Annotated in this window: 54 protein-coding genes, 2 tRNA genes and 1 pseudogene (1 of these 57 cut by a window edge); 35 read left to right on the top strand and 22 right to left on the bottom strand. The window is 67.9% G+C overall.

All coding sequences use genetic code 11. The features are described 5' to 3' along the window. Nucleotides 1-581: the final stretch of an EAL domain-containing protein gene (locus ASD79_RS21010; RefSeq protein WP_056725290.1), read on the top strand. The gene continues 1,054 nt to the left of window position 1, outside the view; the window shows 581 of its 1,635 coding nt (coding positions 1,055-1,635); its start codon lies off the left edge, out of view; the stop codon is at nt 579-581. A 144-nt stretch (nt 582-725) separates the two neighbouring features. Here the strand turns inward: ASD79_RS21010 and ASD79_RS21005 are convergent, their stop codons facing one another. After that, entirely contained in the window at nt 726-2,555 is a 1,830-nt protein-coding gene (locus tag ASD79_RS21005; RefSeq protein WP_056725288.1) for a DUF885 family protein, read from the bottom strand. Nucleotides 2,556-2,682: 127 nt separating this feature from the next. After that, nucleotides 2,683-3,060 (bottom strand): DUF4440 domain-containing protein, encoded by a 378-nt coding sequence (locus tag ASD79_RS21000; RefSeq protein WP_056725286.1) that lies wholly within the window; start codon nt 3,058-3,060, stop codon nt 2,683-2,685. A gap of 95 nt (nt 3,061-3,155) precedes the next feature. Here ASD79_RS21000 and ASD79_RS20995 point away from each other — a divergent pair, with 95 nt between their 5' ends. Continuing rightward, nucleotides 3,156-3,680, top strand: a complete 525-nt coding sequence (locus ASD79_RS20995) for a GNAT family N-acetyltransferase (protein WP_156400622.1) — start codon at nt 3,156-3,158, stop codon at nt 3,678-3,680. On the opposite strand, the gene ASD79_RS20990 is transcribed toward ASD79_RS20995, so the two are convergent. Beyond that, nucleotides 3,681-4,586, bottom strand: coding sequence for a LysR substrate-binding domain-containing protein (locus tag ASD79_RS20990; protein ID WP_056725283.1), 906 nt, complete (start codon nt 4,584-4,586; stop codon nt 3,681-3,683). Nucleotides 4,587-4,902: 316 nt separating this feature from the next. On the opposite strand from ASD79_RS20990, the gene katG reads away from it, so the two are divergent. After that, the gene (gene katG, locus ASD79_RS20985; protein ID WP_056725281.1) at nt 4,903-7,113 is read left to right on the top strand and encodes a catalase/peroxidase HPI; all 2,211 of its coding nucleotides are present in this window, start codon (nt 4,903-4,905) and stop codon (nt 7,111-7,113) included. A 117-nt stretch (nt 7,114-7,230) separates the two neighbouring features. Continuing rightward, nucleotides 7,231-7,710: a transcriptional repressor gene (locus tag ASD79_RS20980; RefSeq protein ID WP_056725541.1), complete on the top strand. Its 480-nt coding sequence runs from the start codon at nt 7,231-7,233 to the stop codon at nt 7,708-7,710. Nucleotides 7,711-7,823: 113 nt separating this feature from the next. Here ASD79_RS20980 and ASD79_RS20975 read toward each other — a convergent pair whose 3' ends face one another. Next, nucleotides 7,824-8,720: an alpha/beta fold hydrolase gene (locus ASD79_RS20975; RefSeq protein ID WP_056725279.1), complete on the bottom strand. Its 897-nt coding sequence runs from the start codon at nt 8,718-8,720 to the stop codon at nt 7,824-7,826. Nucleotides 8,721-8,877: 157 nt separating this feature from the next. Between ASD79_RS20975 and ASD79_RS20970 the strand changes: the two genes are divergently transcribed. The 14 genes from ASD79_RS20970 (at nt 8,878) to ASD79_RS24130 (ending at nt 20,213) form a co-directional block, all read left to right on the top strand. After that, nucleotides 8,878-9,762: a DUF1080 domain-containing protein gene (locus ASD79_RS20970; RefSeq protein WP_056725277.1), complete on the top strand. Its 885-nt coding sequence runs from the start codon at nt 8,878-8,880 to the stop codon at nt 9,760-9,762. 606 nt (nt 9,763-10,368) lie between these two features. Further along, nucleotides 10,369-13,254: a TonB-dependent receptor gene (locus ASD79_RS20965; protein ID WP_156400614.1), complete on the top strand. Its 2,886-nt coding sequence runs from the start codon at nt 10,369-10,371 to the stop codon at nt 13,252-13,254. Nucleotides 13,255-13,522: 268 nt separating this feature from the next. Further along, the gene (locus tag ASD79_RS20960; protein WP_056725273.1) at nt 13,523-14,089 is read left to right on the top strand and encodes a carboxymuconolactone decarboxylase family protein; all 567 of its coding nucleotides are present in this window, start codon (nt 13,523-13,525) and stop codon (nt 14,087-14,089) included. Continuing rightward, nucleotides 14,082-15,281, top strand: a complete 1,200-nt coding sequence (locus ASD79_RS20955) for a patatin-like phospholipase family protein (protein WP_056725271.1) — start codon at nt 14,082-14,084, stop codon at nt 15,279-15,281. Before ASD79_RS20960 ends, ASD79_RS20955 begins: the two co-directional genes overlap by 8 nt. A gap of 2 nt (nt 15,282-15,283) precedes the next feature. Continuing rightward, a complete protein-coding gene (locus ASD79_RS20950; protein WP_056725269.1) occupies nt 15,284-16,066 on the top strand; it encodes a 3-hydroxybutyrate dehydrogenase in 783 nt (260 codons plus the stop codon). Between the two features lie 105 nt (nt 16,067-16,171). After that, the gene (locus ASD79_RS20945) at nt 16,172-16,465 is read left to right on the top strand and encodes a type II toxin-antitoxin system HigB family toxin (protein WP_056725539.1); all 294 of its coding nucleotides are present in this window, start codon (nt 16,172-16,174) and stop codon (nt 16,463-16,465) included. A 63-nt stretch (nt 16,466-16,528) separates the two neighbouring features. Then, the gene (locus tag ASD79_RS20940; RefSeq protein ID WP_056725267.1) at nt 16,529-16,912 is read left to right on the top strand and encodes a type II toxin-antitoxin system HigA family antitoxin; all 384 of its coding nucleotides are present in this window, start codon (nt 16,529-16,531) and stop codon (nt 16,910-16,912) included. Between the two features lie 100 nt (nt 16,913-17,012). Beyond that, nucleotides 17,013-17,435 carry a Dabb family protein gene (locus tag ASD79_RS20935; RefSeq protein WP_056725265.1) on the top strand — a complete coding sequence of 141 codons (423 nt, stop codon included), beginning with the start codon at nt 17,013-17,015 and terminating at the stop codon, nt 17,433-17,435. Between the two features lie 73 nt (nt 17,436-17,508). After that, complete coding sequence (locus ASD79_RS20930; protein ID WP_200952340.1) at nt 17,509-18,219, top strand: isoprenylcysteine carboxylmethyltransferase family protein; 711 nt, start codon at nt 17,509-17,511, stop codon at nt 18,217-18,219. A gap of 93 nt (nt 18,220-18,312) precedes the next feature. Next, a complete protein-coding gene (locus tag ASD79_RS20925) occupies nt 18,313-18,564 on the top strand; it encodes a type II toxin-antitoxin system ParD family antitoxin (RefSeq protein WP_156400613.1) in 252 nt (83 codons plus the stop codon). Then, nucleotides 18,554-18,844 (top strand): type II toxin-antitoxin system RelE/ParE family toxin, encoded by a 291-nt coding sequence (locus ASD79_RS20920; RefSeq protein WP_056725262.1) that lies wholly within the window; start codon nt 18,554-18,556, stop codon nt 18,842-18,844. The genes ASD79_RS20925 and ASD79_RS20920 overlap by 11 nt, the downstream gene beginning before the upstream one ends. An 88-nt stretch (nt 18,845-18,932) precedes the next feature. Next, on the top strand, nt 18,933-19,265 hold the full coding sequence (locus tag ASD79_RS20915) for a hypothetical protein (RefSeq protein ID WP_056725260.1): 333 nt from the start codon (nt 18,933-18,935) through the stop codon (nt 19,263-19,265). Nucleotides 19,266-19,277: 12 nt separating this feature from the next. Next, entirely contained in the window at nt 19,278-19,889 is a 612-nt protein-coding gene (locus ASD79_RS20910) for a hypothetical protein (protein WP_056725258.1), read from the top strand. Nucleotides 19,890-20,045: 156 nt separating this feature from the next. Then, complete coding sequence (locus ASD79_RS24130; protein WP_156400612.1) at nt 20,046-20,213, top strand: hypothetical protein; 168 nt, start codon at nt 20,046-20,048, stop codon at nt 20,211-20,213. A gap of 897 nt (nt 20,214-21,110) precedes the next feature. Here the strand turns inward: ASD79_RS24130 and ASD79_RS20905 are convergent. Next, nucleotides 21,111-21,186 (bottom strand) — tRNA-Ile (locus ASD79_RS20905). Between the two features lie 207 nt (nt 21,187-21,393). Between ASD79_RS20905 and ASD79_RS20900 the strand changes: the two genes are divergently transcribed. Beyond that, nucleotides 21,394-22,143 carry an SIMPL domain-containing protein gene (locus ASD79_RS20900; RefSeq protein ID WP_056725256.1) on the top strand — a complete coding sequence of 250 codons (750 nt, stop codon included), beginning with the start codon at nt 21,394-21,396 and terminating at the stop codon, nt 22,141-22,143. A gap of 126 nt (nt 22,144-22,269) precedes the next feature. Here the strand turns inward: ASD79_RS20900 and ASD79_RS20895 are convergent, their stop codons facing one another. Both ASD79_RS20895 and panD read right to left on the bottom strand, forming a co-directional pair. Then, the gene (locus ASD79_RS20895) at nt 22,270-22,728 is read right to left on the bottom strand and encodes a hypothetical protein (protein WP_056725255.1); all 459 of its coding nucleotides are present in this window, start codon (nt 22,726-22,728) and stop codon (nt 22,270-22,272) included. A 2-nt stretch (nt 22,729-22,730) separates the two neighbouring features. After that, nucleotides 22,731-23,087: an aspartate 1-decarboxylase gene (panD, locus tag ASD79_RS20890; protein ID WP_056725253.1), complete on the bottom strand. Its 357-nt coding sequence runs from the start codon at nt 23,085-23,087 to the stop codon at nt 22,731-22,733. A gap of 212 nt (nt 23,088-23,299) precedes the next feature. Between panD and ASD79_RS20885 the strand changes: the two genes are divergently transcribed. From ASD79_RS20885 to ASD79_RS20875, 3 genes are read left to right on the top strand one after another with little or no spacing between them, the layout of a single operon-like run. Next, nucleotides 23,300-23,965, top strand: coding sequence for a hypothetical protein (locus ASD79_RS20885; protein WP_056725250.1), 666 nt, complete (start codon nt 23,300-23,302; stop codon nt 23,963-23,965). A gap of 4 nt (nt 23,966-23,969) precedes the next feature. Next, nucleotides 23,970-24,890, top strand: a complete 921-nt coding sequence (locus ASD79_RS20880) for a M23 family metallopeptidase (protein WP_056725248.1) — start codon at nt 23,970-23,972, stop codon at nt 24,888-24,890. Between the two features lie 21 nt (nt 24,891-24,911). After that, nucleotides 24,912-25,328, top strand: coding sequence for a VOC family protein (locus ASD79_RS20875; protein ID WP_056725247.1), 417 nt, complete (start codon nt 24,912-24,914; stop codon nt 25,326-25,328). 124 nt (nt 25,329-25,452) lie between these two features. On the opposite strand, the gene ASD79_RS20870 is transcribed toward ASD79_RS20875, so the two are convergent. The 9 genes from ASD79_RS20870 to glmU form a co-directional block, all read right to left on the bottom strand. Further along, the gene (locus ASD79_RS20870; RefSeq protein ID WP_056725245.1) at nt 25,453-26,385 is read right to left on the bottom strand and encodes a hypothetical protein; all 933 of its coding nucleotides are present in this window, start codon (nt 26,383-26,385) and stop codon (nt 25,453-25,455) included. Between the two features lie 680 nt (nt 26,386-27,065). Continuing rightward, nucleotides 27,066-27,485 (bottom strand): Hsp20/alpha crystallin family protein, encoded by a 420-nt coding sequence (locus ASD79_RS24455; protein ID WP_162252390.1) that lies wholly within the window; start codon nt 27,483-27,485, stop codon nt 27,066-27,068. Nucleotides 27,486-27,946: 461 nt separating this feature from the next. After that, entirely contained in the window at nt 27,947-29,743 is a 1,797-nt protein-coding gene (locus ASD79_RS20860) for a long-chain-acyl-CoA synthetase (RefSeq protein ID WP_056725234.1), read from the bottom strand. Between the two features lie 46 nt (nt 29,744-29,789). After that, nucleotides 29,790-30,761 carry a retroviral-like aspartic protease family protein gene (locus ASD79_RS20855; RefSeq protein WP_056725228.1) on the bottom strand — a complete coding sequence of 324 codons (972 nt, stop codon included), beginning with the start codon at nt 30,759-30,761 and terminating at the stop codon, nt 29,790-29,792. A 72-nt stretch (nt 30,762-30,833) separates the two neighbouring features. Further along, on the bottom strand, nt 30,834-32,213 hold the full coding sequence (locus ASD79_RS20850; RefSeq protein WP_056725226.1) for a class II 3-deoxy-7-phosphoheptulonate synthase: 1,380 nt from the start codon (nt 32,211-32,213) through the stop codon (nt 30,834-30,836). Nucleotides 32,214-32,297: 84 nt separating this feature from the next. Then, nucleotides 32,298-33,554 carry an O-antigen ligase gene (locus ASD79_RS20845; RefSeq protein WP_056725224.1) on the bottom strand — a complete coding sequence of 419 codons (1,257 nt, stop codon included), beginning with the start codon at nt 33,552-33,554 and terminating at the stop codon, nt 32,298-32,300. After that, nucleotides 33,551-34,942 (bottom strand): glutathione-disulfide reductase, encoded by a 1,392-nt coding sequence (gene gor, locus ASD79_RS20840; RefSeq protein ID WP_056725213.1) that lies wholly within the window; start codon nt 34,940-34,942, stop codon nt 33,551-33,553. The genes ASD79_RS20845 and gor overlap by 4 nt, the downstream gene beginning before the upstream one ends. A gap of 77 nt (nt 34,943-35,019) precedes the next feature. Continuing rightward, nucleotides 35,020-35,700, bottom strand: a complete 681-nt coding sequence (rpiA, locus tag ASD79_RS20835) for a ribose-5-phosphate isomerase RpiA (RefSeq protein WP_056725211.1) — start codon at nt 35,698-35,700, stop codon at nt 35,020-35,022. Continuing rightward, the gene (gene glmU, locus ASD79_RS20830; RefSeq protein ID WP_056725209.1) at nt 35,697-37,061 is read right to left on the bottom strand and encodes a bifunctional UDP-N-acetylglucosamine diphosphorylase/glucosamine-1-phosphate N-acetyltransferase GlmU; all 1,365 of its coding nucleotides are present in this window, start codon (nt 37,059-37,061) and stop codon (nt 35,697-35,699) included. Before glmU ends, rpiA begins: the two co-directional genes overlap by 4 nt. 69 nt (nt 37,062-37,130) lie before the next feature. Between glmU and gph the strand changes: the two genes are divergently transcribed. The 7 genes from gph to ASD79_RS20800 all read left to right on the top strand — a co-directional run bounded on the left by gph (nt 37,131) and on the right by ASD79_RS20800 (nt 41,629). Then, nucleotides 37,131-37,877 carry a phosphoglycolate phosphatase gene (gph, locus tag ASD79_RS20825; RefSeq protein WP_056725208.1) on the top strand — a complete coding sequence of 249 codons (747 nt, stop codon included), beginning with the start codon at nt 37,131-37,133 and terminating at the stop codon, nt 37,875-37,877. 43 nt (nt 37,878-37,920) lie between these two features. After that, a tRNA-Val gene (locus ASD79_RS20820) sits at nt 37,921-37,995 on the top strand. Nucleotides 37,996-38,143: 148 nt separating this feature from the next. Then, a complete protein-coding gene (locus ASD79_RS25370; RefSeq protein ID WP_255357002.1) occupies nt 38,144-38,272 on the top strand; it encodes a hypothetical protein in 129 nt (42 codons plus the stop codon). Between the two features lie 271 nt (nt 38,273-38,543). Further along, a complete protein-coding gene (gene ada, locus ASD79_RS20815) occupies nt 38,544-39,635 on the top strand; it encodes a bifunctional DNA-binding transcriptional regulator/O6-methylguanine-DNA methyltransferase Ada (RefSeq protein WP_056725207.1) in 1,092 nt (363 codons plus the stop codon). Between the two features lie 32 nt (nt 39,636-39,667). After that, complete coding sequence (locus ASD79_RS20810) at nt 39,668-40,285, top strand: hypothetical protein (protein ID WP_056725205.1); 618 nt, start codon at nt 39,668-39,670, stop codon at nt 40,283-40,285. Nucleotides 40,286-40,388: 103 nt separating this feature from the next. Continuing rightward, nucleotides 40,389-40,916 (top strand): methylated-DNA--[protein]-cysteine S-methyltransferase, encoded by a 528-nt coding sequence (locus ASD79_RS20805; protein WP_056725204.1) that lies wholly within the window; start codon nt 40,389-40,391, stop codon nt 40,914-40,916. An 11-nt stretch (nt 40,917-40,927) separates the two neighbouring features. Then, on the top strand, nt 40,928-41,629 hold the full coding sequence (locus tag ASD79_RS20800) for a 2OG-Fe(II) oxygenase (RefSeq protein ID WP_056725535.1): 702 nt from the start codon (nt 40,928-40,930) through the stop codon (nt 41,627-41,629). A gap of 151 nt (nt 41,630-41,780) precedes the next feature. Here ASD79_RS20800 and otsA read toward each other — a convergent pair whose 3' ends face one another. From otsA to ASD79_RS20785, 4 genes are all read right to left on the bottom strand, one after another. Next, on the bottom strand, nt 41,781-43,187 hold the full coding sequence (gene otsA, locus ASD79_RS20795) for an alpha,alpha-trehalose-phosphate synthase (UDP-forming) (RefSeq protein ID WP_056725202.1): 1,407 nt from the start codon (nt 43,185-43,187) through the stop codon (nt 41,781-41,783). Further along, nucleotides 43,184-43,957: a trehalose-phosphatase gene (gene otsB / locus ASD79_RS20790; protein ID WP_056725200.1), complete on the bottom strand. Its 774-nt coding sequence runs from the start codon at nt 43,955-43,957 to the stop codon at nt 43,184-43,186. Before otsB ends, otsA begins: the two co-directional genes overlap by 4 nt. 129 nt (nt 43,958-44,086) lie before the next feature. Next, on the bottom strand, nt 44,087-44,248 hold the full coding sequence (locus tag ASD79_RS24125; protein WP_156400611.1) for a hypothetical protein: 162 nt from the start codon (nt 44,246-44,248) through the stop codon (nt 44,087-44,089). A 290-nt stretch (nt 44,249-44,538) separates the two neighbouring features. After that, the gene (locus ASD79_RS20785) at nt 44,539-45,189 is read right to left on the bottom strand and encodes a DedA family protein (protein ID WP_056725198.1); all 651 of its coding nucleotides are present in this window, start codon (nt 45,187-45,189) and stop codon (nt 44,539-44,541) included. Nucleotides 45,190-45,403: 214 nt separating this feature from the next. Between ASD79_RS20785 and ASD79_RS20780 the strand changes: the two genes are divergently transcribed. The 5 genes and pseudogenes from ASD79_RS20780 to ASD79_RS25250 form a co-directional block, all read left to right on the top strand. Beyond that, complete coding sequence (locus ASD79_RS20780; RefSeq protein ID WP_056725197.1) at nt 45,404-46,000, top strand: TetR/AcrR family transcriptional regulator; 597 nt, start codon at nt 45,404-45,406, stop codon at nt 45,998-46,000. Nucleotides 46,001-46,120: 120 nt separating this feature from the next. Next, nucleotides 46,121-46,732: a glutathione S-transferase family protein gene (locus tag ASD79_RS20775; protein ID WP_056725195.1), complete on the top strand. Its 612-nt coding sequence runs from the start codon at nt 46,121-46,123 to the stop codon at nt 46,730-46,732. Nucleotides 46,733-46,956: 224 nt separating this feature from the next. After that, a complete protein-coding gene (locus ASD79_RS20770; protein WP_056725193.1) occupies nt 46,957-49,323 on the top strand; it encodes a TonB-dependent receptor in 2,367 nt (788 codons plus the stop codon). 67 nt (nt 49,324-49,390) lie between these two features. Further along, nucleotides 49,391-50,680 carry an MFS transporter gene (locus ASD79_RS20765; protein ID WP_056725191.1) on the top strand — a complete coding sequence of 430 codons (1,290 nt, stop codon included), beginning with the start codon at nt 49,391-49,393 and terminating at the stop codon, nt 50,678-50,680. Nucleotides 50,681-50,709: 29 nt separating this feature from the next. Beyond that, nucleotides 50,710-50,804 (top strand): annotated as a pseudogene (locus ASD79_RS25250) (hypothetical protein); the annotation flags it as partial. A 48-nt stretch (nt 50,805-50,852) separates the two neighbouring features. Here ASD79_RS25250 and ASD79_RS20760 read toward each other — a convergent pair. Together ASD79_RS20760 and ASD79_RS20755 are read right to left on the bottom strand one after the other, a co-directional pair. Then, nucleotides 50,853-53,636 carry a TonB-dependent siderophore receptor gene (locus tag ASD79_RS20760; protein ID WP_082585052.1) on the bottom strand — a complete coding sequence of 928 codons (2,784 nt, stop codon included), beginning with the start codon at nt 53,634-53,636 and terminating at the stop codon, nt 50,853-50,855. Nucleotides 53,637-53,687: 51 nt separating this feature from the next. Next, nucleotides 53,688-54,809: a mannonate dehydratase gene (locus ASD79_RS20755; protein WP_056725188.1), complete on the bottom strand. Its 1,122-nt coding sequence runs from the start codon at nt 54,807-54,809 to the stop codon at nt 53,688-53,690. 509 nt (nt 54,810-55,318) lie between these two features. On the opposite strand from ASD79_RS20755, the gene kdgD reads away from it, so the two are divergent. After that, on the top strand, nt 55,319-56,185 hold an 867-nt coding region (gene kdgD, locus ASD79_RS20750), incomplete at its 3' end, for a 5-dehydro-4-deoxyglucarate dehydratase (RefSeq protein ID WP_056725187.1).

Below are 56,185 nucleotides of genomic sequence, written 5' to 3'. Positions count from 1 at the left end.
AGGCGGTCAAGCGCCTGGCCAGCGACCGCGCGGGAACCCTGAAGCTGGCGGTCAATGTCTCGGGCCGGACGATCGTCAACGAGACCTTCGTCGGCCATATCGACGGCCTGCTGAAGCAACATGACATGGCCAAGGGCCGGCTGATCTTCGAGATCACCGAGACCAGCGCCATCGACGACCTGCCCCGCGCCAACCGTCACATCCAGGGCCTGCGCGGCCTGGGCTCGCTGGTCTGCCTGGACGATTTCGGGGCTGGGGCCTCGTCCTTCGCCTATCTGCAGGAATTGAGCCTGGACATCGTCAAGATCGACGGCCGTTACGTCCGCGAACTGGCCGGCAACGGCCGCGACGGCGCCATGGTCCGCCGCCTGGTCGAGCTGTGCCGAGACCTGAAGATCCGCACCGTCGCCGAGATGGTCGAGACCGCCGAGGTCGAGGATCTGGTCCGCAAGGCCGGCGTCGACTTCGCCCAGGGCTGGCTGTTCGGCAAGCCGACGGACCAGCCGCAACCGGCGCTGAAGGTGACGCCCTCGGTGACGCCGGCCGCGCGGCGGGCGGGGGTTTCGGAAGGGTGGGGGTAGCCCCAAAACCCTTCCCTCCCCTTTATGGGGAGGGTGGCCCCGAAGGGGTCGGGTGGGGTTTGATGAGTCAAGGCGGCGGTGAAGCCCCACCCACCAGCTTCGCTGGTCCCCCCTCCCCATGAAGGGGAGGGAAGATATCCAAGCTTACTTCCCGGCCTTGGTCGCGGCCACGTAGTCGTCGACCACCTTGTCCAGCACGGTCAGCGGGGTCATGCCCGACAGCAGGCCCGCGTCGTGGAACTTGCGGATGTCGAACTTCTGGCCCAGCGCCTTCTTGGCGCGCTCGCGGGCCCGCAGCCAGGTGATCTTGCCGATCATGTAGCTGCAGGCCTGGCCCGGCCACACGCAGTAGCGTTCGATCTCGGTGATCGTGCCGCTCTCCTCGTCGCCCATGGTCTCGGCCATGTACTTCACCGCCTGCTCTCGGCTCCATTTCTTGTAGTGCATGCCGCTGTCGACCACGAGGCGGACGGCGCGGAACAGGGCGTCGTGCAGCATGCCGATATGGCCCCGCGGGTCGCTCTTGTAGATGCCCATCTCGACGGCCAGCTGTTCGGAATAGAGCGCCCAGCCCTCGGTGTAGCCCGAATTGCCGATAGTCTTGCGGATCAGCGGCAGGCCCTTGGCTTCGTTGGAGATCGACAGCTGCAGGTGATGCCCCGGGACGCCCTCATGCACGGTCAGGGTCGTCAGGGTGTACTTGGCCTGCTCCTTGGTGTCGCGCAGGTTGATCCAGTAGATGCCCGGCCGCTTACCATCGAGCGAGGGCGAATTGTAGTAGCCGCCCGGGGCGCCCGCCTCGATGGCCTTGGGCACGCGGCGGATCTCCAGCGGCGCCTTGGGCAGCTGGCCGAAATAGGCCGGCAGTTGCTTCTCGATCCATTTGGCCTTGGTGTTGAGGTCGGCGATCAGCTGTTCCTTGGCTGGATCGGTGTTCTCGTAGATATCCTTGCCCAGCTCGGCCATGCGCTCGCCGACCGTGCCCTTGGTCATGCCGATGCTCTTGAAGAGCTTGTCGGCCTCGACGGAGATCGACTTCACCAGGTCCAGGCCCAGCTGGTGGATCTCGTCGGGGGTGAGCGTGGCGGTCGTGTAGTTCTTCAGCGACACGGCGTAGTAATCCGCCCCGTCCTTCAGGCGCCAGACGCCGGCGTCGTGGGTAGCCTTGGGGCGCACGCTTTCCAGCAGGGCGATCTGGCGCTTGAGGGCCGGCAGCACCGAGACCTCGTAGATCTTGGTCGCCTCGCCCGCCCAGTCGCCGGGGATGTTCTTTTCCTTGGTCCGGCGAGCCACCGACACCACCAGCGGCGCTTCGGCGACGGGCGTGTCGGCGAAGGCCTTCATCTGGACCAGGGCCTTGTCGAGCACGAAGTCCGGCGGGATCACGCCGTCTGCGTAGTCGCGGGCCGCGATCGCCGCTTCCTGGTCCATCAACCGGGCGAAGGCTTCCATCCGCGCCAGATAGGCGTCGGCGTCGGCCTTGGTCTCGATCGAATGCTGGGTGTCGAGGAAGTCGGGATAGGACTGGTACGAGCCGGTCAGCTGGCTGAGCACATAGGGCGCGCCCGAACCGCCGCCGGCATAGGTGAATTTCTGGTTGCCCTCGTCCTGCACCGCCAGGGTGAACTCGACGGTGTCGTAGTTGACGGCGTCCATGCCGGTCAGCTGCTTGCGGTCGATGGCGCGCAGGTCGGTCAGCTGCTGCCGGGTCTGGACGACGCCGGCGGCGATGGCCGCGAACGAGCGGTCGGCCAGCAGGGCCTTGGTCCAGGCCAGGTCGCCCACGTCGAGGCCCAGGCTGGTGGCCGTCTCGGGCGACTGGCGCAGCTGCTTGGCCATGATGGCGTCGAACAGGGCGGTGAGCTTGGCGACCTCGCCGGACGCCGGGGCGCCTTGCGCGAGCGCCAGGTTCGGCGCCGCGGCGGCCAGGCCGACGGCGACGGTGGACAGCAGCATCTGACGACGGTTTTGCAAGGTGGGGTCCCCTTCCCTCAATCTGTTGGCGCAAAGGGGTAGAGGGCCTTTCCCGGCGGGGCAACGGCGCTGGGATTAATTTCCCGTCATCTTGCGACGGAGCGCATGTTTCGTGCGGCCGAAAGCCTCAGCGCAGCGTCACGAACAGTTCGTTCTCGATCACCCACTGGCCGGTGACCTTTCGCCAGGTCGCCAGATAGGGTCCGCCCTGGTCGGCGGCGCCGCGCGCCGTCCCGACCCAGGTTCCGTGCTCGGCGGCCCGGACGCCGTCGGCGTCGAGTTCAATGCGTTCGGTGGTGCGCACATAGGCCACGAAGTCGGGGTCGGCGAACTGACCGGCGAAGGCGGCCAGCACGTCCTGAGCCCCCAGGATCAGCGAACCGTCGCCGGCGATCACCTTGATGTCGGGGCTGAAGAACGGCGCCAGGCGGCGGGCGTCCTTGCCGGCGATCAGCCGATTGGTCAGCTTGCGGCGGGCGGCGATGGCGTCCTGCGGCGTGGTCATGGATAAACGCTCAGGCTGTATGGCTGACAGGGCGAAGGCCGGTATAGGCTGACCGCGCCGCCCCTCGCAAACAGGATGCCCCGAACAGAATGCCCATGTCATCGTTCCCGCCCGTCCTGACCACCCCGCGCCTGAGCCTGTCTCCCCCGGAGCTGTCGGACTTCGAGGACAGCGCCGCGCTGTGGAGCGATCCGCTGGTCACCCGGCACGTCGGCGGCCGCACCTCGACGCCGGAGGAGAGCTGGGCGCGGCTGCTGCGAGCCCGGGGCCTGTGGGCGCTGCTGGGCTACGGCTATTGGGCGGTGCGCGAGACCGCCACCGGCCGCTATGTCGGTGAGGTCGGCTTCGCCGACTTCCACCGCGGGCTGGAACCGTCGATCAACGGAATACCCGAGATGGGTTGGGTGCTGGCGACCTGGTCCCACGGCAAGGGCTTCGCCTCCGAGGCCGTGACCGCCGGTCTGAACTGGGGCGAGGCCCGATGGGGCGCCGATCCCGTGGTCTGCATCATCGACCCCGACAATGCGCCCTCACTGAAACTGGCGGGCCGGATGGGGTTCAGCGAGGTGACGCGGACCACCTACAAGGACTCGCCGACGGTGCTGCTGCGGCGGGGCTAGCTAGACGGTCCCGGCGGCCGCGCCCTCCGCGAAACCGCGCAGGCGATTGGCGATGACCTCGCCCACCGCCTCCACCGCCGGACGCCGGGGAAAATGCGCGCGCCAGGCGATGCGCACCGTCCGCCCGGCCCGCGCCGCCAGCGGCCGCAGCACGATTCCCGCGTCCAGCGCCGCCCCGGCCGCCAGCCCGGGGATCAGCGTCGTGCCATAGCCGGCGGCCACCATGTTGAGCAGAGTCGGCAGGCTCGCCGCGCGCAACGTGCCGCCCAGCGCCTCGCTTTGCCCGCAGGCCTCCATCGTCTGTTCGCGCAGGCAGTGCCCGTCCGCCAGGACCAGCATGTCCCGCGTCAGGTCCGTCTCCGCCACCACCTCGCACGCGGCGAGCGGATGATCGGGCGGCAGCGCCGCGAGGAAGGGCTCGGCGAAGAGCGGCTGGCTCACCAGGTCCGGCCCGTCCACCTCGGTGGCCAGCAGGGCGGCGTCCAGCTCATGCGCGCGCAGCCGCCCGAGCAGGGCCGAGGTCTGGTCCTCCCATGGCTCCAGTTCGAGCGCGGGGAGCGCCTCGCGCAGCGGCGCGAAGACCAGCGGCAGCAGATAGGGCGCCAGCGTCGGAATGATGCCGAGCCGGAAACGCCCCGCCAGCGGGTCGCGCAGGTTCCGCGCCGTGGCGAGGATCGCCTCGGTCGCCGTGACCGCGGCGCGGGCGTGGCCGATCAACTGCTGGCAGGCGAAGGTCGGCGCGACGGTCTTGCTGGTGCGCTCGAACAGCGCGACGCCCATCAGCTCCTCGAGCTTGCGGATCTGTACGGACAGCGTCGGCTGGCTGATGCCGCAGGCCCTCGCGGCGCGGCCGAAATGTTCGTGCTCGGCCACGGCCAGCAGATAGCGAAGGTCCCGGAGGTTCATCTGGTCAGCCCGCTTTCATCATAGGCCAAGCCTATCGCATCCATTGAGTTTTGGCGCTTCTCATTATCGTCGGAATGGGCAAAGACTGAACGCGGCGATCCAGCGGAGAGCGCCGCGAGGGAGAAACGGCAGGAGCCAAGGCCCGACCAGAACCTCCAGCGCGCCAGTCACCGGCGACACGAAAAGCGGCGCGGTGGAGGCTGGCCCCAGGCCAGCGCTCCTACCCCACCGCCAGGAAGCGTGCTCTTCTTCCGGAAGTTTCAGGGTCTCCACTCAGGGACCACGTCAATCAAGGCAACCACGATCGGAGACGAAGATGGACGGCGATCTTGTCGAACCCACAACCAAGTGCCCGCTGAAGCACGGCGTCCGGTTCCACACCAGCTTCGGCGGACGATCGAACCGCGACTGGTGGCCCAACCAGCTGAACCTGAAGATCCTCCACCAGAATTCGGCGCTCTCCAGCCCGATGTCGCCGGCGTTCAGCTACGCCAAGCAGCTCGAAAAACTGGATGTCGAGGCCCTGAAGAAGGACCTGCGGGCGCTGCAGACCGACTCCCAGGACTGGTGGCCGGCCGACTATGGCCACTACGGTCCGTTGTTCATCCGCATGGCCTGGCACAGCGCCGGCACCTATCGCATCGGTGACGGTCGCGGCGGAGCGGGCTCGGGCACCCAGCGCTTCGCGCCGCTGAACAGCTGGCCGGACAACGGCAACCTGGACAAGGCGCGCCGCCTGCTGTGGCCGATCAAGCAGAAGTACGGCAACCAGATCTCCTGGGCCGACCTGATGATCCTGGCCGCCGACGTCGGCATGGAGACCATGGGGTTCAAGACCTTCGGCTTCGGCTTCGGCCGCGAGGACGTCTGGGAACCCGAGGAAGACGTCCACTGGGGCGCGGAAGACACCTGGCTGGGCGACGCGCGCTACCAGGGCGAGCGCGAGCTCGACAAGCCGCTGGCCGCCGTTCAGATGGGCTTGATCTACGTCAATCCGGAGGGGCCGAACGGCAAGCCTGATCCGCTGGCGGCGGCGCACGACATCCGCGAAACCTTCGCGCGCATGGCCATGAACGACGAGGAGACGGTCGCCCTGATCGCCGGCGGCCACACCTTCGGCAAGGCCCACGGCGCGGGCGACGCGGCGCTGGTCGGGGCCGAGCCCGAAGGGGCCGGCATCGTCGAGCAGGGCCTGGGCTGGAAGAACAGCTTCGGCAGCGGCCGGGGCGGCGACGCCATCACCAGCGGTCTGGAAGGCGCCTGGACTCCGAACCCGACCACCTGGGACAACGGCTTCTTCGACACCCTGTTCGGGCACGAGTGGGAACTGACCAAGAGCCCGGCCGGCGCCTATCAGTGGACGCCGAAGAATCCAGGGGCCGGCCCCCTGGCGCCCGACGCCCACGACCCGTCCAAGCAACATCCGCCGATGATGCTGACGACGGACCTCGCCCTGCGGCTCGACCCGATCTACGGGCCGATCTCCAAGCGGTTCCACGAGAACCCGGACCAGCTCAAGGACGCCTTCGCCCGCGCCTGGTTCAAGCTGACCCACCGCGATATGGGCCCTCTGGCCCGCTATCGCGGCCCGCTGGTGCCAAAGGAAGAGCTGATCTGGCAGGACCCGCTGCCGGCCGTCGATCACCCGCTGATCGACGCGCGGGACATCGCCGACCTGAAGGCCAAGATCCTGGCGTCGGGGCTGACCGTCCCGCAATTGGTCGCGACCGCCTGGGCCTCGGCCTCGACCTTCCGTGGCTCCGACAAGCGCGGCGGGGCGAACGGCGCCCGCATCCGCCTGGCCCCGCAGAAGGACTGGGCGGTCAACCAGCCCGCCCAGTTGGCGACCGTGCTGTCCGCCCTCGAAGGCGTCCGGTCGGCGTTCAACGCGGGCCAGACCGGCGGCAAGAAAGTGTCGCTGGCCGACCTGATCGTGCTGGCCGGTTCCGCCGCCGTCGAACAGGCCGCCAAGGCCGCCGGCCATGACGTCGAGGTCCCGTTCACGCCGGGCCGGGCCGACGCCTCGCAGGAGCAGACCGACGTGGCGTCCTTCGCGGTGCTCGAACCGAAGGCCGACGGGTTCCGCAACTACCTGAACACGGACTCGCCCCTGACGGCCGAAGAGCTGCTGGTCGACCGGGCGCAACTTCTGACCTTGACCGCGCCAGAGATGACGGTGCTGGTCGGCGGTCTGCGGGTGCTGGGCGCCAATACCGACCAGTCGCCGCATGGCGTCTTCACCCAGCGGCCGGGCGTCCTGACCAACGACTTCTTCGTCAACCTGGTCGACATGCGCACGGCGTGGACGGCGACCTCGGACGAGGAAGCCGAGTTCGAGGGCCGCGACCGGGCGACCGGTCAACCGAAGTGGACCGCCACGCGCGCCGACCTGATCTTCGGGTCGAACTCGCAACTTCGGGCCCTGGCCGAGGCCTACGCCCAGTCCGACTCGCAAGGCGCGTTCGTGGACGCCTTCGTGGCGGCCTGGACCAAGGTAATGAACTCGGACCGCTTCGACCTCACCTGATTAGGGGGAAAGACGACCGGACGCGGCTGAAACCCAGCCGCGTCCACACTTCAAGGTCGGGATCAGATCGCGGCGATGCACGACCGCGACCGTCCCGGCGCCCTGGGAGGACGTCAGATGTCCCACGCGGTGGAAGCCGTGTTTCGGGAGGAACTGCGCCGTGCCGGCCTGCCCGGCCACGGCGTGCTGCCGCGTCTGCTCGCGCAGTTGCGGGCCGCGCCGGAGACGCATCTCACCCTGGCGGAGGTGGCGGACATGGCCGCCGAGGCGGGACTGGCGATGACGCAGACCGAGCTCGCTCACCACCTTGAAACCCTCGCCGACCATGGGCTGGTCGGCCGGCTGCCCACGACGACGACCGAGCTGGTCTTCGACACCGTGCCCGAACCGCATTCCCACATGATCTACGAAGAATCGGCGCAGATCGTGGATCTGCACGTCTCGACCGAAACCCTGCTCGTCATGGTCCGCCAAGCCCTGGACGAACGGCCGGACAGCGTGGAGATCGTCGTACGCTTCCGCCGCGATCCCGCGGCGGCGCCCGACCAGGCGACTCGGACCGCGATCGGCCGACGCCGGCCGGAACCGGAGCCCTGACCTGGCCGTCCGGTCTTAGGGACTGGGTCCAATTGACCCCCACCCCACTGTTGTCATCCCGACCGCAACGAAGCGGAAGGCCGGGACCCAGAGCAACCGCGTCGCGCCAGACCCTAAGCCAGCTGCCGCGCCCGCGCCGCCGCCGTGTTCACCGCATCGATGAAGGCGTCGTGGACGGCCGCCGGCAAGTCGTGGCCCATGCCGTCGATGATCCGCAGCTCGGCCCCCGGGATGGTCGCGGCGGTGTCCTGGCCGCCCTCGACCCGCACTAGCGGATCGTCGGCGCCGTGCAGCACCACGGTCGGGGCGGCGATGGTCTTCAACGCCTCGCGCCGATCGCCCGAGGCGATGACGGCGATCATCTGGCGCAGCACGCCGGCCGGATGGTAGGCGCGCTGGATCGCCGCCCGCAGCAACGGCCGCTCGGTCCGCGGATCGACCGGCCAGGCCGGGCTCTGGATGGCGATCTGGGCCTTCAGCGCGTGCTCGGTCAGGCTGTCGAGGTCGGTGGCCGCGGGCCGCGCGAACAGCACCGCCTGGGCCTCGGGCGAGGCCGGCGGCACGGCCGGGTTGCCGGTGGTCGACATCACCGAGACCAGCGACAGCACCTTCTCCGGATGGCGGGCGGCCAGCATCTGGCCGATCATGCCGCCCATCGACACGCCGGCCACGTGGGCCCGCGCGATCCCCAGGGCGTCCAGCAGGCCGGCCGCGTCGTCGGCCATGTCGGCCAACAGGTAGGGCGCGCCTGGATCCTGGCCGTTGGCCAGCGCCCCGAACACGGTCGGCAGGTCGGGCGTGACGACCTGGTCGAAGCCGGTCGACAGGCCGATGTCGCGGTTGTCGAAGCGGACGACCCGGAAGCCTTCGTCGACCAGCCGGTCGATCAGCGACACCGGCCAGCGGGTCAGTTGCTGGCCCAGGCCCATGATCAGCAGCAAGGGTTCGCCGGTCTCGGGACCGAAGGTTTCGTACTCGATCTCGATACCGTTCGCGGGAGCCTTGGGCATGGGACGTCCTCTCGTTGAGCCGCGAAGTCTAACGGTTGTTTGAGCTCCGCCAAGCCCCCTGGCCTCGCGCCCTGTCTACGACCATGCCGCGCTTGAAGAGACAACGTTGTCAGCTAGTCTCCCGCCGGGCCGCCGACCAACGCGCCGTGGAGGAAACATGTTCAAGACCCTGGCTGTCGCCCTGGCGCTCGCCGCCGCCACGCCCGCCCTCGCCGAGACCCTGGTGCTGACCGATGTCCCCAAGGCGACCGGTCCGGCCGTGGTGCTGTTCGACGGCAAGGACCTGAAGAATTGGGACGCCTGGCTGGGCTATGCCGACCCGGCCCTGACCTACACCCGCCCCGCCGTCGCCCCGATCGGCGCGACAGCTCTGAGCGCCGAGATCTTCAAGGTGGCGACCGAGGACGGCCGGCCCGCCCTCTATGTCAGCGGCAAGACCTGGGGCAGCCTGGTCCACAAGGGCGACTTCCGCGACTACCATCTGCGCCTGCAGTACAAGTGGGGCCCCGGCCGCTGGGCGCCGCGCCAGACCCTGCCGCCCAACAACGGCCTGCTCTACCACTCGCATGGCCCGCTCGGCGCGGTGTTCGGCACCTGGAGCCGGGCGGTCGAGTTCGAGATCATGCAGGGCTCGACCGGCATGGTCGTGCGGGTCGGCGACGCCGTCAGCGCCCAGGTCAAGGCCGTCGATGACCCGAGTCTGATCGCCCCGAAGCTGCGGTTCTCGACCGTCGGGCGCGACGTCACCGTCGCCACGCCGAACTGGAACGTCGAGGCCGCCCGCGACGCCGAGAAGCCGGCCGGTGAATGGAACACCCTGGACCTCTACGTGCTGGGCGACCGGGCCATCCACGTGGTCAACGGCGTGCCGGTGATGGAAGTTCGCGACATGCGGTCGACCGACGCCGACGGCGTGGAGGGCGGCCCCGCCCTGCCCCTGACCCACGGCGCGATCCAGTTGCAGTCGGAAGGGGCCGAGACCTTCTTCCGCGACATCGTCCTGGAGCCGATCACGGCCCTGCCGAAGATCGTGGCGAAGTAGATTCAGTCTTTTGCAGGTCGTCCCCCGTGGGGGAGGGCCTATCGCATATGACCAAAAACGGTTGTCATCCCGGACGAGCGCGCAGCGCGAAGATCCGGGACCGACGCGTGAACTCGGCGCTTCCGGCGGTCCCGGATCTGCGCCCGGCTTCGCCGAGCTTGTCCGGGATGACAGCCTTTTCAGAGCGAACCCATAGGCGATAGCCCTCCCCCCGTGGGGGAGGCGGCGCGAAGCGCCGGTGGGGGGAGATATCCCACATTGGCAAACTCCCCCCACCGTCGGCTGCGCCGACACCTCCCCCACAGGGGGAGGACTTCAGCCTCCTGAAAATCCGAGCGTCGGCCAGCGCCCCCAAACTGGTCATACCAAATTGCTGCGGGACTGTTGCCACTGCGCTTCACGTCACCCTCAACCCCTTGTGGGAAAGCCAATTTCCGCTTGGGAAACCGATTACCTAGGCCGATTTGCGCAATACTCACCTCGATAGATCTGACCAAATTCGCCGTATCCCCGCCATATGGTCTAGCCAATCTGCGATAACGTTGTTACCACCACGGCATAAGGCCGCCCGACCAAGGGCGTCAGGCCAGCCATGGGAGGGGCGGCATGACCGTTTCAAGGACACTCGACGTAAATCGACGCGACCTGCGCCGCGGGTTGCTGATGGCCGCCGCCGCGCTGACCCTGTGGGCGCCGCGGGCCTGGGCCCAGGAAGGCCCGACCGCCACCGCCGGCTCCACCCCCGCCCCGACCCCGGCCCAGGCCGCGCCCGCCAAACCCGCCCCGGCCGACAACCAGGTCGACGAGGTCGTGGTCTCCGGAATGCGCGCCACGCAGCGCAACTCGATCGCCGTCAAGCGCGAGTCCACGGTCATCGTCGACGGCCTGGTCAATGACGAGATCGGCTCCACCCCCGACAACTCGGTCGGCGAGACCCTGGAGCGCATCACCGGCGTGACCTCGGACCGCTTCAAGGGCTCGGCCTCGGAGATCTCGGTGCGGGGCCTGGGTCCGTTCCTCGGCTTCTCCACCCTGAACGGCCGCGAACTGTCCAGCGGCAGCGGCGATCGGGCCGTGTCGTTCCAACAGTTCCCGTCGGAGCTGGTCAGCGGCGTGCTGGTCTACAAGAGCCAGCAGGCCGACTTCGTCGAAGGCGGCGTCTCGGGCGTCGTCGAGCTGAAGACCCTGCGCCCGCTGGACTACGGCAAGCGCCGCTTCCAGTTCGAGGCGCGCGGCAACTACCTGCCGTACAACGACCGGGTCAGCGGTTCGGACAAGTTCGGAACCCGGTTCGCCGGGTCGTACACCGATCGCTTCGACACCAGGATCGGCGAGATCGGCGTGTCGGTCGGCTTCGCCACGACCAATTCGTCGGCCCCGGAAGACTTCTACGCCACCTCGACCAGCTGGGTCCCGTGCAACACGGTCAACGCCACGCCCAGCTCGCTGACCGCCGGCAACTGCGCCTTCGTCACGGGCTCGGCCAACCCGACCTACCTGGCCACCAGCAGCTATTCGTTCCGCCAGATCATCACCGAGGACAAGCGCAAGGCCTTGATCGGCGCCCTGCAATGGCGCCCCAACGACATCTGGGACTTCAACCTCGACGTCCAGCTGTCGCGCCGCAAGTCGTTCGAGGACCGCAACGACCTGTCGATCGCCGAAGGCCGTCGCGGCGTCACGCCGCTGGAAGTGGAACCGAACGGCGCCCTGTCGCGCTGGTCGGGCAACAGCATCCTGGATATCGCCGGCACCATCCGCAACCGCACGGAAGACTATGACGGCGGCGGCTTCGCGGCCAGGTTCACGCCGAACGACGCCCTGACCATCACCACCGACCTGTCCTACTCCAAGACCCACCGCAACGAGGTCAACAAGTCGACCCGCCTGCGGTCGGGCACGGCGTTCGGGGCCGGCGGCCGCGTCCTCTACACCATGGACCAGAAGAACAGCGACATCCCGACGGCGACCTTCACCAATGCCGCCGGCGCGCCCATCGACCTGATGAACTACGCCGCCTTCAACACCGGGGCGTTCGCCAACCGCCAGATGGACGACCGCACCGACGAGATCGCCGCCGGCCGCATCGACGCCCTGTACGAGCTGGGCGACGGCTTCATCGAGTCGGTGAAGGTGGGCCTGCGCTATTCCGACCACCAGCGCATCACCGACCTGGGCAACACCAACAACCTGGCGACCGTGCTGCCCGCCAACGTCACCAAGGGCAACACCGAGTGCCGCATCCCGACCGTGGTGCGCGACTGGGGCAAGGACGGTGGGACCAACGTCCAGAACTGGGCGCAGTTCAGCACCCAGTGCCTCTACGCCGCCTTCACCGGCGTCGATGACCTGGGCCCGGCCGCCGACTCGCGCAGCCAGAGCGACCTGGACATCACCGAGAAGATCACCGCCGGCTACGCCATGGCCAACTTCCGCTCGGAATGGGGCGGCGTGCCGATCACCGGCAATTTCGGTGTCCGGGTGATCAAGACCAGCATCAAGTCGCTGGGCTATCGCGGCGACTACACCGTCGAGAACGCCAGCGGCACCATCACCATCAAGCCGATCCCCGGCTCGTTCGCCCAGATCCGGGTCGACAACGAGTTCACCAACGTCCTGCCCAGCGCCAACATCCACTTCAAGCTGCGCGACGACGTCTCGCTGCGGGCGGCCTATTACCGCGCCATGGCCCGGTCGAACATCGAGGCCATGGGCGCCGGTCGCAACTTCACCGTCGACTCCGGCGCCACGACCGTGGAAACGGCGCTGCGCGGCGTCTCGGGCGGCAATCCCCGCCTCGAGGCCCTGGACTCCTGGAACGGCGACCTGTCGCTGGAATATTATCCCGACCGCGACACCAGCTTCACGGCGGCGCTGTTCTACAAGAAGTTCAAGGCCGCCGCCGTTCCCGCCGCCCAGGGCTCGCTGATCGAGACCCTGGTCATCGGCGGCGTCAGCTTCACCGTGCCGGTCAACCAGCAGATCAACAGCGACGATCCCTCGACCATCTTCGGCGTCGAGTTCACGGTCAACAAGGCCTTCACCTTCCTGCCGGCCCCGTTCGACGGCTTCGGCGTGCAGGCCAACCTGACCCTGGTCGACAGCGATTTCGAGTTCCCCGACCCGTCGGCGATCGACCCGCTGAACCCGCTGGCCAACTTCACCGACCCGGTCGGCTTCAACGGCCTGTCCAAGCGCTCGGGCAGCGTCACCGGCTATTACGAGAAGGACAAGATCTCGCTCCGCCTCGTCTACAAGTACCGCTCGGACTACTTCAAGGCCAACGGCAACGCGCCCAACCGGGTGACCGACGCCGCCGGCTACCTGGACTTCTCGGGGTCGTACGCCCTGACCCAGAACGTCCAGCTGAAGGTCCAGGCCATCAACCTCAACAACGGCCACTCGCTGTTCCAGCGGCCCGTCGCCGGCAGCAACGGCGAGACCAGCTATTTCGGAACCAGCTACTTCGCGGGCGTCCGCCTGCGGTTCTAGTTCGGCGATCATCCCCCGCCGCACTCCAGCCCGGGCCTCGCGAAAGCGTGGTCCGGGTTTTTTATGCGGCTAGGAACAACCGGAGGGAGGGTCTTGACGCCTCTCAGGAATTCCGAGCCCGTCCGCGCCCCTAGCCGAACGGCGCCACCTTGAAGACGCCCCGGAACGACATGATCCCGCCACATCGATATTGCACTGCACCATAAGCTGAGCGACGATCCCGCATCGCGAAGCCCGTGGCCTCTCCTCGCTTGTCGAAGGATTACAGATGCGCCTGCCCCTGATCGCTCCCGCCGACCTCTCCCCCGAACAGAAACCGCTCTACGACGACATGCGACAGGGGATCGCCGGCCACTTCAACGCCTTCAAGGTCGAGCGTGAGGACGGCGCGCTGATGGGGCCGTGGAACCCCTGGCTGCACGAGCCGGCGATCGGCAAGGCGATCTGGGACTTCACCCTGGCCATGACCGCCAACGCCGTGCTGCCCGACAACGTCCGGCAGATCGCCATCCTGGTGGTCGGGGCCCGCTACGACGCCGCCTACGAGATCTACGCCCACATCGCCGTGGCCGAGCGCGACGGCATGCCGGCCGAGCGGCTGGCCACCCTGGTCGCCGACCTCAAGCCCAATGACCTGGCCAGGGACGAGAGCGTCGCCTTCGACGTGGCCTACGCCCTCAGCCGCGGCGGCGTCCTGCCCGAGCCGCTGTACGCCCTGGCGGTGAAGACCTTCGGCCAGCACGGCGCCAACGAGCTGATCTATCTGGTCGGCCTCTACGCCCTGGTCTCGGTCACCCTCAACGGCTTCAACGTGCCGGTTCCCGAACGTGAATAGCCGCCCCCGCAAGCCCGTCGCCCCGCCCGAGCAGCCCAAGCCCAACGCCACCGCCTTCGAGAGCGTGGCCCTGCTGCTGCAAGGCGGCGGCGCGCTGGGCGCCTACCAGGCCGGGGTCTACGAGGCCCTGCTCGACGCCGATGTCGAGCCGACCTGGATCGCCGGCATCTCGATCGGCGCGATCAACAGCGCCATCATCGCCGGCAACCCGCGCGAGACCCGCTGCGAACGGCTGCGCGAGTTCTGGGAGCTGGTCAGCCAGCCCCACGACGGCGGCTGGGCCAGCGCCTGGACCGGCCTGGTGAACGGCGACATCGCCCGCGGCTGGGTCAACCAGCTGGCGGCCGGCCAGATCATGGCCAAGGGCGTGCCCGGCTTCTTCGCCCCGCGCGTCCCGCCGCCGTTCCTGCTGCCGGCCGGCGTTCCGGGCGCCACCAGCTGGTACGACACCTCGGCCCTGCGCCCCACCCTGGAACGGCTGGTCGACTTCGACCGGATCAACGCCAAGACCATGCGCTTCAGCGTCGGGGCGGTGAACGTCCGCACCGGCAACTTCGCCTATTTCGACAACGAGACCGACGTCATCCGCCCCGAACACATCATGGCCAGCGGCGCCCTGCCTCCGGCCTTCGACGCGGTGGAGATCGACGGCGAGTTCTACTGGGACGGCGGCCTGGTCTCCAACACCCCGCTGGACTGGGTGCTGTCGGCGCGGTCGGACCTCGACACCCTGATCTTCCAGGTCGACCTGTGGAGCGCCCAGGGCGTGCTGCCGCGCGACCTGTGCGAAGTGGCGGTGCGGATGAAGGAGGTGCAGTTCTCCAGCCGCACCCGCGCGGCCACCGACAGCTTCAAGCGGACCCAGAAGCTGCGCGCCACCTTCAACGAACTGCTGGCCCTGATGCCGCCGGAACTGGTGGCCACGCCCCAGGCCCAGCTGCTGGCCCAGGCGTCGGACCCCGCCGTCTACAACATCGTCCAGTTGGTCTACCGCTCGGCCACCTACGAGGGCCAGTCGAAGGACTACGAGTTCTCGCGCCGGACGATGGAGGAGCACTGGGAGGCCGGCCGCCGCGACGCCCTGCTCACCCTCTCCCACCCCGAGGTGCTGACCCGGCCGGCCGGGGCCCACTCGGTCGAGACCTACGACTTCACGACCCCCAAGCCTTCCTCCTCCCCCGGAAAGGACTGACCATGAGCCTTCAAGACAAGGTCGCCGTGATCACCGGCGCCGCCAGCGGCATCGGCAAGGACATCGCCAAGGAATTCCTGGCCCAGGGCGCCAAGGTGGCCATCGCCGACCTCAACATCGAGGCCGCCAACGCCACCGCCCTGGAGTTCGACCCCAGCGGCCAGCGCGCCTTCGGCGTGGCCATGGACGTCACCGACGAGGCCCAGGTCGAGGCCGGGATCGCCGCCGTCGACGCCAAGTTCGGCGGCATCGACATCCTGGTGTCCAACGCCGGCATCCAGATCGTCGGCCCGCTCGACACCTACAAATTCTCCGACTGGAAGAAGCTGCTGGCCATCCACCTGGACGGCGCCTTCCTGACCACCCGGGCCTGCCTGCAGCGCATGTACGCCCAGGGCCGCGGCGGCAGCATCATCTATATGGGCTCGGTGCACTCCAAGGAGGCCTCGGTGCTCAAGGCCCCCTACGTCACCGCCAAGCACGGGCTGGAGGGCCTGGCCAAGGTGGTGGCCAAGGAAGGCGCCCCGCACGGCGTTCGCGCCAACCTGATCTGCCCCGGCTTCGTCCGCACGCCGCTGGTCGAGAAGCAGATTCCCGAACAGGCCAAGGAACTGGGCATCAGCGAGGACGAGGTCATCAAGACCGTGATGCTGAAGGAAACCGTCGACGGCCAGTTCACCACCGTGGACGACGTGGCCCGCACGGCGGTGTTCCTGGCCGGCTTCCCGACCAACGCCCTGACGGGCCAGTCGGTGGTGGTCAGCCACGGGTGGTTCATGCAGTGAGGGGGCGGGACGTCCAGGCGACGCCGCGACGGCCCGACTCAAGGTATTTCCCAATTTGGGAATTCATGACTTCCCAAATTGGGAAAATCCGTCTATACCCTGGTCGTGAACGTGATCGCCCGCACCGCATTGGAGGCGTTCTGGACCAGGCATCCGGCGGCCAGGGCCAGCCTGACGGCGTGGTACGCCGTTGTGCGCCATGCGACATGGGCGTCGTTCGCGGACCTGAAACTGACGTTCAATTCCGCGGACATGGTGGGTGACGGAAAGGTCGTCTTCAATGTCGGCGGCAACAACTATCGCATCGTCGGCCTGGTCGGCTTCCGCGCCAAGCGGGTGTTCATTCTGTGGATCGGAACCCATGCGGAATACAACAGGTTGGACGTCAAGAAACTTTAACCGGGCGGCCGAGCGGTCGCCTACAGACTAACCTCAAAGCGGGAAACCTCGCGGAGACTGGACATGCGGAACATCAGCAGCGTTCGCCCGCTGCGCAACGAGGCCGACCACCAAGAGGCCTTGAAGGCGATCCGTCCCTATTTTGACAACGAACCCGAGGAAGGCACGGAAGCGGCCGACCATTACGACATGCTGGCCATGGTCATCGAGAAGTACGAGGACCAGCACCACGAAATTCCCGAGGCCGATCCGGTCGACGTCCTGCAACTGATCATGGAGGATCGGGGCTATGGTCGAAGCGACCTCGCCCAGGTGCTCGGATCGGCGCCGAGGGCGTCGGAGATTCTGAACCGGAAGCGGGAACTCTCGCTCGACCATATCCGGCGGCTCAAGAGCGCGTGGCGGATTCCGGCCGACGCCCTGATCGGAGCGCTGGCCCACGCCTGAGCATGAGGCAAGGGCACGCGCGCCACGCGGTGGTGGACGCGGCCGGATCCGCGATTAGTCTGGGGCCCTGACCCGAGATCAAGCGTTGGAGACCGGCCGCATGAACGTCTTCGACCGCCGCCTGTTTGTGTCGGCCGCCCTGGCGACCGGGACGCTGGCCGGCGGACCGGCCCTCGCCGCGCAAAGCCCTCCAGACCGCAAGACCCAGGAAGCCGCCCCCGTGATCCACCATGTGTTTTTCTGGCTCAAGAACCCCGGTTCACCCACCGACAGGGATCTTCTGATCTCAGGCTTGAGAACCCTGAAGGCCATAGACGTCGTCCGCCAGCTTCACATCGGCGTCCCCGCCTCGACCGAAAAGCGCGACGTGGTGGACAACAGCTACGATGTTTCGGAGCTGATGATCTTCGACAGCGTGGAAGATCAGGGCCGATACCAGACCCACCCCCTCCACCTGGCGTTCGTGAAGCAATGCGGCCACCTGTGGGAAAAGGTGGTCGTCTACGATACGTTGGAAGTCTGAACGGGGCAGGAAACGCCCGCCTTCCCCAGCCCCAACTCGGCCCGGACGCGGCTTGATCAACAGGGTGAGCGGCATGGAAGAGCCCCAGAATCCCCAGGACCCTCGCGCGATATCGCCCGGCGCGGCGGTCGCCTATGCGGTCGGCCTGCCGCTCAGCCTGTTGGCGCTGATCTTCCTGCCGGCCGGCTCGATCGGCTGGTGGCCCGGATGGCTGTTCCTGGCGGTGCTGATCCTGGCCTTCGGCGCCTCGGCCCTGGTGATCGCCCGCGTCAATCCGGTGATCTACCGCGCGCGCAGCCGGTTTCAGCCGGGCACCAAAGGCTGGGACAAGGCGCTGCTGGCGGTGATCCTGCCGGCCATGGCGGCCATCCTGCCGGTCGCGGCGCTGGACGCCGGACGCTTCCACGGGTCGGATGCGCCGGCCTGGGTGGTGATCCTGGGCTATGCCGGCCTGCTGGCGGGCGTGGCGATGACCGGCTGGGCCCAGGCGGTGAACCCGTTCTTCGAGCCCGGCGTCCGGATCCAGTCCGAGCGCCATCAGCGCGTGATCGACACCGGCCCCTACCGTTTCGTCCGCCACCCCGGCTATGTCGCCGCCCTGCTCCTGTTCTTCGGCATGGCCCTGGCCCTGGGCTCGTTCTGGGCGCTGGCTCCCGCCGCCCTGGCCTCGGCGCTGCTGGTCGTGCGCACCGCCTGGGAAGACCGCCTGCTGCGCGCCGAGCTTGCGGGGTATGCGGATTACGCCGGCCGGGTGCGGTCGAGGCTGATGCCGGGGGTGTGGTGACGGGCGGTTGTGCCGCCACTGAATCGCTTCCTTTTCACCCGGAAATATTGACAATCTTTGCCAAAAACCCACCTTCTCCAGAAGAGGTGCACGATGGCCACGATGAATGTTTCCCTGCCCGACGCCATGAAGGACTGGGTCGAGAGCCGCGCCGAGACGGGGCGCTACAGCAACGCCAGCGACTATGTGCGCGACCTGATCCGCCGCGACCAGGAACGCGCCACGAAGATCGCCGCCATGCAGCGGCTGGTGGACGAGGCCGAAGAGAGCGGCGTCAGTCCCAACTCCATGAACGACATCCTCGCGGCGGCGCGCCGCCGGGCCGGCGTGGATCATGGCCTATAGGCTCAGCCGGAAGGCCGAGGAGGACATCCTCCAGATCTACGTCACGGGCGTCGGTGAGTTCGGCGTCGATCAGGCGGAGCGCTATCACGCCGGGCTCGAACAGGCCTTCGTGTTCCTGTCTGATTTCCCACGCGCCGCGCCCGAGCGTCCCGAACTGAGCCGTTCGTCGCGCATGCATCCCTACAAGAGCCACGTCATCGTCTACCGGATCGATGGGGCGGACGTTCTCATCCAGCGCGTGCGTCATGGACGTGAGGACTGGATGGGCCAACCGTTATGAACGCCCGCCAAACTAGCGTACTGGCGCGAGCGCAACCGGTGCCTGAAGATGCCGGGGGATTGGCGAGGCGATCAACGAGGAACTGACCATGAACCTGCATGTCGATATCGACACCCACGACCCGGAGTTTCGCGACGCGTGGTACGCCAGCGGGGAGACGTTCGACCTCGGCAATGGCGTAAGCGTGACGTGCGAAATCGAGCACATGCGCAAGGGCGGCGACCTGCCGTTCTGGGCTGAATTCACCATCAGCACGGCCGCGTCAGTCCCGGTCGGTATCGCGTCGTCCGCCATTTACGATTGGCTGAAAGGCATGAAGGGCAAGGTGGAACGCGTCACCATCGAGCGCACCGTTATCGATCTAGACGATGACCAGAACATCCGCCGGATCGTCACCGAAAAGCTGACCAAGGAAAGCTAGGAACGCCAGCCGATGTTCGATCCAGAGCCGGAAGACACCCTGACACCGACCATGATGGCCGTGCTTGGCGGCAAGGTATGGCATTCCACCAGCGTCGCCGGTTTCGAGGCCATCGTGGCAGACGGCTTCATCCGGGCCAAGCCGCCCGTGAACCGTCATCAAAACTCGTTCTGCCAATTCCTAGGCCGGGTCAGCCTGTTCGATTTCCGGGAGGCGCCGAAGCTAATGGAAGCCGTGGAACGCGGCGACTGGTGGAGCTTCACGGACATCAGGCCGGATGACATGGCCGTGTGGCTGCGGATCGATCACAGCAGAATCGACCTGCCGACAGCCGCCAGCCTCATTGACGAGTGGCGGGTTGCAGAGGCGGCTGGGCAGATCAACAGGACCAACTGTCGGATCATCATGGACATCGAAACCGGATACGCTGGCGACATTCCAATGAGCGCAGTGGCCGACATTCTCTTGATCGACGGCCTGTTCCCCACTGAGAACGAGACGATACCGTTCGACGGCGATGCGGTGGCTCGCGTCCATGCTTTTCGAGCGGCGGTCGCGGCAAAGGAACGAACGGGACTGGCCGCGAAAATGCGTGATGCCGAACGCCGCCGTAATGCAGTTTAGTAGAAACAGCGGTGCGCCGCTGTTTGTTTATGAACCTGTTCCGTCAACAGCCCCCGATCGGGGTTGCATTGAATTTTATTAACAAACACCAACTATTGCTGACTTCAGTGGAATACTCACTATCTCACGTTGAGAATATTCCAGCGGAGAAACCCGATGAAACCGAAAGAAGAGCTTTCGAATTTATTGAATTTTTTCAATGCGCTGGAATCAAAGCGCATTTTCCTAAGCCACAATAAGGTGGACGTGACCGATATAGAATTTGAGAAATTGAAACCAGATATCGCGTATATAAAGTCAGTTATCGCGCGGGAAAATCCGTAGAAACGGGTATTCTGAAACGACTTCTTAAGAACTCTGAAACATGGGACACACACCATTTAGTCGAAAAGAGTGTGTACCCATGTTTCCGGCCACCTCGGCCTTCCGTGTTACACGAACGCGTGTCGTCATTGATAGAAACCATGAAGTAACTTCCACGGGTCCATTTGCGCCAGGCCGCCCCTTAAGGGCCTCCACTGACCTTAGAAGCGGCCCGCGTACTTGGAAATCATTTCCGGTGATGCACCCAGGCGCACTGTCAGCGTTAGCAGCGGTGTCGGTCGTACTGGACAAAACTAACTTCCACGCATCGTCGCTGTACGATCTGCGCAACGGTCGTCGTATCGGTTGTCAACGTGGTCGCCGTAATTCCGGTGTATTCCCGTTGCGTTCGACAAGGTGATACTTGTTGGTTCGCGCAATACGAAACTCATTTAAAACGTCAAAGGCGTATCGTTGTCGGTTGAAAGGTTGTCAACAAACTCAAGCCAAACTTTCAACCGAAGTCGCAACCGAACGCACCCCGAAGCGCATGACGTTGTCTGTCAACACACTCACGCCAACTTGGTCTACAACCCGACGCAGGCGGCCTATGCCATATTTTTCTCGGAAGACAGCTTGACGGGGCCAATTTCGGGGCGTATCTGCCTCCAAGTAAGGTGTGATGACCGCTCCGGCAGTCATTGGGACAACAGCATGTTGTTCTTAGGGTGTGCGACAGGCATGTGTTGAGTGCTCGACGCACCTTACTTCATATCTAAACTGCCATTATTAAATTAATGGCAGCGGATAATTGCGCCTATATTTAGATAAATACTATTGTTGAAACAATCGAAATAGGGACACCCACCTATTCCGCGAAGTGAACGAAGCGCCAGAAGCGGCCCGATCCGCGGGCAGTGGTAGGCCTGGAGGGACTCGAACCCCCAACCAGACCGTTATGAGCGGTCGGCTCTAACCATTGAGCTACAGGCCCCCGTGCGCGGCGCGCGTCCCGTTCAGAGGATGGCGGGAGGAGGGGTCGATTAGCATGGGCTGCACGGCGCTTAAAGGTCCGGTTCAGGTTGGGGCTGTCATGGAGGGGAACGGTCGTCCTTCGGCAACGCTTGATTGTGGTCGGAGGATGGACAACCAAGGTCGCGGCCCTCGGCTAAACAAAGAGCCCGCACGGAGAACAACGAACATGACCGCCAAGATTTCCCGCTCGGCCGCCGCCGCTTCCGCGGCCCTGGCCGGCGCGCTGCTGGCCGCCGTCGCCGCCCTGCCCGCCCACGCCCAGAGCGCGCCCGACGCCGCCTTCCGCGCCACCACCCTGAACCTGTCGGCCTTCGGCGAGACCAAGGTGGTCCCCGACCTGGCCACCATCTCGCTGGGCGTGACGACCGACGCCCCGACCGCCGCCCAGGCCCTGACGGGCAACGCCGCCCAGATGAACAAGGTGATCGCCGCCCTGAAGAAGGCCGGCATCGAGGACCGCGACGTCCAGACCTCGGGCCTGAACGTCAATCCGCAATATGTCTACGAGCAGAACCAGCCGCCCAAGCTGAACGGCTACCAGGCCAGCAACCAGGTGACGATCCGGGTGCGCGACCTGTCCAAGCTGGGCCAGACGGTGGACGCCACGGTCTCGGCCGGGGCCACCAATGTGAGCGGCATCAGCTTTGGCCTGCAGAACCCGGACGCGGCCGAGGACGCGGCGCGGCTGGACGCGGTCAAGGCCCTGCAGGCCAAGGCCGAGCTCTACGCCCGGGCCACCGGCTACAAGATCGTCCGCCTGGTCAGCCTGAACGAAGGCGGCGGCTACCAGCCCATGCCGCAGCCGATGCCGATGTACGCCATGGCCAAGCGCGAGATGTCCGACAGCAGCCCGATCGCGGCCGGCGAACTGAAGGTGCGCATCGACGTGACGGCGACCTACGAAGTGGCGAAGTAAGACCGCTGCTCCCCTCCCCCTTGATGGGGGAGGGGTTAGGGGGTGGGGGTGACAGCGGCCGTGCCGCTGAACCGCCGCATCACCCCCATCCCCGGCCCTTCCCCCATCAAGGGGGAAGGGAGATTGCTACAGCCCCGCCTTCCTGAACGCCCGCTCCACCCGGTCCTGGACCTCGCGGCCCGGCAAGGCGCGCTCGCCCTCCATCACCGCCACGTAGGACAGGCCGCGGTCCGGCCGGCCCTCGCCCGCCGGGACCAGGCCCATGGCCCAGCCGACGGTGGCGACGCCCGGGCCCGACGGGCAGCTGGCGAACCGCGCCGGCCGGCCCGCCGCGCCCTCGAGCACCGTCTGGGCGGTGGCCGTGGCCCCCGCGCAGGTCGGCAGGTTGCGGGCGCAGGTGATGTAGCCTCCCGCCTTCCACACCACCTTGCCGGCCTTGTCGGCCAGCATCACGCAGGTGTTGGGCCCGCCGATGGCGCGGCCGACGGTCTCGGACAGCCGGGCCTCGTCGACGCCCTGCGGCAGCTTGGGCGAACAGGCGCCCAGCGCGACGGCCGCGAGCGCCAGGACGGCGAGGCGCCGCACCCTCAGGCGGCTTTCTTGATGTGGTTGCCGTTTTCCAGCAGCACGACGGTGGGGGCGTAGTTGCGCGCCTCCTCGGCCGGCATCTGGCAATAGGCCACGACGATCACGGTGTCGTTCTTCTGCACCAGGCGGGCGGCGGCGCCGTTGACGCCGATCACCTTGGAGCCGCGCGGCGCGGCGATGGCGTAGGTGGTGAAGCGGGCGCCGGTGGTGATGTTCAGCACGTCGACCTGCTCGTTGGCCAGGATGCCGGCGGCGTCCAGCAGGTCGGTGTCGATGGCGATCGAGCCTTCGTAGTCCAGGTCGGCCTGGGTGACGGTGGCGCGGTGAAGCTTGGCCTTCATCATCGTCAGCAGCATGGCGAAATCACCCTATCCGTTTGAAGAAGCTTGGGATTTATCGGGCCGCCACACACATGACCCGTGATCAGACAGGTCCTATAGCCAGGATGTCCCGCGCGTTCAATCGCGCTGCGAGATCGGGTCTTCATCATCGGCCCGCCGATGAAAGGTTAACAGCGGCCCGCCGGCGCCCTATGGTTGAGAGAACGGCGTGATGCGAGGGGGCTCTCATGCGACTGGTGACGGGTATGCTGCTGGGCGTCGTCCTGGCGGCGGGGGTGTTGGGGGCGGCGGATTCCCAGACGCGGGTCGATCCCGCGACGGGGGCGCAGGTCCCAAGCGCTGGGCCGACGGCCGCCCAGCTGGCGGCCCGACGCGGGGCCCTGGTCGCGGGACGCCAGCGGACCGGCGGCCGGGTCGACTGGCAGGGCGCGGTCGGCGGACTGCGCCAGACCGGCGGGGCCGGCGAGACCCTGGCGCCCAACCTCGACAAGGCGGCGGTGGACGCCACCCGCGTGCCGATCCTGCTGCCCACCGACGCCGACCTGACGGCCGGGGCGCGGCTCTATTCGTTCGGCGACTACTACACCCTGACCGCCGACGCGCCGGGGCTGGGCGTCTCGCTCAGCGGCACGACCACGGTGGTCCCGCTGCCGGCCGGCGCGCCGCTGAAGATCACCCCCGTGGGCCCCGAGGGCGCGACGACCCAGCGCACGGTCGATGGCCAGCTGATCAGCTTCGTGCGCTATGGCGTGCTCTACACCGTCGAGGTGCGCTGCGACGCGCCCACCGACCCGCGCTGCATGGACGACAACTACGCCCAGGGGCTGGCGGCCAAGACCACCGCCGTGGTAATGGGCGCCGCCGCCCGCGCCGAAGCCGGCCTGGGGGGCTAGGCCGATGCGCGGGATCCTCGCTCTTTCACCGCCCCCCTTCTTGCCCATGCTGCTGATGGCCGCCCTGGCCCTGAGCGCCTGCGAGCCCAAGACCCCGAAACCGGCGACGCCCGGCGGCGAGGTCAAGACGCCGGCCTCGCCCGAACCCGGCGCCCCGACGCCGGAGGACGTCCCCGGCGACGGCGGCGCCGAGCAGACGCCCGGCGAGCCGATCCCGCCGGTCGCCGAGCCGCCGGTCCAGCCGGCCACGCCGCCGGCCCCCTCGCCCGCCGCCTTCGACCACGGACCGCCCGGCGCGATCCCGGCCGGCCAGGGCAAGGGCTATCTGGACCGCACGGTGTGGTCGCCCAGCATGTGCTGGCCGCTGGAGGAGGCGGCCTTCGCCAATTCCCAGGTCTATGGCCACGGCGGCGGCCTGGGTCCGGCCGGGACCAGCCAGTGCGACAGCGCCAATTACAGCCTGCCCTGGCGCGACAATTTCTGCGAGGCCCGCTCGCGCGACACGCCGCTGTGCGCCGGCGGCGCGGGCCACCAGGGCCAGGACATCCGCCCGGCCACCTGCAAGAAGAACCTGCACTGGGCGGTGGCGGCCGAAAAGGGCGTGATCACCGACATCGGGACCTACACCGTCACCCTGACCGCCTCGGCCGCCCCGCACCGCACCTATCGCTACCTGCACATGCAGATGACGACCCTGGCGGTGCATGAAGGCGACAGCGTCGCCGTCGGCCAGAGGCTGGGCAAGGTGGCCAACGACTTCGGCGGCACGCCGACCACCATCCACCTGCACTTCGAGATGCGGGCCGGGGCGGCGGGCGTGACGACGGACGGCAAGACGGTGGTGCTGCACACCTTCCTGCCGCCCTATATGAGTTTGGCCGAGGCCTATCAGCGGAAGCTGAACGGAGCGGCCTGCGGCGCCTGACGGGACCCGAAGGAGGAAGCCATGCTGGCCAATCGCTCGATGCCGCGCGCCGCGGTGATACCGGAACTGGCCTATCCCGAGGTGGGGGCGGCCGTCGACTGGCTGTGCGCCGCCTTCGGCTTCACCCCGCGCCTGACGATCGGCGACCATCGGGCCCAGCTCAATATCGGCGACGGCGCCTTGGTTGTCACCAAGGCCCGGGGAACCCTGGCCAAGGGCGACCGCGTCCACGGCGTGATGGTGCGGGTCGACGACGTCGACGCCCACCATGCCCACGCCAAGGCCCACGGCGCCTGGATCGTCGGCCCGCCCAGCGACCACGCCTACGGCGAGCGCCAGTACGTCGCCGTCGACCTGGCCGGCCACGTCTGGACCTTCTCGCAATCGATCGCCGACGTCGACCCGGCCGACTGGGGCGGGGTGGCAGGGGAGTTGTAGGGTTGTGGTGGTAGGATGGGGGCGGTCTAACTCGCCAGCTGGATCTCGCCCTTGCGGCCTGATGTGCCATGCGAACTGGCCGATCAGGAACGTCGCGACCGCCTACAGTCAAAAAAAGGCGTGTTTACTGCGGCGGCATTCTCGCGCGTTTCGCCATGGCTTGATAATAGTGGTCCACATACTCGGCGGGGAGTGCCTTGACGATGTTGTCGGCGTACAAATCCTTGTTGACCAGGGTCGGATCTAGGCACGCGCCAGATGCGACGTGGTCTCTATCAAGTGTCGCGACGACCTGAAGCGATTGGTCGCGCGTGTGCGACCAATTTCTGATCTGGGAACACACAAGCGTCACGGGGCACGATTGAAGCCCTTGGTCGGGAGGCTGTCCGATCCCCTCGTTATGTTTCACCAAGCTGACGCCGGCCAACTCAGAAGCCTTGTCGATCGGTAGATCGACCTGTCGAAGCTCCCAATCAGATGCATAGAAGTATTCGCCATCACTGCCAGGGGTGAACTGAGTGAATGGCGCACCGCCCCACTTAGAGTACAGAAACTGCACCCGCAGTTTCGATCTCAGGTCTGCGTCGTCGTAGTGGCCGGCGACCGCCGTACACGCCAGAGAGCAATTCGAATTGGTCTGCTGTGGGTCGGCGGCCAGGATCGCCCCCACGGTGGCGATAGCGGCGCCGATCGCGGCGATCACGGGGGCGCCTGGGCCGCCGGCCGCCGAAGCGCCGAGCATCGCGCCGCCGCCCACCGCTAGCGCTTGGCCTATTTGGGTCTGTGCATCGAGGTCACCAACGCAGGGTGGGCGATGGCTTCCAACCCGGAATTTCGTGTGCTGGATCGAAACCCCTTTGCCTTCGAATTTGAAGCCGTCCACTCCGATGCCGTTGTAGACCTTCAACAGAGTAGATTTCATCATGTCCGGGGTGACGGCCGGATCGTTGAAGAAAAACTCGACGATCCGGGTGGATTCAGTCTCAGTCGGCTGCTGAGCAGCGCTCGGCACGGCGGCAACACTCAGCATCATGCACAGGGCGATGGCGCGTTTCATTGGAGCTCCCCTTCGCAGCGAACTGGCCTCGAAAAACACCGTTATGTCAACGATCGCGCGCGCATTGCCATATCTGTAATCGGAGGTTGATCAGATACGCGCCAGTCCGCGCGCACAAAATCATCTAGAGACGTTGGCGGCCCGTCAGTTCGACTGACAGGGATTACGGTGACAGTGTCACCATGACGGCTCTTGGCGTTCCCGCTCAGGCGTATTGGTCAGCCACGAAAATTCGTCGACCTCGAAATCTCATTTTTTTGAGCTTCCGGTGGGAACGCTGGAGGGCCAGGATCGTTTTTATGATGGATCGAAGGCGAAAGCCGTCGATCCCGATCTGGGAGGATCACCTCCGAAATATGAGGCGATTGACCGGACCAGGAAGCCCGACGCGATCCCCCTCCCGAAAAAAGGAGGTGAACGCCGGGCTTCGCTGTATCTGCCTCCGACGATGTCGGGGCGCGGCCCGGGCCGTCGAACCCTTCTTTCTACACTCCACCTTTCAACCGTCATCCCGGGCCTTGTGTCCGGGACCCCTGGTTCAGCTGATGGTGAAGCGCAGTGGCGCGCCAGCGCGCCACACTCCTGCCCTTGCGGCGGAGAGAGGGATCCCGGGCACAAGGCCCGGGATGACGACCGAAAGGGTGGCGGAGGAGACCCAAGGACCGACCCCGCCCCTCCCCTCAGTGACGAACCCCGGTCGGGGGCGGCTCCACCGCCGACCCGACCTTGGGCAGGATGATTTCCAGGACGCCGTCGCGCATCGAGGTCGTCATCCGGTCGGCGGCCGTCCCGGGTGGCAGCGGGAAGATCCGCTCGAAATGTCCGAACCAGCGTTCGCTGCGCCGGTAAGTCTGGGTGGCCGCGTCGTGGTCCTGGGTCTTCTGGCCCTGGATCCGGAGCATGTCGCGCTCGGTCGAGACGGTGACGTCCCGGTCGGTGAGCCCCGGCAATTCCACCGACACGACATAGGCGTCGACCCGTTCCTTCACGTCGATCGACGGCAGGTCCAGGAACGGCGCCGGGCTCAGGAACCGCGAGAACGGTACGGGACGCAGGCCGCTGGCCGCCTCGCGCCAGAACTCTTCGCTCCATCGCGTCATGTTGGACACCAACGCCTGGAGGGGTTCTAGCGCCTGCTCCCAAAGACGGACCGAGGCGAGCATCGCCTGGTGGCCCGCCGCCGCCATGTCCCCGCCTTCGTGGGTGAACTCGATCTTGCCTTCCCCAGGTGCGGGCTTGGCTTCGGGGGCCGTCCCGTCCTGCTCGCCGGCCGGACGGAATGACGCCGGTTCGGCCGCCGGGGACCGGGGCGGTCCGGCGCTCTCCCGCGAGGGCCCCGCGGATGGATTGGGTGTGGATGGATTGGGTGTGGATGGATTGGGTGTGGATGGATTGGGTGTGGATGGATTGGGTGTGGTGTCGCTATGAGGTTCGGCCATGATGGCGCTCCGACGATGGCCCTCCCGATCTCGGGCGACAATCTATACCCCGCCCGGCCACGAGGCATCCCTCGCGCCGATCACAACATCGTCCCGGGATTTGACCACTGGCGGGCGCGCCCCTACAGGCGGTAGGCGCCCGCCAGGATCTTGGCGTGGACCGCCTTGGTCAGCTTCACATAGCCCTTGGCCGGATCGCGGAAATACAGCGGGTCCTTGATCTTGGCGGGGTCGAAGCCCTCCAGCACCAGGTCCATCTTGCGATATTTGAAGGTACCGGTGGTCTCGATCTCGGGTTGCAGGCGCACGAAGATCGGCCGCGCGTAGGTCGGCAGCTCGCGATCGACATAGGCGGCCAGGGCGGTGATGTCGAACTCGGGCCCGACCACCAGCGAGACCATGCCGGCCTTGCCGTCCAGGTCGCCGATCGGCACGCCGTAGACATTGATCTCGCGGACCCCCTCGACGCCGGACAGACGCTCGGACACCTCGCTGGTGGCGACGTTCTCGCCCTTCCAGCGGAAGGTGTCGCCGATGCGGTCGACGAAATAGAGGTAGCCGTCGCCGTCGGAGCGCATCAGGTCGCCGGTGCGGAACCAGGCGTCGCCCTTCTGGAAGGCGTCGTGCAGGATCTTCTTCTCGGTGGCGGCCTTGTCAGCGTAGCCGGTGAAGTTGGAGCGGGCGTCGCCGGCGATATGGCCGATGCACTCGCCGACCTCGCCGGGCGCGGCCTCGATGCAGCAGCCGTTGGGGCCGCGCACCGGCGTCTCGGTCTCGACGTCGAACTTGACGATGCGGATGTTGAACTTGCTTCGCAGGTATTTCGGAATCCGGCCGATCGCCCCGCGCCGGCCGTCGAAGTTGAACAGCGAGACATTGCCCTCGGTCGCGCCGTAGAACTCCAGCACGCCACCCACCTTGAAGCGGTCCAGCATGGTGTCCCAGACGTCGGGGCGCAGGCCGTTGCCGAAGATCAGGCGGATCTTGTGGGCCCGTTCGTTGGGACTTTCCGGGTGGTTGGCCAGGTAGCGGCACAGCTCGCCGATATAGACGAACATCGTGCAGTTCTCGGCGACCACGTCGTCCCAGAACTGGCTGACCGAGAACTTCTTGCGCAGCACGACCGAGCCGCCGTTCAGCAGGGCCGCGCCCATGGCGCAGAGGCCGCCGGTGGCGTGGTACAGCGGCAGGGTCATGTAGATGCGGTCGGTGGCGCGGGCGTCGGTCGAACCCGCGAAGCCGCGCATATAGAGCTGGGCCCGCATGTGGGTGATGCGGGCGGCCTTGGGCATGCCGGTGGTGCCGCTGGTGAAGATGTAGAGCGCGGTGTCCTTGGCGACCAGGCCTTTGCGGGCCGTCAGACGGTCGGGACGCAGCTGGCTGCAGCTTTTCAGGGCGTTGACCAGGTCGCGCTGGTCGCCATGCACGGGGCCCAGCACCCATTGCTGGACATGGCGGATGGGGTCCAGCAAGCCCTTCACCTGCTCGAAACAGGGCGAGGTCTCGGCGTCGACGATGCAGTGCAGGGCGTTGGAAATCTTCAGGCAGTGGGCCAGGGCCGGGCCGGTCAATTGGTTGTTGATCAGGGCCGTGGACACTCCGACCTTCGACAGGCCGTACCAGATCGCCAGATATTCCAGCCGGTTGGGCATGAACAGCGCCACGGTCTGGCCGCGCGTGATCCCTTGCCCCTTGGCCCAGTGGGCGTAGCGGTTGGCGATGCCGTCCAGCTCGGCATAGGTGATGGTCTTGCCTTCGAAGGTGATCGCCGGGCTGGACGGCCACTTGTCGACCGCTGCTTCCAGGTCGTCGCAAACCAGGTTGGCGCTGTCGGGCGCGATGGACTTCACGCGCTTCAGGGTGCGCGAAAGCCCCTTCAGGAACCGCAGTTCACGCTTCAACCTAGCCGGCAAACTCATCGACGCACTCCGTTCAAACAACCATTGGAGAGCGGCGAGCGGCCGGTCAAGACGTGGTGGCGTCCCGGCTTGTCGAAGACGAGAGCAATTTGAAATGCACCTGCCCCCGGGTGAAATCGAGCGCCACCGTTTCAAAACTGTTGAGGACGTCGGTTCCGATGAGGATCGCCGGCTGGTCGACCAATCCCCAGTACTCGAAGGTGTGGACGGGACCGAACACCACCGGCACGTTGCCCAGCTTGAGGTTCCCCAGCTCGACGGACTTGAGCGCCGCCAGCCGTCCCTGGAACGTTTGGCCGGTCAGGCTCAGCAGGGTGATATCGGCCCAATCGCGGCTCACCGCCCGGCGCCGCATCGCCTGATGCATCAGGGCGGTGTTGCCCACCGTGGTGGTCGAGCCGGTGTCGAGGAAGGCCAGGACCCGCGCCCCGGACACGCTGGCGTCGATCAGGTGCAGGCCGCTGCGTCTGGTTTTCACGGGCACGGTGACAGAGAGCGCGTTGCTCATCGGAGAGATCGAGCCCAGCCGCATCTGGTTGCGGGCGAAGTCGAGGATCAATCCCTGCGATCCAAGCCAGTCGAGGCCGAGGATACCCGCCGCCTGGATGTATCGGCTGGGGAGCACCGACATGATCAGCCCGCGCCGCGTGCGCCGGCCCACGCTGACGTCATTGACGACCACCGTGTCGACCAGTTCGACCCCCGCGATGCTGTGCAGGTTGGCCTGGCCCCGCGACGGCAAGTCGAGGCTCGTCGCCAGGTCCTTGGAGATCACCGAACTGTTGGCGCCGGTGTCGATGAGGAAGGGATAGGGACCGGAGTCGTTGATCCTGACCTGCACCGTCAGTCGACGCGCGGCGCCGAGCGGCCTGGTGGGTTCAGTGAGCTGTTCGTCGGGAAGACCGGGCGTATCCGCTCCGAACGCGTCGATGGCGAACGCCGGAGCCGAAAGCACGGAACCCAGCGCCAGGGCGAGCGTGGCGGCTATCCGCCGCCGGGAGATCGCGAGACTGTCCACGGCATAGCCTTCCTTCCAAGGAAGGAGGCTATACCCCGCCGAACAGCTCCGCCAGCGCTTCGAAGACCCGCGTTATCCGGCGGCCAGCCGCCGCTGGTCGTCGCGCGCCGACTTCAGCTTTTCGGCCACCAGGAAGGCCAGCTCCAGCGCCTGTTCACCGTTCAAGCGCGGGTCGCAATGGGTGTGGTAGCGGTCGGCGAGATCGCCTTCCGACACCGCCCGCGCGCCGCCCAGGCACTCGGTGACGTTCTGGCCGGTCATTTCCAGATGCACGCCGCCCGGGTGGACGCCCTCGGCGTTGGCGATCTCGACGAACGACTTCACCTCCGAGAGGATGCGGTCGAACGGCCGGGTCTTGTAGCCGGTCGAGGCCTTCAGCGTGTTGCCGTGCATCGGGTCGGTGGCCCAGACCACCGAGCGGCCGGCGGCCTTGGTGGCCTTCATCAGGCGCGGCAGGCGGTCGGCGATCTTGTCCGAGCCGAAGCGGCCGTACAGGGTCAGGCGGCCCGGCTCGTTGTGCGGGTTGAGCACGTCGATCAGCCGCAGCAGGTCGTCGCCCTCCATGGTCGGGCCGCATTTCAGGCCGATCGGGTTCTTCACGCCGCGCATGAACTCGATGTGGGCGCCGTCCAGCTGGCGGGTGCGCTCGCCGATCCACAGCAGGTGGGCGCTGGTGTCGTACCAGTCGCCCGAGGTGGAATCGACGCGGGTCATGGCTTCCTCGAAGCCCAGCAGCAGGGCCTCGTGGCTGGTGAAGAACTCCACCTGGTGCATGCCCGGGTGGCTTTCCGGCGTGACGCCGATCGCCGCCATGAAGGTCAGGCTTTCGCTGATCTTGTCGGAGAGTTCGCGGTATCGCGCGCCCTGCGGGCTGTCGCCCACGAAGCCCAGGGTCCAGCGATGGATGTTGTGCAGGTCGGCATAGCCGCCGCTGGCGAAGGCGCGCAGCAGGTTCAGGGTCGCCGCCGACTGGCCGTAGGCCTTCAGCAAGCGGTCCGGATCGGGAATGCGCTCCTCGGCGGTGAAGTCCATGCCGTTGATGTTGTCGCCGCGGTAGGACGGCAGGGTCACGCCGTCGATCGTCTCGATCGGCTCCGAGCGCGGCTTGGCGAACTGGCCGGCGATGCGGCCCAGCTTCACCACCGGCTTGCCGCCGGCGAAGGTCAGCACCACCGCCATCTGCAGGATCAGGCGGAAGGTGTCGCGGATGTTGTCGGCGTGGAATTCCTTGAAGCTCTCGGCGCAGTCGCCGCCCTGCAGCAGAAAGGCGCGGCCCTCGGCCACGTCGCCGAGCAGGGACTTCAGGCGGCGCGCCTCACCGGCGAACACCAGGGGCGGCATTTGGCGAAGGGTCTGCTCCACGCGCGTGACCGCGCCCGCGTCCGGATAGTCGGTCGGGACGTGTTTCGCAGGCATTGCTCTCCACGACGACGGGGTCCAGCGGCTGGTCATGGCGGTCTCGAACTTTTCAAAAAGGAGCGGTTTCTATCTTAACCGGGATCAAAAGGCAAAATCATTGCGACGCGCCGGTCAAATTCACGCCAGCGGGGTAAGTTCATCCCAGTCGCCCTCGTCCGGCGCGCCCATCCGGCGCACCAGATCGCAAGCGATCAGCGTCAGGGCGCCCAGGCCCAGCCACCATTCCTGCCAGACACCGAAGCTCAGCGCCCCGATCACCAGGTAGCTGACCAGCGCGCCAGCGGCCATCGCCGCCTCGCCGCGCGAACGCTCGCTGATCCGCACCACCCCATAGGCCAGCCAGCAGAAGAACACCCCCGCCAGGGCCGCGCCGACGGCGCCCAGCTCCAGCCACAGCTGAAGCTGGGCGTTGTGGGTGTGCAGCGGGATGGCCATGCCGAAGGTCCGGCTGGCGTCCAGGCCCCAGCCGCGGAACGGGTGGGTCTGGACGTGGTCGGCGGCGAAGGTCCAGATGTTGAGCCGGGCGTCCCACGAGGCCGGGACCAGCTTGTGCAGCCAGGCGATGACGCCGGTCTCGACGCCCGCCAACACGGCCAGCGGGGCCAGCACGAACGGCGCGGCCACCAGAACCACCAGCACCTTGGCGCCGGTCCGACCCGCGTAACGCACCAGCAACCAGGCCAATCCGCCCGCCGCCAGGGCCACGAGGCAGGCGTCGGAGCTGACGAGCTTGGAGGTGACCACGGTCCCGACCACCAGCAGCAGGATGGCGCGCGGCGCGTGTCGGCGCGACAGGATCAGTGAGACCGGCCAGAACAGCAGCGCCAGGGCGTAGGTCGCCAGCGAGACCTTGACCAAGGCCACGTCGGGGCGGATCGGCTCGCCGGTCACCGCGTGCAGGGCTTGATAGATCGGCGCGCCGGTGGCGGCGTCGATCGTCACCAGGACGGCCAGCCCCACCATCGCATAGGCCAGGATCATACCGGCGCGGCCGGCCCATGCCTCCGACAGACCGCGCAGCGCCACCGCGGCCGCGCCGTAGGTCGCCAGTTGCAACACCAGCTTGACGGCGGTCAGCTTCTCGATGTCGCCGTAGTCCTTCAGCGTGGCTGGATCGATCGCCGCCGGACTCCAGGTCATGCTGACCAGGGCCCACAGGGCCAGGGCCAGCAGGATCAGCAGCGGCGGCGCGGCAGCGCGGGTCAGCCGCAGGCCGGGCAGCGCCAGCAGGCCGACCAGGGCCATCAGCGGCGCGAAGCCCAGCGGGGCCAGATAGGCCAGCAGCGGCGTCATCACGACCAGGAAGATCGCGACCCCGCCCAGCCAGGGCGTGCGGCGCGGCGCGACGCCGTCCACGGTCACGGACGCGGTCATGCGCCCATTTCCGGCGGCAGGTATTTCTCGCGCATCGTCACCAGTTCCTCGGCCAGGGTCGGGTGGACGGCGCAGGTGGAATCCCACTGGCTCTTGGTCACGCCCATCTTCACGGCGATGGCGGCCATCTGGATGATCTCCGGCGAGTCCGGCCCGACCACGTGCACGCCGACCACCTTCTCGTCGTCCTGCTTGACCACCAGCTTGATCAGGCAGCGGTCCTGGCCGCCATAGAAGGTCACCTTCATCGGCCGGAACACAGCGCGGTAGATGTCGACCTTGCCGAACGCGTGGCGCGCTTGGGCCTCGGTCATCCCCACCGTGCCGACCGGCGGCTGCGAGAACACGGCCGAGGCCACCATGTCGTGGTCGAAGGTCGTGGGGTTGTCGTAGAACTCGGTCTGGGCGAAGGCCGCGCCTTCGCGGATCGCCACCGGGGTCAGGTTGATGCGGTCGGTGACGTCGCCCACCGCCCAGATGTTGTCGGCGGTCGTCCTGGAGTGGTCATCGACGACGATCGCGCCGCGGTCGTTCAGCTTCACCCCCACCTTGTCCAGGCCCAGGCCCTCGACATAGGGGTCGCGGCCGGTAGCGAACATCACCGCGTCGGTCTCGAACGTCAGGTCGTTGTTCAGCGTGCTCAGCAGGCCATCCGGCGTCTGCTCGATGCTCTTGTGGGCGCAGCCCAGCACCACCTTGATCCCGCGCTTTTCCAGCTCGTCGGCCAGGTGCGAGCGCACGTCGTCGTCGAAGCCGCGCAGGATGTTGGCCCCGCGATAGAGCAGCGTGGTCTGCACGCCCAGGCCGTTGAAGATGCTGGCGAACTCCACGGCGATATAGCCGCCGCCCACCACCATCACCCGCTTGGGCAGGGTGGGCAGGTGGAAGGCCTCGTCCGAGGTGATCCCCAGCTCGGCGCCGGGGAAGTCGGGACGCCAGGGCCGGCCGCCGGTGGCCACCAGGATCTTGCGGGCCGTGTAACGGCCGGCGTCCTTGCTCCCTTCCTTGGGCAACACCTCGACGGTGTGCTTGTCGACGATCTGGGCCCGGCCGTGCAGCAGGTGCGCGCCGGCCTTCTGCAGGTTGGTGACATAGATTCCCGACAGGCGGGCGATCTCGACGTCCTTGTCGTGCAGGAAGGCCTTCCAGTCGAACGTCGCGCCATTGATCGTCCAGCCGTAGCCCTTGGCGGTCTTCAGCTGGCTGGTGACCTCGCTGGCATAGACCATGAACTTCTTGGGCACGCAGCCGCGGATCACGCAGGTGCCGCCGACCCGGTACTCCTCGGCCACGGCGACCTTGGCGCCGCTCATCGCGGCCAGGCGCGCGGCCCGCACGCCGCCCGAACCGGCGCCGATCACGAAGAGGTCGAAGTCGTACTCAGCCATCGCGGGCGCTCCGGAGGTCACTGTGTCGGGTCGGCCGCGCGGCGAAGCCACGCGGCCGGAAGACGGAGGATATGGGACTAGGGAACGAGCTTGACCACCCCTTGGTCGGTGCCCAGCAGAGCCTCGTCGGCCAGGTCGAGGAACAGGCCGTGGTCGACGACGCCGGTCACCGCCTTCAGGGCGGCGGCCAGCGCGGCGGGCTCGGCGATCACCCCGGCCGCCATGTCGTAGATCACATTGCCGCCGTCGGTGACCACCACGCCGCGCTCGGCCATGCGCAGGCGCGGCGGCAGCAGGTCGAACTCGGCGGCGATGTCGGCCAGGCGCTGGCCGGTGTGGACATGGCCGAAGCGCACCACCTCGATCGGCAGCGGGAACTTGCCCAGGGCCGTCACGTGCTTGGCGGCGTCGGCGATGACCACGCAGCGCTTGGAGGCCTCCCAGACCAGCTTCTCGCGCAGCAGGGCCGCGCCGCCGCCCTTGATCAGGGACAGGCCCGGACCGATCTCGTCGGCTCCGTCGACCGTCAGGTCGATGCTCTTGACGTCGTCCAGGGCCGCCAGCGGGATGCCCAGCTCGCGGGCCAGGTTGGCGGTGGCCTCCGAGGTCGGCACGCCGCGGATGTCGAGCTTGCGTGCCGCCAGGGCCTTGACGAACCAGGCCGCCGTCGAGCCGGTGCCCAGGCCCACGACCATGCCGTTCTCGACGAGCTGCGCCGCCGCCTCACCCGAAATCCGCTTCTGATCGTCGGCGCTCATTTCTTTTCCTTCTTCGCCAGCTTCATGGTGCGGAACCGCTCCGCCCAGCCCGGCTTGTCGCTCTGTGGCGCGCGCGACAGGGCCAGGGCCCCGGCGGCGACGTCCTTGGTGATCACCGACCCAGAACCGGTCATCGCCCCGTCGCCGACCCGCACGGGGGCGACCAGGGCGGTGTTGGAGCCGATGAAGGCCCCCGCGCCGACATGGGTCTCGAACTTGTCGAAGCCGTCATAGTTACAGAAGATCGTCCCGGCCCCGATATTGGCCTTGGGGCCCACCGAACCGTCGCCCAGATAGGACAGGTGGTTGGCCTTGGCGCCCGCGCCGACCTTGACCTTCTTGACCTCGACGAAGTTGCCGATGTGGGCCTCGGCCCCGATCTCGGCGCCCGGCCGCAGGCGGGCGTAGGGACCGATCAGGGCGCCCTCGCCGACGGTCGCGCCTTCCAGGTGGCTGAACGCCTTGATCACCGCGCCGGCCGCGACGCTGACGCCGGGGCCGAACACCACGAACGGCTCGACGGTGACGCCGGCCGCCAGCTGGGTGTCCCAGCACAGGTGGACGCTGTCGGGAGCCGGCATGGTCACGCCCTCGACCAGGAAGGCGTGGCGCCGGCCCGACTGCCAGACCGCCTCGGCGGCCGCCAGCTCGGCCTGGGAATTGACGCCCTGCACGGCGGCCTCGGGCGCGAAGCCGGCGCGGGTGGCCAGCGAGCGGTCGTGGGCCAGGCCCACTATGTCGGTCAGGTAGTATTCGCCCTTGGCGTTGTCGTTGCCGACCTGGGCCAGCAGGTCGAACAGCGTGGCGCGGTCGGCGGCCAGCACACCGGAATTGCACTGCTTGACCTGCTTGACCGTCTCGTCGGCCTCCTTCTCCTCGACGATGCGCAGCAGCACATGGCCCGGGGCCATGATCAGCCGGCCGTAGCCCGTCGGGTTGGCGGCCTCGAAGCCCAGCACCGCCACGTCGGCTGCCTTGGCCCGCAGGGCGAACAGCGGCTCGATGACTGGCGCGGTCAGTAGCGGGCAGTCGGCATAGGTGACCACCACGTCGCCGTCGAAATCGGCCAGGGCCTCGCGGGCCGCCAGCACGGCGTGGCCGGTGCCCAGCGGCGGGTCCTGGATCACGGTGGCGCCTTCGCCCAGGCGCTTGCGGGCGTGCTCGCCGACCTGCGGACTGTGGGCCCCGACCACCACCACGATGCGCTCGCAGCCCAGCCCCTCGGCGGCGTCGATGGCGTGGTCCAGCAGGGTCCGGCCGCCGATCCTGTGCAGCACCTTGGGGGTCGGCGACTTCATCCGCGTGCCCTGGCCGGCGGCCAGGATGACGGCCGCGCGCTTGCGAGGCGAAGGACTGGTCATGGGCTAGGCGACTCCCGTTGGGCGGACCAAAGTTGCATTAGCCGCGCGTTTAGCCGAAAGGCCAGAGCCATGCATGCCCAGAACGACATCTTGCAGGACGACATCTTGCCCCGGGGAATCCTGGACGGCGCGACGATCGCCTTCGACCTCGACGGCACCCTGGTCGACACCGCCCCGGACCTGGTGGCCTCGCTGAACATCATCCTGCGCGAAGAGGGCCTGCCGCCCCTGCCCTTCGACGACGTGCGCAAGATGGTTGGGCGCGGGGCCAAGGCGTTGCTGGAGCGCGGCTTCGCCGCCGCCGGCGCGCCGCTGAACGCCGAAAGCGCCCCGGATCTGGTCGAGCGCTTCATCGCCCTCTATCTGGGCCGCATCGCCCACGAGAGCGCCCCCTTCCCCGGCGTGGTCGAAACCCTGGTCGGCCTGCGCCAAGCCGGCGCCAAGCTGGCGGTCTGCACCAACAAGTTGACTCACCTGTCGGTGGCCCTGCTTGACGCCCTGGACCTGACGCGACATTTCGACGCCGTGGTCGGCGCCGACCACGCCCCGGCCGCCAAGCCCGACCCGCGCCATCTGCTGGCCACCATCGCGGCCGTGGGCGGCGACCCGGCCCGCGCCGTCATGGTCGGCGACAGCATCAACGACGCCCTTTCCGCCAAGGCGGCCGGCGTTCCGGTGCTGCTGGTCTCGTTCGGCTACACCGAGGTCCCGGTCGAGACCCTGGGCGGAGATCTGTTGATAGATGCGTTTCCGGACGTTCCCCAGGCCTGCATCACGCTTTTGACCTCTTGTAGTCCCCGAAACCTCGGGCTATAGGCCCGTCCCTCGCGGCGGGGTCTCATGACCCGGCCGACGCGGCGGATGCTTAGCTCAGCGGGAGAGCACCTCGTTCACACCGAGGGGGTCGCAGGTTCAATCCCTGCAGCATCCACCATTTCCTCCCCCTCGTTAGATCCATGGCGCGCGGTTTTCCGCCGCCGGTCTCGTCGGGACGTCCCCGAGATTTGTCCCGACACCGCAGGTTGCTTGCGCGGGGCGGTTCCTGCGGCGTCAATAGCGGTAACAAATCCCGGGGAGGGAACATGCGTCGCAAGCTGATGAACGCGCCGCTGCAGTGGTGGCGGAACTATCCGGAGCTGAGTCTCGCGACGGGATGGGCGTTGTTCTTCGGAGCGCTCTGGTCGGCGGCCCGCGTCTTCGGCCTGGCCTAGCAACAGTTGAGGTCGGCGGGCCCTGTGCGTCCTTCGAGGCTTCGCTACGCTGCGCACCTCAGGATGAGGAAGGCAGTACGACGCTCCTCATCCTGAGGCGCCCTCCAACGGAGGGCCTCGAAGGACGCAGGGCATTTCCCAATGAGCTGGCGACGTGCGCCGGTCAGGGTCTCGCGGCCCGCGCCCTCTTTCGATTCGAGAGCAAGAACCGGAACGATAAGCTCGCGCGAACCCGGCATGATGGCCCTCACGAACGTGACGAGGGTCGGCCATGACCAGGACGATGGAACGCATCAGGACAATCGCCACGGCGGACGACCCACGCTGGGCGCGGGTGCTTTCCCGCGACCGCACGGCCGACGGCGCGTTCTGGTACTCGGTGTCGACCACTGGGATCTATTGCCGGCCGTCGTGCCCGTCGCGCACCGCCCATGCCGGAAACGTCGACCTGCACGACACCCTCGCCTCGGCCAGGGCCACGGGCTTCCGCCCCTGCAAGCGCTGCAATCCGGAGGGGGTGTCGCGGGACGCCGAGAACCTGGCCTTGGTCGCCAGGGCCTGCCGGATCATCGAACGGAGCGAAGAGCCGCCGTCGCTGTCGGACCTCGCCGAGGCGGTCGGGCTCAGCGCCGGCTACTTCCACCGCCTGTTCAAGGCCGCCACCGGCCTGACCCCCAAGGACTACGTCACGGCCCACCAGGCCCGGAGCGTGCGCCAGACCCTGGCCCAGGGCCAATCCGTGACCGAGGCGATCTACGCCGCCGGCTTCAATTCCAGCGGCCGGTTCTACGAGAAGGCCAACGCCATGCTCGGCATGACGCCCAGCCGCTACCGCGCGGGCGGCGTCGACGAGGCCCTGCGCTTCGCGGTGGGCCAATCGTCGCTGGGCGCGATCCTGGTGGCGTCCAGCGCCAAGGGCGTGGCCGCGATCCTGATCGGCGATGATCCGGAAGCCCTGGTGCGCGACCTGCAGGACCGTTTCCCCAAGGCGCGGCTGACCGGCGGCGACGCCGATTACGAGTTGCTGGTGGCCCGCGTGGTGGGCTTCGTCGAGGCCCCCGGCCTCGGCCTGGACTTGCCGCTGGACGTACGGGGCACCGCCTTCCAGCAGCGGGTGTGGCGGGCGCTGCTCGACATCCCCCCGGGTCGGACCGTCAGCTATGCCGAGATCGCCCGCGCCATCGGCGCGCCCAAGGCCGTGCGGGCCGTGGCCGGGGCCTGCGCCGCCAACAATCTCGCGGTCGCCATCCCCTGCCACCGGGTGGTGCGCAACGACGGCGCGCTATCGGGCTACGCCTGGGGCGTCGAGCGCAAGCGCGGCCTGCTCGATCGCGAAGCGACGCCGGCCCTGGAGTTGGCCTAGGGTTCGGGACCGACGGAACGGAAAACCCGCCGATGCCCTTGCAGAACCGTGTGACGCCCTTCGGGGACATCGTGGCGATCCCGCAGCGCGGGCTGTTCACCGGCAACCGCGGGATCATCCACGACCCGGCGACCAAGACCCTGCTCGACAAGCGCTGGGCCAGCCGAGCCTGGCTGGTCTGCGCTTGCCAGTACAAGGACTTCCATCGCCAGGTGATGGCGCGCCGCAGCTGGACCGAGTTGTTCTTCCTCGACGAGGCCACGGCGCTGGCCGCCGGTCACCGTCCCTGTTTCTACTGCCGGCGCGACGCCGCCGAGGCCTTCCGCGCCGCCTGGATGCGGGCCAAGGGCGTCGCGCGGCCGACGGCGCCTCAGATCGACGAGGTGCTGCACGGCGAGCGCCTGGTCGGCCGCCGCAAGCGGCTGCATGCGATCGACGTGGCGGTTCGCGACCTGCCGGACGGCGCGATGATCGCCGTGGATGGGACGGCCTACGCCGTCGTCGCCGGGGTCGCCCATGCCTGGACCGAGACCGGCTACGGCCCGTCGGTCGATATCGACCGCGCCCGCGCGCTGCTCACCCCGCCCTCGACGCTCGCGACGCTGCGGGCCGGTTATCGCCCGGCGCTGCATCCTGCCCTGACGGCTTGATCCGCGTCGTCGCCCCTCGAAAATCGAATTTGAAAGCAAGGGCCGGAGCGCCGAGCCGCCGCCGCGCGCCGATAGTCTGGTCCAAACAGGAAAGGTCCTGACCATGGACATGCAAATCACAGACACGATGACCGAGACCCTGCGTTTCGGTGTCGGCCAGACGACCCTCGGCGCGGTGCTGGTCGCCGAAAGCCAGCACGGCGTCGCCGCCATCCTGCTCGGCGACGACCAGGACCGGCTGGCGCGCGACCTGCGCGACGCCTTCCCGGCCGCCCGGTTCGTCAACGACCAGGCCGCCCTGACGGAAACGGTCGCCAAGGCCGTCGCCCTGGTCGACGCCCCGCACCTGGGAACCGACCTGGCGCTCGACCTGCGCGGCTCGCCGCTGGAACTGGCGGTGTGGGCGGCGTTGCGGGCCATCCCGTCGGGCGAGACCCGAACCTACGGCGCGATCGCCAAGACCCTGCCGATGCCGGCCACCGCCCAGGAGGTCGGCGCGGCCTGCGCCGCCAACCGCGTCGCTGTCGCCGTCCCCTGCCATAGGGTGGTCAAGGCGGACGGCTCGATTTCCGGATACCGCTGGGGCGTGCCGCGCAAACGCCGCCTGATCAACATGGAAGGCGTGGCGTGAGCGAGACGAACATGGACCCGCGCATCGACGTGATCGACTGGCCGGGCGTCACCGCCGACCTGGACGCCCAGGGCTGGACGCTGCTGCCCAGGTTGCTGGACTCCAGGGAATGCGACGCGCTGGCCGGCCTGTACCTCCGGGACAACGGCTTCCGCAGCCGGGTGGTCATGGGGCGGCACGGCTTTGGCCAGGGGGAATACAAGTACTTCAGCTACGCGCTGCCGCCGCTGATCCAGGCCCTGCGGACCACGCTCTACCCGCGCCTGGCGCCGATCGCCAACCGCTGGCACGAGCGGATGGGCAAGGCCGCGCGGTTCCCCGACGACCACGCCGCCTTCCTGGCGCGGTGCCACGAAGCCGGACAGGTGCGACCGACGCCGCTGATCCTCCAGTACGGCCCGGGCGACTACAACTGCCTGCACCAGGACCTCTACGGCGAGCATGTGTTCCCGTTGCAGGTCGCGGTGCTGCTGGACGAGCCTGGCCAGGACTTCCAGGGCGGCGAGTTCGTGATGACCGAGCAGCGGCCCCGCATGCAGACCCGGCCGATGGTCGTGCCGCTGCGCAAGGGCGACGCCGTGCTGTTCGCCGTCAATAGCCGGCCCATGCACGGCGTGCGCGGCGACTACCAGGTCAAGCTGCGCCACGGCGTCAGCAAGCTGATCTCGGGCAAGCGCCACACGGTCGGCGTGATTTTCCACGACGCGACGTGAAGGCCGATGGGGCCTTCGCCCTGCGTCCTTCGAGGCCCTCCTCTGGAGGGCGCCTCAGGATGAGGAAATTTGCACAGACTTCCTCATCCTGAGGTGCGCAGCGTAGCGAAGCCTCGAAGGACGCAACGCGCCGCCACATGGCAAACGCACCCTAGTTCGCGGCGACCTCCCGCAGCTCGCCGCGCCCGGCTCCGCCCTGCAAGGCCTGGACAAAGGCGTCGCGCCAGGCCGCGACGTCGTCGCGCCGCACCCCGGCCATCAGCCGTTCCCACCGGGAGACGCGCTCGGCCCTGGGCATGGCCAGGGCTGACGCCAGGGCTTCGGACATGTCCTCGCGGCTGAAGGGATTGACGATCACCGCCTCCTCCATCTGCTCGGCGGCCCCGGCGTAGCGCGACAGCACCAGAACCCCGGGGTCCTCCGGGTCCTGGGCGGCGACATATTCCTTGGCCACCAGGTTCATGCCGTCGCGCAAGGGGGTGACCAGGCCGACCTCCGCCGCCCGATAGATCCCGGCCAATTGGTCACGCCGGTAGCCGCGATTGACGTAGCGGATCGGCACCCAGTCGACGGTGGCGTAGGCGCCGTTGATCCGTCCCGACACCCCGTCGAGCCGAGCGCGGATCTCCTGGTAGGCCTCGACCTCGTCGCGGCTGGGGGTGGCGATCTGCAGCAGGAAGACCTGTTCGCGCCATTGGGGATGGTCCGCCAGCAGTTGCTCATAGGCGTGGAAACGCTCCTCCAGCCCCTTGGAATAGTCGAGGCGATCGACGCCGAGGATCATCTTGCGCCCGGCCTGGCTGGCGCGCATGACCGCGAAGGCGGCCTGGGCCTCGGGGCCCTGGGCCGTCTGGGCGAAGGCGTCCGCCTCGATGCCGATCGGGAAGGCCCCGATCGCCACCCGCCGACCCTGGGCGGTCAGCACGCCGTCGTCCACATGGCCGTCCAGTTCGCGCGCGGCATAGTCCTCGAAGGCTTCCAGCGCGTCCCGGGTCTGGAAGCCGATCAGGTCGTAGGCCAGCATCGTCTCGACCAGTTCCCGGTGCTGCGGCAGGGTGGTCATCAGCTGCCGGCTGGGCCAGGGGATGTGCAGGAAGAAGCCGATGCGGTTGGTCACCCCCAGCCGCCGCAGTTCCTGCGCCATCGGGATCAGGTGGTAATCGTGGATCCAGACCAGGTCGCCCGGCCCGATCAGCGGGGCCAGGGTCTCGGCGAACCGCCGGTTGACCCGCTGATAGCCCTCCCCGAACGAGCGCTCGTAGGCCGCCAGGTCGGTGCGCGAATGCAGCAGCGGCCACAGCGTCTTGTTGGCGTAGCCGTTGTAATATTCCTGCCGGTCCTGCTCCTCCAGGTCGACCAGGGCGACGGTGACGCCGGCGACCTTCTGCATCGAGATCTGGCCCGTGAAGGCCTCGACGGTCTCGCCGCTCCAGCCGAACCAGACGCCGGAATATTCCCGCAGGGCGGCGGCCAGGGCCATGGCCAGGCCGCCCGTCGTGCCGACATTGGCGTCGCTGGGCGGGTTGACCCGGTTCGAGACGACGATCAGCCGGCTCATGCGGCGCCGTCCAGGGCGGCGGCTTCCAGCCAGTCGAGCACGTCGGAGACGTCGTCCAGCCGATAGGTCGCCGCGGTCGTTCGGGCCATCCCCACCAGGACCCCGAAACCGCCCGCCGCCGCGGCGGCCTTGAAGCCGTCCTCGTCGGTGACGTCGTCGCCGACGAAGATCGGCCGCGCCCCGGCGAACGGCGCCTCGCCCAGGAAGGCGTCGACGGCGTCGCCCTTGTCGGGGCCGGCGGTGCGCAGCTCGGCGACATGGTCGCCCTCCTGCAGCACCAGACCCGTCGAGGTCTCCAGGCGTCGCGCCGCGTCGCGCACTGCGTCCTGGGCGGCCGGGGCCAGGCGATAGTGCAGCGCGACGCTGACGCCCTTGTCCTCGACCAGAAGGCCCGCCTGGGCACCGGCCAGGGCCGCGAAGACGACGCGCGCCTCCTCCAGCCTCGGGTCGGTGCGGAAGGCCACTTCGTCGCCCCAGCTGGTCCGGCGCTGCAGGCCGTGGACGCCCGCCACGGCGACCACCACGCCTTCGGTCAGCGCCGTCACCTCGGCCAGGGTGCGACCGCTGACCACCGCCAGCCGCTGCTCGAACCGCACGCCCAGGCGCGTCAGGATGTCGGTGCGCCTGGGATCGGTTCCCACGGCGTCGGGCCGATCCGCGAACGGCGCGAGGGTGCCGTCCAGATCGAGGAACAGGGCGTGACCGGCGATCGGCAAGGGCGGTGGCGGCGGAAGAAGGGGCGCCGGAAAGGTCAGGATGTGCGCGCTCATGTCGCCTCCGTTAGAATCGGGCCAACGGATCTCGGCGCGCGCGACCGCTAGGGCCGTGACGTCGTCCGGGCTCGAAAGGTCATCTGCTTGTGCGTGACGGCGCATGACACGCCGGGGCCGGATCGCCGCCTAGAGCGCGCGCATCAGGCGCAGGAGGTCGGCGTCGCCCTCGCCTGGGCGCGGCGGCTCGGCGAATGTTGGAGGCTCCAGCGCGGTCTGGCGCGGCCGTTCGGCGACCTGGTCTTCGGAAGCGACGGCGGCGGGCGCGTCGACGGGGGCAAGTGGGTGCATGAACAGCCCTTTCAAGATGGCGCCGTGCGCGGCGCGGAGATCTCCAAGGATTTGGATCTGCCGTCTAAGGGACGGCGAACCCTATCGCCCAGTGCGATGCGAGCCTCGGCTCGATGTCGTCGGCCTCTTCCCGAGGTCCGCGACACGCATAGACTAGCAGGCCCGTCGCCCGGATGGGGCCACATAACGGGAACGTGAGGCCAAATTGCCCGTGGACGCCGACGGCGGCTGTCCGGATTGCCTCCGGAAGCGGAACCCGATGCGAAGATCCTGGGCGCCCGCCAGCTCTGCTAGAGGACAGCCACGGGCCAGGTGGCCGGCGCCGCCGCCCGCTTTTCGGCGCGCGCCCGCAGGACGGCCCAGATCGCTCCGCTGATCGCCAGCACGGCGACCACGCCGGCCAGGACCCAGAAGCCGCCGACGTCGAGCAGCGCCAGGCCGCGCGCCGCCAGGTAGCCAGGCGTCAGCAGCACGGCGACCCAGACCACGGCCGAGACCAGGTTGGCGACCTGGAAGGTGCGGGCCTTCATCTGCAGCATCCCGGCCATCACCGGCACGAAGGCCCGCAGCGGTCCGAAGAACCGGCCGATGAAGATCGACGCCACGCCGTACCGCCGCGAGAACAGGCGGGTGCGGGCGATGGTCCGGCGGTGATCGCGAAAGACCGGCCGACGTAGGGCGCCGGCGCCCAGACGCCGTCCCAGGGCATAGGACACCGCGTCGCCGGCCACCGCGCCGCTGGCGCACCATAGCAATACCGTGACGGGATCCAACGCCCCGCTGGCGATCAGGCCGCCGGCCAGCAGCATCAAGGCGGTGGCCGGCACGAAGGCGCCGACCAGGACCAGGGACTCCAGGAAGGTGACGAGGCCCAGCACGACGCCCGCCCAGGCATGATGCTCGGCGACAAAGGTCGAAATGGTCTGCAGGTGGGCGTTCATGGCATCCTCGGCTGAGCTTGGAGATAGGGTCGACCTATGACCGTCGTGAGGCCCGGAAGCGCGCTTGGCCGACATAATTGGCCGCTGTCGTCGCGCGGCCACACCCCTTCGGCGATGAAGGCGGCGGCGAATAGCCGTGCCTGGATGTCCGGCCGCTCTTGCCAGTTCCTGCCGCGCCACGCCAATAGGAGACGGCCGCGGTTCAGAGGCAGGGATGACGCAGACACGACTGAAGGGCGCCGAGCGACGCGAGCGCTTCCTCGACGCGGCGGCGCAGATCGTCATCGAGCAGGGCGTCGCGGCCGTCACCATGGACGGCGTGGCTCACCTGACCGGCGTGACCAAGGCCCTGGGCTATCGCTACTTCGCCGACCGCGACGACCTGCTGACCGCGCTGTTCGACCGCGAGACCCAGATCTATGTCGAGCGCCTGGCCACCGAGGTCGGCCCGGACTCGAGCTTCGAGGATTGGGTTCGCGGCTCCCTGAAATACTGGTTCCGGCGCGCCGACGAGCGCGGCGAGCTGTTCATGCGCCTGGTCAGCGACAGCGGCCCCCTGGCGGCGCGGGCCAAGGCCAACCAGAAGACCAATGCCGACGGCTGGGCGATCGGCCTGCAAAAGGCCTTCGGCCTGCCCGAGCGCCAGGCCCAGCAGTATGCCTGGTTCATGGTGGCCGGCACGGCGGGGGCCCTGGCGGCCCGCGACGGCGACGACGAGGCGCTGATCGACGCCATCACCCTGGCGATCGTGGCGGGGGCCAACGCCCTGGCCGCCCAGTACGGCCAGCCCCCGCGCGCCACCAGGGCCTGAGGCCGCCTGTCCTTCGAATGGCGGTTGCCTCGCTCATTAAGTAACGATATCGTCACTTAATGAGCGAGGCGTCTAGACCTCGCGGACCGGCGTCACGCCGGCTGAGGAGGCGACCACCGCATGAAGCTCTATGGCGAAGACAACCCCGCGCCCAACCCGCGCCGGGTCCGCATCTTCCTGGCCGAGAAGGGCCTGACGCTCGACCACGAGCGGGTGCCGCTGCGCGAGCGGGCCCACAAGGCCACCGCCTTCCTGGACAAGAACTCGCTGGGCCAGGTGCCGGTGCTGGAGCTGGACGACGGCTCGTTCCTCAGCGAGAGCGTCAGCATCTGCCGCTATCTCGAAGGCCTGCACCCCCAGCCGCCGCTGTTCGGGACCACCCCGAAGGAACAGGCGACGATCGACATGTGGATCCGACGCATCGAGCTGCAGCTGATGATGCCGATCGCCCACATCTGGCGCCACACCCACCCCCTCACCGCCGGCCTGCTGACCCAGTTCACGGACTTCGGGGAATCCAACCGCGCCCACGCCGACCGGGTCTATCACTGGCTCGACCACGAGCTGGCCAAGACCAGCTTCATCGCCGGCGAGGCCTACACCATGGCCGACATCATCGCCCTGACCACCGTCGACTTCGGCCGGTTCATCGGCGTGCCGATCCCCGACGACTGCGCCCACGTCACCGCCTGGCTGGCGCGCGTCACCCAGCGGTCCAGCGCGACCGCTTGACGAACAACCGTTCGAAAAACGTTGCCATGCCACTTAAGTGACGATATCGTTACTTAAGCGATCCGGGCCCGGACGCTGATCCAAATTCAAGAGGCGAGCGCCGGTCGGGGCCCGCCTCCCCTACCCCGCGAACGCCGCACGGCGGCCGCGTGAGCCCTGCTGTCCACACCGCTACCGCCGATCACAAAAGAAGCCGCCAAGCGGCTCAAGGGAAGGAACGCGTCATGTCTATCCAACCGCGCTCGCCGCGGGCCCTCAGGGCTGAACTCCTCCTGGGCGCGGCGGTCGGGACCGCCGCCCTGCTCACGGCTCCGGCCGCGCTGGCCCAGGCCGCGCAGGCGGCCAATTCAGTCGTCAGCATCGACGAAATCGTGGTCACCGCCCAGAAGCGGGCCGAGAACGTCCAGGACGTGCCCCTGGCCATCACCGCCGTGCGCGGCGAGACCCTGGCGGCGATGAACATCACCCAGCCCCAGCAGCTGTCCCTGATCGACCCCAGCGTCCGGTTCAAGCAGAGCCTCAGCAACAGCGCCTCGGGCCTGACCATCCGCGGTATCGGCACCAGCAGCTTCTCGGCGGGCATCGAGCAGAGCATCTCCACCGTCGTCGACGGCGTGGTGCTGGCCGATCCCGCCAGCCTGGCGACCCTGGCCGACATCGAGCGGGTCGAGATCCTGCGCGGCCCACAGGGCATGCTGTTCGGCAAGAACGCCTCGGCGGGCCTGGTGCATTTCATCACCAACCGGCCCCGACTGGGCGAGGACAGTGGCCTGCTGCACGTCCAGTTCGGCGAGCGCGGCGAGCAGGTCCTGCAGGCGGTCGGCAACGTCGCCCTGGGCGAGACCCTCGCCCTGCGCCTGGTCGCCACCCACAACGAGCGCGAGGGCCTGGTGCGCAACCTGGCCCAGAACAACGTCGACACCGACCCACAGGACATCAGCACCCTGACGCTGAAGGCCCTGTGGCGGCCTAACGACGACCTCAGCGTCTATGTCTCGGCCGACCGCACCGACAACGACGCCTTCTGCTGTTCGTCGACCTGGCGCAAGGTGACGCCGGGCTACGCGCCGGCCGTGACCAACGCCCGCTACGGCATCGTCGCCGGACCCAAGAACCTGCAGGTCGCCACCAACGGCCCCTTCCAGGGCAAGTCGACCGCCCAGGGCGCGTCGCTGCAGGTCGACTACGGCTTCAACGACCTGACCCTGACCTCGATCAGCGCCTATCGCTCGGTCAAGCGCGAGGGCTTCTATGACGGCGACCTGACCCCGGTCAGCTATGTCGACGTCAACGGCGGTGCCGGCAAGACCGACTGGTTCAGCCAGGAACTGCGCCTGACCTCGCCGATCGGCGAGCGCTTCGACTATGTCGCCGGGCTCTATCTCTACCACTCCAAGGCCTCGTCGCTGATCCGCCAGCGCGGTCAGCTCAGCTGGATCGTGCCGGCCTCGAACGGCGCGGTGATCCCCGTCGTGCCCGGCGCGCCGCTGGGCACGGTCTTCGAGACTTCGACCTATAACGACATCAACTCCACCAGCCTGGCGGGCTTTGGCCAGGTCGGCCTGCACCTCACGCCCAAGCTGGACCTGATCGCCGGGGCGCGGGTCACCCGCGACGAGATCACCCTGGACTATCGCCGCGCCCAGACGCCGGGGGCGGTGTTCATCCCAGGCTCGGTGGCGCTGACCCTGCACCAGGCCATCGACAACACCAACCTCTCCTGGCGGATCGGCCCCCGCTACAATTTCAGCGACGACATCATGGGCTATGTGACGGTGTCGCGCGGCTACAAGGGTCCGGGCTTCAGCGGCCTGAGCGCCGCCAACACCCTGGCCGACCAGCGGGTTCAGCCGGAGATTCCGACCAGCTACGAGCTGGGCCTGAAGACCGCGCTGCTCGACCGCCGCCTGACCGTGGACGCCGCCATCTACAGCACCACGGTCAAGAACTTCCAGGCCCAGGTCTCCGACCTCTCCAGCGCCACCTATTCCTCGCGGATCACCAACGCCGGCGAGATCAAGACGCGCGGCGTGGAGGTCAGCCTGGTGGCGCGGCCGACGCGCGGCCTGACGATGACCGCCGGCGGAGCCTACACCCACGCCCGCTACGTCGATTTCAACGGCGTGCAGTGCTATTTCGGCCAGCCCAAGATCGCCCAGGGCGGGCCCTGCAGCGCGCCCCCGGCCAACCCCGCCTCGCTGGACGGCTTCTTCAACGCCGCCGGCCGGCAGCTGGCCGGGACGGCGGACTGGGTCTACGGCGCCAGCCTGGCCTACGAACGCCCGCTGACCCCGGGTCTGCGCGGCTTCTTCCAGGCCAACTGGAACTGGCAGAGCGACGTCAACTATTCCGCCAGCGGCGACCCGGGGACCATCCAGAAGGCCTATGGCCTGCTGGGCGGACGCCTGGGCGTCTCGGCCCCGGACAAGGCCTGGAGCCTGGCGCTCTACGCCAGCAACCTGCTCGACAAGCGCTACGCCGCGCAGATCACCCCTTCGCCGGTCACCGCGCTCAATCCCGGCGGTTACATCCAGTACTTCAGCCCGGACTCGGTGCGCCGGGTCGGCGTCAGCCTGGACGTCAGCTTCTAACCTTCGTCCGCGGCGGCGCCCTTGCAATCGGCGCCGCCGCCCTGTCGACCAAGCCCGGGAGCCTGTCTTGCTCGCATCCGCCGACACCGCCGCCTCGTCCGCGACCGCCGACCGGCGCGCCCGCTACGTGCTCTGGGTGCTGCTGCTCGTCTACGTCCTCAACTTCCTCGACCGCCAGGTGGTGGTGATCCTGGCCGAGCCGATCAAGCGCGACCTGGGCCTGTCCGACACCCAGGTCGGCCTGATGGCCGGACTGGCCTTCGCCCTGCTCTACACGGTGCTGGGCTTTCCCCTCGCCCGCTACGCCGACCGCCCCCGGTCCGACCGGGTGGGACTGATCGCCATCTCGCTGGCCCTGTGGTCGGCGGCCACGGCCCTGTGCGGCCTGTCGACCACCTTCGTCCAGTTGCTGGCCGCCCGGGTCGGCGTCGGCATCGGCGAGGCCGGCTGTACGCCAGCCGCCCACTCGCTGATCAGCCAGATGGTCAAGCCCGAGAAGCGGGCCTCGGCCCTGGCGCTGTACGGCATGGGCATTCCGATCGGCTCGCTGCTGGGGTTGGTGCTCGGCGGCCTGCTGGCCGACGTCCTGGGCTGGCGCCACACCTTCCTGATCCTCGGCCTGCCGGGCGTGGCGGTCGCCCTGCTGGTCTGGCTGACGATCAAGGATCCGCGCCGCCTGTCCGGCCCTGTCCCGCTCGCGACCGTGGCCCGGCCGCCGCTCGCCGAGGCGCTCAAGGAGATGCGGGCTTCCAAGGCCTTCGTGGCGATCTTCGTGGCCGCCGCCGTCGTCGCCTTCCTCGGCTATGGCAAGGGTGTCTGGACGACGATCTTCTTCATGCGCAGCCATGGCCTGTCGCCGGGCCAGGTCGGGGTCTGGCTGGGCCTGGGCGGCGGGGCGTCGGGGGTGTTCGGCACCTGGCTGGGCGGCTGGCTGGCCGAGCGGTTCGGCGGCAAGGATCCGCGCCGGATGCTGATGGGACCGATCGTCGGCATGAGCATCGCCTTCCCGTTCCTGCTGCTGGCCTACACGGTCACCGACTGGCGGCTGGCCATCCTGCTGGTCTGCATCCCCACCGTCTTCAACAGCCTGTCCTACGGTCCGGCCTTCGCCATCATCCAGGGCGTCATCCGCCCGCAGAACCGGGCGATGGCCGTGGCCGTCGTGTCGTTCGGCCAGAGCCTGGTCGGTCTGGGCCTGGGGCCGCTGGGCTTCGGCATGCTGTCGGACGCGGTCACGCCCCTGGCCGGCCCGCAGAGCGTGCGCTGGGTGCTGCTGGGCGCCGCGTTCCTGGGCCTGATCCCCGCCTATTTCTTCTGGCGCGCCAGCCGCCACCTGGCTCGCGAGTTGGTTCACTAGGCTCTGTGGACAGTTGACGATCTTGGGCCGAACTCCTCGTCCTTCGACAAGCTCAGGATGAGGAATTCTGCCGCACCGCCCTACAAGTCGCCCTCATCCTGAGCTTGTCGAAGGACGAGGGCGGCGACCGGCGGCGCGCCCGGGGGGAGAAGGCGCGCCGCCGGTCTTCGGGTCAGTAGCTGAATTTCAGCCCCACCCGATAGAAGCGACCGATCGGGTCGTAGGACCCGGCGGTCGGCGCAAAGGCCGGCGGCAGGTTGTTGAAGACGTTGGTGACGCTGAAATAGGTGGTCCAGGCGCCGCTGGCGGTCGGCAGCTTGTAGGCGATCCGGGTATCGATCAGCGTCTCGGGCTTGATCTTCAACTGCCGCAGGTCGGTGCCGACCGTGCTCAGGTCATAGGAGACCTCACCCGTGTAGCGGGCCTGCAGGAACAGCGACCAGGGGTCAGCGTCGTAGGTCGCCTGGGCGTTCCACCGCCATTGCGGATTGTTCGCCTCGCCCGCCCGGTTCACGACCGGCGTGCCCGGCACGACGCTGGTGAAGGTGTCGACATAGCTGCCGATCACCCGGGCGTTGATCCTTCCTGGCAGCGACTCCTTGATCGCCGAGAGGTCGAAGCCGTAGCTGGCCTCGATGTCGACGCCGCGGGTCTTGAAGGCCGACAGGTTGAGGTTGACCAGGTCGACGCCGATCAAGCCGCCGCCGGCGTCGCGATGGAGGAAGGCGCAGCGATCCTGGGCCCCGGCCGCGCAGTCGTTGATCAGTTGTTGCGGCGTGGGCGTGGAAATCGCGTTCTGGATGTCGATATTATAGTAGTCGATCGACAGCCCCAGGCCCGGCGCGAAGCTGGGCTGGTAGACCACGCCGAAGGTGGTGGTCTCGGCCTCTTCCGGCACCAGGTTCGGATTGCCCAGCTGCAGCTGCTTGACGTTGGTCGCCGTCACGCTGTTCACCCGGTCGAAGATCGACACGATGTAGTTGGACTGGCCCTTCTGGTAGAGCTCGTAGAGGTTCGGCGCCCGGATGTCCTTGGAGCGCGTGGCCCGGAAGCGCACGCCGGGGATCGGTGTGTAGGACAGGCCGACCTTCCAGGTCGTGACCCCGCCGCTGGTGCTGTAGTCGGTGTAGCGGGCCGCGGCGTTGAGCTCGAGCTCCTGGGCCCAGGCCATGTCCTTGGCCAGCGGCACCACGGTTTCGACGTAGCCTTCCTTGATGTTGTAGCTGCCCGACTGGGCCTTCGGATTGCCGACCCGGAACGGGCCCGGGCTGTTGGTCACCGGGTTGAAGGTCTCCGACAGGGCGTCGACCTTCTGGTCGAAGCCCTGCTCGCGATACTCGACGCCGGTGGCCAGCGACACCGGCCCGGCCCAGGTCGAGAACGGCTCGCCCGACAGGTTGAACGCCACCAGGTGCTCGTAGGACTTCTGGATCGCCGCGTTGGTGGCGGTGATGTAGCGGAAGGCGCCGTCGCTGGGCGGGTGGTAGCCGAACACGTTGATCGGCACGCAGCCGTTGCCCGGGGTGGTCAGGCTGGAGCGGCAGACGATCGCGCCGGTCGTCGGGCTGACCACCGCGTCGGCGGCCTCGACATAGCGGGCCTGCAGCAGGTCGTTGCCGATCTGGAGTTTCCGCTTGTTGTCGCCACGCTCGAAATAGCCGTCCCACTTCCAGTTGGCGATTTCGCCGCTGATCCCGCCGACCAGCCGGTAGGTGGTGTTGTCGGTGGTCACCTTGCTCTGCGGGATGTCGTTGTCGTAGCGGCCCAGGCTGAAGGTCTGCAGGTTCAGCGTGGTCATCCGGTCGCGCAGCGAGGTCGGCAGGAAGGCGTTGTCGCGGCGGATCGCCAGGGCCGTGGTGCCCAGCTGGTTGTGGTAGGAGCCGACCTGGTAGCCCAGGCCGACGACGCCGTAGCTGGCCTCCAGATAGACGTTGGTCTTGGGGGTCAGGTCCCAGCTGCCGCGCAGGAAGGCGATGCGCTTGTCAATCGCCGAGGTCAGCGGCGCGAACTGCGGGATCACCCCGTCGCCGCCGACCATGGTCGAGCCGGTGCGCAGGGCCCCGTAGTTGAACGGGATCGGCTGGCCGTCGGCGGTGAAGGTGGTGCCGGCCAGGGCGGTGTTGGTGATCAGCCCGCCGAAATTGGCGTTGGAGACCCGCACGCCGCAGGCGAAGTCGCGCAGAGTGGGCGACCCGGCCGGCAGCGAGATCACCTGGCAGCTCTCCCGGGCGACGGGACGGTCCAGGCGCTGATCGACGCCGTTGCTCTTGAAATATTCCACGCTGCCGATCAGGTGGCCGCGCCCCTCGGCAAAGCTCCTGCCGTAGGCGAAGTTGTACTTCTGCTCGTAGTCGTCGTTGTAGTTCGAGACGCCGCCCTGGACCTCGCCCTTGAAGCCCTCGAACTTCTTGTTGAGGATGAAGTTGACCACCCCGCCGACCGCGTCGGAGCCGTAGGCCGCCGAGGCGCCGCCGGTCACCACCTCGACCCGTTCGACCAGGGCCTGGGGGAACAGGTTGGTGTCGACTAGGCCGCTGCCGTCGCCGGGCACGAAGCGCCGGCCGTCCAGCAGGGTCAGGGTGCGGCTGGGACCCAGGCCGCGCAGGTCCAGATAGGCCCCACCCTGCCCCGACGAGGTCTGGGCCCCGCGCGGTCCGACCGAATTGTTGAGGGCCGGGATCTGCTTGAGCGACTCGCCCAGGGTGGTCGGGCTGCTGGCGGCCAGCTGGTCGCCGCCCAGCACCGTCACCGGCGTCGGGGCCGTGAAGCCGGCGCGGGCGACGCGGGAGCCGGTGACCACCACCTCCTCGACCGTATCGGTCGACGAAGCCGCGGTCTGGACCTGGGCCGCGGGAGGCGCTTGAACCGGAACGGTCTGGGCGACCGCCGCGGCGCCCCACACTGTGCTCAAGGCGAGCACGGACGACGCGCAAGCGCGTTGGGTCAGTCGTGACATTGGGATGTTCCTAGAAACGGAGCGCCAGCGGACTGGCGGCCAAGCCGGGTTTCAGGCCAGGTGGTCGGCGGCCTGGATCAGGCCGCGGATATAGCCGTAGGCGAACGCGAAGTTCTCGAGGCGCGCGTTCGGCTTTCCGGGAACTTCGGGCACGTGGTCGGGCATCAGCATGCCGTCGTAGCCGACCTCCTTGTAGACCTTGATGGCCTCCAGGAAATTGACGTCGCCCTCGTCCGGGAACACCTCGGCGAAGTTGTCGCGGTGGCCCTTGATGTTGCGGAAGTGGACGTTGAAGATCTTCTTGCGGTTCCCGAAATAGCGGATCACGTCGAAGATCTCGGTCCCCGGGTCCCGCAGGTCCTCCGACACCGTCCCCTGGCAGAAATTGAGCCCGTGATAGGGGTTCTCGTTGATGGTGATGAACTTCTTGAGGCCGTCGATGGTGCCCAGCACCCGGTCGACGCCCTGGTAGCCGCCGGGCGGCACGCCCGGGTCCTGCGGGTGGCAGGCGATGCGGACCTTGTACTCCTTGGCCACCGGCGCGACGCGGTCGAGGAAATAGGTGATCCGCTCCCAGAACCGGTCGGCGTCGACCACCCCGGCCCGGGTCAGCGGGGTCGGCGGCTTGGCCTCGGCCAGGTTCCAGGCGGCGTATTCGGAGTCGCCGCGGCCCTTGACCTTGCCGCTGCGCAGCACGCCCAGGATGCTCATATTGTACTTCACCGCCGGGATGCCGGCGGCGGCGCAGTTGCGGATCAGGGTCTGGAAGGCCTCGATGTCGCGGTCGCGCTGCGGGTCCTGGGCCAGCATGATCGCCGGGTTCTTCTCGCGGTCGATGTGCGACGAGGTCAGCAGCACGCTGTCGACCATGTCGACGCTGACGCCGTGACGGTCGCCCATGTCCTTGAGGGTCTTCAGTTCGTCGACGGTCGGATAGATCCGGCTGGGATCGAGAATCTTGGCGCTGCTGCTGCAGTTGCGTACGCCATAGCGGGCGAAATAGGCGAAGTGCTCTTCGTCGAAGGGGCCGCTCTGGCAGCCGAGCTTGAACTTGGCCGGGCCGCCTTTCGCCGCTGGCGTCGCCGTCTTCGGCGCGGCGACCACCGAGGTCGAAGCCGCGCCCAGCGCCACGGCGCCCAGGCCCGTCGCCGACAGGAATTTCCTGCGATCCATCTGCTTGTTCCCTCCGCATTTCGCCGACGTGCGCCGGTCCTTTGTTGCGTGGAGACTAGGCGCCGGGCTCGCCCCGGAACCAATGCTAAGGCCGCATCGACAAATGCCGGGCGAGCATCGGTATCCGACCTGGTCGTCGCTCCAGACCGATCCGCGCCTTCACGCTCGCCCAGCGTGGAAGGGGCGCCGACCGATACCCGTTTCGACATCGATAGACGGGATCATGGGTCATCGGGCCCCTGCCGACAGCCCCGACCGCCCCATCAAGCCAAAACCCGCATCGGTCGATAGCGCCTTTGGCTTAGACCGCCTGGGCCCCGGCCTCTAGCGTCGRCCCCAGTAGACGGCCGCGACGGCTGGGGCGGCTCGGTAACGCCTCGTGACCGCCGGGCCATGCAGCGAGGATATTGATGAGCAAGATGTCGCCGTCCGNCCCCAGTAGACGGCCGCGACGGCTGGGGCGGCTCGGTAACGCCTCGTGACCGCCGGGCCATGCAGCGAGGATATTGATGAGCAAGATGTCGCCGTCCGAAATGGCCCGTCAGATCGGCGGAGGTCTGCTGTCGTTCCCCGTCACCCACTTCGACGCCCAGCACCAGTTCRWYGARGGCGCCTATCGCGAGCACTGCGCCTGGATGCTGCAGCGTGACCTGGCCGGGCTGTTCGCGGCCGGCGGCACCGGCGAGTTCTTCTCCCTGACCCCGCCCGAGGTCGACCGGGTGGTGCGCGCCGCCGTCGCCGAGACGGCCGGCCGCGTCCCGGTGATCGCCGGCTGCGGCTAYGGCACCGCCATCGCCGTCGACCTGGCCAAGGCCGCCGAGGCGGCCGGGGCCGACGGGCTGCTGCTGCTGCCGCCCTATCTGATGGTYCCCGGCCAGGAGGGCCTGGCCGCCCATGTCGAGGCGGTGTGCCGGGCCACCCGGCTGGGGGTCATCGTCTACAACCGCGACAACGCCGTGCTCACCGAGGACACCCTGGAGCGGCTGTGCGAACGCAACCCCAACMTGGTCGGCTTCAAGGACGGGGTCGGCGACATCGAGCTGATGATGCGGGTCCAGGCCCGGATGGGCGAGCGCCTGACCTATATCGGCGGCCTGCCGACCGCCGAGACCTTCGCCCTGCCCTATCTGGAGATGGGGGTGACCACCTATTCCTCGGCGATCTTCAACTTCATGCCCGACTGGGCGCTGGACTTCTACCGCKCGGTGCGGGCCCAGGACCGGGTCGCCGTCATGGCCGGCCTGCGCGACTTCGTGCTGCCCTACATCGCCCTGCGCAATCGCGGCAAGGGCTACGCCGTCTCGATCGTCAAGGCCGGCATGACCGCCATCGGCCGCGACGCCGGCCCCGTCCGCCCGCCCCTCACCGACCTGACC

The sequence above is a fragment of the Caulobacter sp. Root655 genome (genome assembly GCF_001427665.1).
Lineage (GTDB): Bacteria > Pseudomonadota > Alphaproteobacteria > Caulobacterales > Caulobacteraceae > Caulobacter.
This window is presented reverse-complemented; position numbering and strand designations above follow the sequence as displayed.

Coding starts and splice junctions, on each gene's coding strand:
- katG (WP_056725281.1), top strand. CDS start 4,903: ATGGACGGCGATCTTGTCGAACCCACAACCAAGTGCCCGCTGAAGCAC.
- ASD79_RS20900 (WP_056725256.1), top strand. CDS start 21,394: ATGACCGCCAAGATTTCCCGCTCGGCCGCCGCCGCTTCCGCGGCCCTG.
- ASD79_RS20760 (WP_082585052.1), bottom strand. CDS start 53,636: ATGTCACGACTGACCCAACGCGCTTGCGCGTCGTCCGTGCTCGCCTTG.
- ASD79_RS20850 (WP_056725226.1), bottom strand. CDS start 32,213: ATGACCAGCCGCTGGACCCCGTCGTCGTGGAGAGCAATGCCTGCGAAA.
- ASD79_RS20810 (WP_056725205.1), top strand. CDS start 39,668: ATGCCCTTGCAGAACCGTGTGACGCCCTTCGGGGACATCGTGGCGATC.
- gor (WP_056725213.1), bottom strand. CDS start 34,942: ATGGCTGAGTACGACTTCGACCTCTTCGTGATCGGCGCCGGTTCGGGC.
- ASD79_RS24455 (WP_162252390.1), bottom strand. CDS start 27,485: ATGACGCGATGGAGCGAAGAGTTCTGGCGCGAGGCGGCCAGCGGCCTG.
- ASD79_RS24125 (WP_156400611.1), bottom strand. CDS start 44,248: ATGCACCCACTTGCCCCCGTCGACGCGCCCGCCGCCGTCGCTTCCGAA.
- otsB (WP_056725200.1), bottom strand. CDS start 43,957: ATGAGCGCGCACATCCTGACCTTTCCGGCGCCCCTTCTTCCGCCGCCA.
- ASD79_RS20880 (WP_056725248.1), top strand. CDS start 23,970: ATGCGCGGGATCCTCGCTCTTTCACCGCCCCCCTTCTTGCCCATGCTG.
- ASD79_RS20800 (WP_056725535.1), top strand. CDS start 40,928: ATGGACCCGCGCATCGACGTGATCGACTGGCCGGGCGTCACCGCCGAC.
- ASD79_RS25370 (WP_255357002.1), top strand. CDS start 38,144: ATGCGTCGCAAGCTGATGAACGCGCCGCTGCAGTGGTGGCGGAACTAT.
- ASD79_RS20980 (WP_056725541.1), top strand. CDS start 7,231: ATGTCCCACGCGGTGGAAGCCGTGTTTCGGGAGGAACTGCGCCGTGCC.
- ASD79_RS20755 (WP_056725188.1), bottom strand. CDS start 54,809: ATGGATCGCAGGAAATTCCTGTCGGCGACGGGCCTGGGCGCCGTGGCG.
- ASD79_RS20925 (WP_156400613.1), top strand. CDS start 18,313: ATGGCCACGATGAATGTTTCCCTGCCCGACGCCATGAAGGACTGGGTC.
- otsA (WP_056725202.1), bottom strand. CDS start 43,187: ATGAGCCGGCTGATCGTCGTCTCGAACCGGGTCAACCCGCCCAGCGAC.
- ASD79_RS20930 (WP_200952340.1), top strand. CDS start 17,509: ATGGAAGAGCCCCAGAATCCCCAGGACCCTCGCGCGATATCGCCCGGC.
- ASD79_RS20785 (WP_056725198.1), bottom strand. CDS start 45,189: ATGAACGCCCACCTGCAGACCATTTCGACCTTTGTCGCCGAGCATCAT.
- ASD79_RS20990 (WP_056725283.1), bottom strand. CDS start 4,586: ATGAACCTCCGGGACCTTCGCTATCTGCTGGCCGTGGCCGAGCACGAA.
- ASD79_RS20920 (WP_056725262.1), top strand. CDS start 18,554: ATGGCCTATAGGCTCAGCCGGAAGGCCGAGGAGGACATCCTCCAGATC.
- ASD79_RS20805 (WP_056725204.1), top strand. CDS start 40,389: ATGGACATGCAAATCACAGACACGATGACCGAGACCCTGCGTTTCGGT.
- ASD79_RS20935 (WP_056725265.1), top strand. CDS start 17,013: ATGAACGTCTTCGACCGCCGCCTGTTTGTGTCGGCCGCCCTGGCGACC.
- ASD79_RS20995 (WP_156400622.1), top strand. CDS start 3,156: ATGTCATCGTTCCCGCCCGTCCTGACCACCCCGCGCCTGAGCCTGTCT.
- glmU (WP_056725209.1), bottom strand. CDS start 37,061: ATGACCAGTCCTTCGCCTCGCAAGCGCGCGGCCGTCATCCTGGCCGCC.
- ASD79_RS20950 (WP_056725269.1), top strand. CDS start 15,284: ATGAGCCTTCAAGACAAGGTCGCCGTGATCACCGGCGCCGCCAGCGGC.
- ASD79_RS20845 (WP_056725224.1), bottom strand. CDS start 33,554: ATGACCGCGTCCGTGACCGTGGACGGCGTCGCGCCGCGCCGCACGCCC.
- ASD79_RS20780 (WP_056725197.1), top strand. CDS start 45,404: ATGACGCAGACACGACTGAAGGGCGCCGAGCGACGCGAGCGCTTCCTC.
- ASD79_RS20875 (WP_056725247.1), top strand. CDS start 24,912: ATGCTGGCCAATCGCTCGATGCCGCGCGCCGCGGTGATACCGGAACTG.
- ASD79_RS20970 (WP_056725277.1), top strand. CDS start 8,878: ATGTTCAAGACCCTGGCTGTCGCCCTGGCGCTCGCCGCCGCCACGCCC.
- gph (WP_056725208.1), top strand. CDS start 37,131: ATGCATGCCCAGAACGACATCTTGCAGGACGACATCTTGCCCCGGGGA.
- ASD79_RS20915 (WP_056725260.1), top strand. CDS start 18,933: ATGAACCTGCATGTCGATATCGACACCCACGACCCGGAGTTTCGCGAC.
- ASD79_RS20960 (WP_056725273.1), top strand. CDS start 13,523: ATGCGCCTGCCCCTGATCGCTCCCGCCGACCTCTCCCCCGAACAGAAA.
- ASD79_RS20910 (WP_056725258.1), top strand. CDS start 19,278: ATGTTCGATCCAGAGCCGGAAGACACCCTGACACCGACCATGATGGCC.
- ASD79_RS20975 (WP_056725279.1), bottom strand. CDS start 8,720: ATGCCCAAGGCTCCCGCGAACGGTATCGAGATCGAGTACGAAACCTTC.
- panD (WP_056725253.1), bottom strand. CDS start 23,087: ATGCTGCTGACGATGATGAAGGCCAAGCTTCACCGCGCCACCGTCACC.
- ASD79_RS24130 (WP_156400612.1), top strand. CDS start 20,046: ATGAAACCGAAAGAAGAGCTTTCGAATTTATTGAATTTTTTCAATGCG.
- ASD79_RS20965 (WP_156400614.1), top strand. CDS start 10,369: ATGACCGTTTCAAGGACACTCGACGTAAATCGACGCGACCTGCGCCGC.
- ASD79_RS21000 (WP_056725286.1), bottom strand. CDS start 3,060: ATGACCACGCCGCAGGACGCCATCGCCGCCCGCCGCAAGCTGACCAAT.
- ASD79_RS20770 (WP_056725193.1), top strand. CDS start 46,957: ATGTCTATCCAACCGCGCTCGCCGCGGGCCCTCAGGGCTGAACTCCTC.
- ASD79_RS20940 (WP_056725267.1), top strand. CDS start 16,529: ATGCGGAACATCAGCAGCGTTCGCCCGCTGCGCAACGAGGCCGACCAC.
- ada (WP_056725207.1), top strand. CDS start 38,544: ATGACCAGGACGATGGAACGCATCAGGACAATCGCCACGGCGGACGAC.
- ASD79_RS20885 (WP_056725250.1), top strand. CDS start 23,300: ATGCGACTGGTGACGGGTATGCTGCTGGGCGTCGTCCTGGCGGCGGGG.
- ASD79_RS20870 (WP_056725245.1), bottom strand. CDS start 26,385: ATGAAACGCGCCATCGCCCTGTGCATGATGCTGAGTGTTGCCGCCGTG.
- ASD79_RS20775 (WP_056725195.1), top strand. CDS start 46,121: ATGAAGCTCTATGGCGAAGACAACCCCGCGCCCAACCCGCGCCGGGTC.
- ASD79_RS20860 (WP_056725234.1), bottom strand. CDS start 29,743: ATGAGTTTGCCGGCTAGGTTGAAGCGTGAACTGCGGTTCCTGAAGGGG.
- rpiA (WP_056725211.1), bottom strand. CDS start 35,700: ATGAGCGCCGACGATCAGAAGCGGATTTCGGGTGAGGCGGCGGCGCAG.